Genomic DNA, 57,486 nt, shown 5'->3' with positions numbered 1-57,486 from the left:
GCAAGATGCACTTCCTGGTATCCCTACCGAACTACGATTTGTCGCCACCAAACCAGGTACATATCCCGTAGTTTGTGCTGAATTGTGCGGTGGTTATCACGGTTCAATGCGGACACAGGTAATTGTCCACACACCGGAAGAATATAATAGCTGGCGGACAGAAAACCAGATTGCTCAACAGCAAAATTTCAATCAAGTTGTTGCAGTTAATCCAGCCGACTTATCAACATCAGAGTTTCTCGCGCCCCACACCCATGATATGGGCATTAGTGCAGCAACTCTAGAGTCAGTAGTCATGAGACGCGATTAATCGCGTCTGTACAAGAGTCGCGCATAGTGGTACAAAAATATGACGCAGGTAGAATTTCCACGGAATACTCCACCAGAAGGAAAGAAACCGGAAATGGTGGCTGGCCACGCTTCCCATCCGAAGGCGTGGAAATGGCAAGATTATTTTACATTTAATGTTGACCACAAGGTTATTGGTATTCAATACCTGGTGACGGCGTTTGTCTTCTATCTCATCGGCGGACTGATGGCGATCGCTCTGCGGGTCGAATTAGCAACACCAGAATCAGACGTACTCGACCCCAATTTGTATAACGCTTTCATGACCAATCACGGGACGATTATGATCTTCCTGTGGATTGTCCCTAGCGCTATTGGCGGATTTGGTAACTATTTAGTGCCGTTGATGGTCGGTGCTAGGGATATGGCTTTCCCGAAACTGAATGCAGTTGCCTTTTGGTTAAACCCACCAGCCGGTGCGCTTATATTAGGTAGTTTCATCTTTGGTGGTTCGCAATCTGGTTGGACAGCTTATCCACCTTTGAGTTTGGTGACAGCGCCAATTGCTCAAACGATGTGGATACTTGCGATCGTTTTGGTGGGAACTTCTTCAATTTTGGGTTCGCTGAACTTCGTAATCACCATTTTGATGATGAAAGTTCCGAGCATGAAATGGGATCAAGTACCCTTGTTTTGCTGGGCAATCTTGGCAACCTCCTTGCTAGCGTTGTTTTCCACACCTGTATTAGCAGCCGGTTTAGTTCTGCTGTTGTTCGACCTCAACTTTGGTACATCCTTCTTTAAACCAGATGCAGGCGGTAACGTTGTAATTTATCAACACTTATTCTGGTTTTATTCTCACCCGGCAGTATATTTAATGATTCTGCCTATCTTCGGCATTATGTCGGAGGTAATTCCAGTTCACTCCCGCAAGCCAATCTTTGGTTATAAAGCGATCGCTTATTCTAGTGTAGCCATCTGCGTTGTGGGTTTGTTCGTTTGGGTACACCACATGTTTACCAGTGGTACACCCGGTTGGATGCGGATGTTCTTCACCATCTCCACTCTTATCGTTGCAGTTCCCACGGGCGTGAAGATTTTTGCCTGGGTTGCTACCCTTTGGGGTGGTAAAATCCGCTTCACAGGTGCGATGCTTTTCGCCATTGGCTTGTTGTCCATGTTTGTCATGGGCGGCTTAAGTGGTGTGACGATGGGAACAGCGCCCTTTGATGTTCACGTCCACGACACATATTATGTTGTCGGACACTTCCATTACGTTCTGTTTGGCGGTTCCGTGTTTGGCATTTATGCCGGCATTTATCACTGGTTCCCCAAAATGACCGGACGAATGTTGAATGAAAGCTTGGCACGCATTCACTTTGCCCTTACTTTCATCGGCACGAATCTAACCTTTTTACCCATGCACGAGTTGGGTTTGAAAGGAATGCCCCGAAGAGTGGCAATGTATGACCCCCAATTTATCGACCTCAATCAAATTTGTACCTTCGGTTCAATTGTTTTGGGGATATCGGTAATTCCTTTCGCCATCAACATGATTTACAGTTGGTTGAAAGGGCCTTTGGCTGGTGATAATCCTTGGCAAGCTTTGACTTTAGAATGGACAACTAGCTCACCACCTGCAATTGAAAACTGGGAAGTATTGCCGGTTGTGACTCATGGGCCTTATGACTACGGTCACGGTCATAGTAATGAAGTACAGCCATCTGCAACGCCGGAAGTTAGTGCTTAGTAAAGCTTTGCGCGAAAGCGTAGCGTTTTTAATGCAAGCCAATGCATTCGCAAGCCAATGCATTCACAATGCAAGCCAATGCATTCACAATGCAAGCCAATGCATTCACAATGCAAGCTAATGCATTCACAATGCAAGCCAATGCATTCACAATGCAAGCTAATACATTCACGATGCAAGTCAACGCATTCACGATGCAAGCTAACGCATTAACATTGTCGGGTATTACCAAATAAAAAATAACTCTTGTGGGCTTGGGCATCCTGCTTTAATTTAAAACAAGTGAGACACCCATCCCACAAACAAATCAGGACTGTGAAGAATTGAATTGCCCGACGCTTCACCTTTGAGGGTAAACAATATGACCATAGCTACGACAAGCGAAGAACACAGTGCAGGACACGAAGAACATCCAGATTTAAGAGTTTGGGGATTGTTGACATTTCTTGCCTCTGAATCTCTGATGTTTGGAGGATTTTTTGCCACTTATCTATTTTTCCGAGGTATTACACCAGTTTGGCCTCCAGAAGGGAGTGAAGTAGAACTACTTGTACCGACGATTAACACCATTATTCTGGTATCTAGTAGTTTCGTGATTCACTTCGGTGATACAGCGATTAAAAAGAATAACGTCAAGGGAATGCAACTGTGGTATGCCATTACTGCAATCATGGGGGCAATTTTCTTGGCTGGTCAGGTTTATGAGTACTCAACATTGGGATACGGACTGACTACCAACGTCTTCGCCAACTGCTTTTATATCATGACAGGGTTCCACGGTTTGCACGTTTTTATTGGACTGTTATTGATATTACGTGCATTGTGGCGATCGCGTCTCCCTGGTGAATATTCTGCAACCAATCATACTTTCATCGAAATGACAGAGATTTACTGGCACTTCGTTGACATTATTTGGATTGTCTTATTCACTTTGGTGTACGTTCTCACTTTGTTTTAAATTGGGCATGGCGAAGAGGACAAGGGAAAAACTGGTTGTAAGTTCTCACCTTGTCCCTAATACAGTTCAGTTAAGGCTAAAACTCTTTCCCAAAGTCCTTTTTTTTGACAACCGCATTCGCGTAGCGTCTCGTAGAGAAAGACGCATTCGCGTAGCGTCTCGTAGAGAAGGACACAAAGAGAAGAAAGAAATGCTTAACCTAAGCGTATTACCCTTGTTCCCAGACCCCCATACGGTTCGGTTAGGGTTATTTGGAGGACTCCAAGAAAGAAAATGCCCAATTGTCGTTGCGAGCGAAGCGAAGCAATCGCAGCCCTTGGGATTGCTTCGCTTCGCTCGCAACGACGGGTTTTGGATCATTTATTTTTTGGAACACTCTTGATGAAAATAATAGATCCTAAAGACGCGATTTATCGCCGTTAGAACGGAAGACCGATTATTGTAAAGACGGCGATTTATCGCGTCTCTTGCCTTAACCAAACAGTATCGTCCAGCCCCCAATCCCCATTCCCCATTCCCAATATGCAAGCTAATACGAATAAATTCTCATGGTTTCAGGTTCCAAATGATATCAAAAATCTATTAATTTTAGCTGCACAAAACTGGGAAAACACATCGGAATCCGAAAAATATATTCAACAAGCTTTAGATCGGACTAGTGATAATACAGATGTCTTGGTAGCAGCATATAGATTTTTCTATTATAAAAATAATTATTCTCTTGCACTACAAACAACAATCAAATTATTAGATAAAATTAAAGAACTAGAACAATTCCCCGATGACTGGGAGCAACTTCAGCCGATATTAGTCAATCGCAAAGAAGACCCACAAATTCGATTGTACTTAAATGCTTATGCTGCTTCTGGATTAGTGCTAGCAAAGTTAGGAGAAATTGAGCAGGCCAAAGAAATCAGCACCAGAGTCAAACAGATAGACGAAAAGAATGATTTTGGTTCTGGGATTCTGCTGGATATTTTGACACGTCCAGCAGAAGAAGACGATTAATTAGTCAGCAATGAAAAGTCAAGGTGAAATCATGAACAACTGGTTATCTACTAAATCCTATTCTTTATTAGGAGCAAGTACTGATAGTAACTCTATCATCCCTCCTATTAACATACCTACTAAACTTCCTGTAGGTAACATTCCTAATGTTTCACCGATCATTGTGATCCAATCTTCTCCACTATCAATTTAAAAGTTATGAAAGGTAGGGATTGGCTGCTAACAGAGGACGGTCAGCATCAAGCCTGTAAATCTGTAAGAGCATGGGATTTATTGAGAGAAAATTACCGCCTTTATCGGTTTTTAACTGAGGTGGAAGATGTTCTCAATAGCAGCGACAATGAAACCAATTGTCTGCCAGAAATTCGGATGCTTGTAAGGCGCTTGATGGTAAATTCCTACTGGGTGCAAAGTCAAAATTTAGAACCTTCACCCAAAACGGGAAGCTCTGTTTTACTCCTATATGATGAATTGGGTTTTCCGTTGACAGTGCAAACAGTAACATTTGCACCGGGAACCCGTTCAAACATTCATAATCATGGAACGTGGGGAATCGTGGCGGTGCTAAAAGGCCAGGAAAAAAATACTTTTTGGCGACGCACCAATAGCCCAGAATTTCAGGACAAAATTGAAGCAACGGGAGAGATAACTCTCTTCCCAGGAGACATTATTAGCTTTACTCCCGATGCAATTCACAGTGTAGAAGCAGTGGGTGATGAACCAGCTGTGACTTTTAATATTTATGGCGAAACCGATCCAAATGAAAGGTTTGAGTTTGACTTAGTTAGCCATAAAGCGAGGAATTTTTAATTTCATCGGTTCGTAGTTGGCGCTTTAGCGCAAAAGAGTAATTAGGAGATAGTTGAATGGCAAGGGTAATTTTCTATAGCAAACCAGGCTGTAAAGGTGGTGTTAAGCAAAAAGTTTTGCTAACAGCTGCCGGTCATGAGGTGATACCACAGAACCTGCTAAAAGAACCTTGGACATCTGAACGGTTGCGCTCATTTTTTGGCGATCGCCCCGTAGTCGAATGGTTTAATCTTTCCGCCCCCAAGGTAAAATCTGGTGAGGTGGTTCCTGAAAAAGTGGATGAACAAACCGCTTTAGCGCTGATGCTGAAAGAACCACTGTTAATTCGCCGTCCTTTGTTAGAAATAGGCGATCGCCGCGAGGTAGGATTTGATGTCCAAAAGATTGATGCTTGGATTGGCTTACAAGCTGTAGATGAATCCTTGCAAGAAATCAGCGACAAGCTTCTGAAGCAAGATTTGCAAAACTGTTCCCACGGTAGCGATCGCAATCACGATCGCGATTCTCAACAACACCAAAAGCAAGGGAACTGTAAACATTAGTAGAGGATTGTTGCACTGATATAATTGGTTAAAACATGAGTTATTGAATTTGAGATGCAACGATGCTCTCAAATCTCAATATACAAATTTGGAGGGAATTAGTATTTGTAACATCTTGTGAAATTTATGCTTATTTTAATCACAAGTGTTACAAAGCTAAACTTGCATGGGCATATTAAGAATGCCTATATCGCAAGAAAAAACAATGACAGCTACCTTATCCGGCTATCAACTCCTCGAAACCCTTCACTCCGGTAATAAAACCGTCATTTATCGTGGACGGCGAGAAACCGATAACGTTTCTGTCATTGTCAAAACTCTCCTGTGCGAACATCCACCTCTAGAAGACATTGCCCGACTGCGCCACGAATATCAAATCATTGAACCTCTGCAAATTCCTGGCATTGTTAAAGCCTACGAGTTAAAGAATTATCAGCATGGACTGGCTTTGGTTTTAGAAGACATTCCAGGTTGCTTGCTCCAAGAACTGATTGCAAATCAAACAACCACCTCGATCGCTTTCCTTAAGGTGGGGATTAATCTAGCACAAATTTTAGGAGAACTGCACGCCCAACAAATTATTCATAAAGATATTAAGCCGCACAATATTTTAATTAACCCTGATACGGGCGAAGCCAAACTGATTGACTTCAGTATCTCTTCACGCCTTGATAAAGAAAATCCCACCTTGAGCAATCCAAATTTGCTCGAAGGTACGCTTGCTTATATGTCGCCTGAACAGACGGGTAGAATGAATCGGGCGGTTGACTATCGCACCGATTTTTATTCACTGGGTGTCACTTTATATGAAATGCTGACGGGTACTTTGCCCTTTCAAGCTGTTGACCCGATGGAGTTGATCCACTGTCACATTGCCAAAGCACCAGCCGCACCCTGTAGTGAAACCGTGTGCCGCATCTTGGGAAATGTGCCAGAGGCTATTAGTGCAGTTATTTTAAAATTATTAGCGAAAACAGCAGAAGAGCGGTATCAAAGCGCCTGGGGACTGAAAGCGGATTTAGAGGAATGTTTGTTTCAACTGCAAACGACTGGAAAAATTGAAAACTTTGTACCGGGGAGACAGGACAAATCCGGGCATTTTTCGATTCCGCAAACGCTATACGGACGCAAAGCAGAAGTAGCAACATTGATGGCTGCGTTTGAGCGTGTAGCAGGGGGTAGCAGTGAACTCATGCTCATCTCTGGTTATTCAGGGATTGGAAAGACGAGTGTCGTCAATGAAGTTCATAAACCGATTGTGGGAGCAAGGGGTTATTTCATTGCAGGCAAGTTTGACCAGTTCAAGCGCAATATTCCCTATGCATCGTTGATTCAGGCGTTCCAATCTTTAATTCAGCAATTACTCACCGAAAACGAAGCCCAAATTCAAGTTTGGAAAGAGAAACTCCTAACTGCGTTGGGAGAGAATGGACAGGTCATTATCGATGTTATTCCAGAAGTCGAACTAATTATTGGAACTGTGCCATCTGTGACACAACTGGGTGCGGCTGAATCTCAAAATCGTTTTAATCGCGTTTTTGGGCAATTTATTGGCGTATTTACAACCCAAGACCATCCTCTGGTTGTTTTCTTGGATGATTTGCAGTGGGCAGATTCGGCATCACTGAACTTAATTGAGCTATTGATGACGGATAGCGATGCCTACGGCGGCAAGCTACGCAAATATCTATTATTAATTGGAGCATACCGCGATAACGAAGTGTCACCCACCCACTCGCTCATGCTCAGTTTGGACAAGATTCAATCCTCTGGTGCGGTGGTAAATAACATCGTCTTAGCACCGTTGCAGTTAACGGATGTGGAAGCATTAATTAGCGACACGTTGAAGAATCATAGAGAATATAGCAACCCGTTAACAGAATTACTATTACACAAAACTGCTGGTAATCCGTTCTTCTTAACGCAACTGCTCAAAACCCTGTACCAAGAAGACTTGTTAACTTATGATTTCCATTCCGGGAAGTGGGAATGGAATATCCAACATATTCAAGCGATCGGCATCACTGACCTGAATGTGGTTGAACTGACGGCGAGAAATATTTGTAAACTGTCACCAGAAACGCAAAAAGTCCTCAAACTCGCTGCTTGTATTGGCAGCACGTTTAACTTAGAAGTATTGGCGATCGTTAATGAAGCATCTTCTTTAACAACTGCGGCGCAGTTGTGGTCAGCCCTACAAGCTGGGTTAATTCTGCCGTTAAATCAGGATTACAAAATTCCTTTAGTGTTTAGTCAGGAAGATTCAGGCGACGTTACCTTAACTGATGTCAAGGTTGACTACAAGTTTTTACACGATCGAGTACAGCAAGCGGCGTATTCTCTGATTCCCGATGAGCAGAAGAAAGCAACGCATCTGAAAATTGGTCAATTACTGCTGCAAAATACTACACCAGAAGAACGCAAAGAAAATATATTTACTTTAATTAATCAACTCAATTACGGTACTGATTTACTGGTATCGGAAACAGAAAAATATCAACTTGCAGAACTCAATCTGATCGCAGGTCAGAGAGCCAAAGCCGCCACAGCGAATGATTCCGCGAGTAAATATTTGCAAGTTGGTTTGGGACTATTAGTAGAAGAAAGCTGGAAATGTGAATATGAACTGACATTAGCATTGCACTCAGAAGCAGCAGAGGCAGCTTTTTTGAGCGGTGATTTTGCCGGAATGCAGAGATTTGTTGAGATAGTACAAAACTGCGCTAAAACGCTGCTCGACAAAATTAAAGTTTATGAAGTCCAGATTCAAGCTTACGTATCGCAGACCAAGCTATTAGAAGCAGTTAATACAGCGTTAGAAGTTTTAAAGCTGTTAGGGGTAGAGTTTCCCCAAGAGCCTAACCCGTCAGATATTAGGCAAGCATTAGGGGAAACTGCGGCAATTTTCAACGAGAAGCGAATTGAGGATTTAATTGAACTGCCTCAAATGAGCGATCCTTATAAATTAGCAGCTATTAGACTTTTATCAAGTATCTTTGCTGCTGTATATCTTGCGGTTCCACAACTATTGCCTTTGACGGTGTGCAAACAAGTACAATTATCCGTCCAATATGGTAATGCCTCGGTATCTCCCTTTGGTTATGCCAATTATGGTCTTCTGCTTTGTGGAGTTGTGGGAGATATTGATTCAGGTCATCAGCTTGGTCAATTAGCTTTAAATCTAGTATCAAAGTTGAATGCTCAAGAAATCAAAGCCAAGACAGTTGTCATCGTAAATATATTTACCCGACATTGGAAAGAGCATCTCAAAGAAACATTAGAGCCTTTCATGTCAGCTTACGCTAGCGGAATGGAGACGGGAGATTTAGAATGGGCTGCTTTTGGTCTAATAGTATACTCCTATTGCGCTTACTTTAGCGGCAAAGAATTGACTGGACTGGAAACAGAGATGGCAACTTACAGAGATGCTATTTATAAAATTAAGCAAGAAACAGCACTGAATTTTCAAGAAATTTATTTGCAGGCTGTCTTAAATTTACTCGGAAGAAGTGAAGATCCCTGTCGTCTTCAGGGTGAAGCCTACGACGAGGAAATCAGGTTGCCCCTGCACCTGCAAGCAAATGATAATTCGGGAATTTTCTACTCATATTTGAACAAACTTTTACTTTGTTATTTGTTTGAAAACTACTCTCAAGCAATTGAGCATACTGCTATAGCAGAGAAGTATTTAGGTGCAATGGTAGGATTGCCTGTTATTCCTATCTTCCATTTCTACGATTCTTTGGTGTGGTTAGCAGTGTATTCTGATACTCCACAATCAGAGCAACAGGGCATTCTTGACCGAATACAAGCTAATCAAGAAAAAATGCAAAAATGGGCGCATCATGCCCCAATGAATTATTTACACAAATTCTATTTGGTAGAGGCAGAACGGCATCGAGTTTTAGGCGAAAAAATTGAAGCGATCGAGATGTACGATCGCGCGATCGCATTTGCCAAAGAAAATGAGTATATCAACGAAGAAGCGATCGCTCACGAACTCGCGGCTAAATTCTATTTGTCGTGGGGTAAAGAAACGATTGCCCGCCCCTACATGACAGATGCTTACTATGCTTATAGCCATTGGGGTGCTAAAGCTAAAGTCAAAGATTTAGAAGCACGCTATCCGCAATTAATTGTGCGGTCAAACACAGAAAAACTAGAAACAAATTATAAAGAACTGACACTAGACACCTCTACGACTAGCGGAGGCGGTCAAATTCTTGACTTGATGACGGTAATGAAAGCTTCACAAGTCTTGTCAGAAGAAATGATGCTGAGTCGCTTGCTCGAAAAACTGATGAAAAATGTCATCGAAAATGCTGGCGCTCAACAAGGTTACTTTATTGTCAAGCACGAGAATCAATGGATGCTGGAAGCCGGAGGAATGCTTGAAGGTAAGAACGTTAATGTTGTCGTTAATGGGCAGAATGAGACTGATTCACCTTTACTTCCCGTTGCCTTATTCAACTATGTCGAAAGAACTAGAGACAACCTGGTTTTAAACGATGCTGTGAAAGACCCCCGCTTTGCGGCTGATGTTTATATCGCCACTCACCAATCCAAATCGATTTTATGTCTACCACTGATTCACTCTGGCAAGTTTACTGGTCTTCTTTACCTGGAAAATAATCTTATTCCTGGTGCTTTTAGTTCAGAACGGGTGAATGTGCTGAGTTTGTTGACAGCACAAATTTCGATAGCGATTGAGAACGCCCGTCTCTACACCAATCTACAAGCTTACTCGCAACGACTGGAAGCTAATAATGAAGCTTTGCAAGCATCTGAAACACGAGAGCGAGAAAAAGCCGAACAACTCGAAAAATATCTTGGCAAACTGCAACAAACCCAGGCTCAACTTGTGCAGACCGAGAAAATGTCAAGCTTAGGGCAACTGGTAGCTGGCGTTGCTCACGAAATCAACAATCCAGTCAATTTTATCTTTGCCAACCTGACTCATGCCAACGCTTACACCCAAGAGGTGCTAAAATTGCTGGAACTTTACCAAAAACATTACCCATCTCCCCATCCAGAAATTCAGTCAGAAGCTCTAGCAATTGATCTGGAATTCCTGCTGGAAGACCTGCCTAAACTACTGTCTTCTATGCGGGTTGGAGCAGACCGAATTCGGCAAATTGTCGCTTCGCTACGAAGCTTCTCACGCATGGACGAAGCCGAAATTAAAGCCGTTGATATTCATGAGGGCATTGATAGTACCATAATGATTCTGCAACATCGCTTCACAGAAAAGTCAGATCGTGTCGGTATTGAGCTTGTTAAACACTACGGCAAGCTACCCCAAGTGGAATGCTATGCAGGGCAACTCAATCAAGTGTTTATGAATGTGTTGAGTAATGCGATCGATGCTTTGGAAGAGTCATTAATGGACAATCAAGGACAAATAACAACTCCAACTATTACTATTTACACTGAACAAATTGATGCCGATCGAGTCGAAATTCGCATTGCAGACAATGGTATAAGTATACCGGAGTCTGTTCGGCGACGCTTGTTCGATCCTTTCTTTACCACAAAACCTGTGGGCAAAGGGACAGGTATGGGTTTATCGATTAGCTACCAAATTGTCACTGAAAAACATGGTGGTTCACTCTCTTGCACCTCAGAACCCGGTGAGGGAGCAGAGTTTCAAATCCGCATTCCAATTTGCCAAGAAGTCAGCAAGAAGGTTGCTGTTAGTGTGTAGAGGCTGAAATATCACTCTTTGGATGAACCAAAAATCCCACGGCTTAAACCGTGGGAATGTCAACTTAGGGAACTCCAAAAAATAAATTATTCAATTTGTCTACTCAACTAGACTTCTTTCTTCCTTGTCCCCCTTGTCCCCCTTGTCCCTCTGCGACGGAATATTTTTTTACTTGGAAATCCCTTATCTCCTTTCCTACTCTCTTTAACGGACACCAGCAGTTTCTAAAGACAAATCTTGAAACATTGGGGTGCTGAGGTAACGTTCGCCGAAGGAAGGCTGAATCATCACAATTAAACGTCCGGCATTTTCTGGGCGTTTACCGACTTGAATGGCGGCACACAAAGCTGCACCAGAGGATATTCCAGATAATAAGCCTTCTTCTTTTGCCAAACGTCGCCCATAAGCGATCGCTTGTTCGTCGCTGACTCTAATTACTTCATCAACTAATTCCAGGCGGAGAACGTCTGGGATAAATCCCGCACCAATGCCTTGAATCTTATGTGGCCCGGCTTCACCACCGGAGAGAACAGGGCTATTGCTGGGTTCAACTGCGATCGCCTTAAAAGTCTTCTTGCGCTGTTTGAGTACCTCTGCAATGCCAGTAATCGTCCCACCAGTCCCTACCCCAGCAATGACGATATCCACTTCTCCATCTGTATCCGTCCAAATTTCTTCGGCGGTAGTTTCTTGGTGAACTTTCGGATTAGCAGGGTTGCGGAACTGTTGCAGCATAAAAGCATTAGGAGTATTAGCTACAATTTCCTCAGCTTTGCGAATAGCTCCCCGCATTCCTTCCGCGCCTGGTGTCAACTCTAAAGACGCGCCATAAGCTCTCAGCATAGCGCGTCGTTCTTGGCTCATCGTCTCTGGCATTGTCAAAATCAAACGGTAGCCACGCGCTGCTGCTACCATCGCTAGAGCAATTCCTGTGTTACCCGAAGTAGGTTCAACTAAAATGGTTTTTCCAGGGGTAATTGAGCCAGCCGCTTCTGCTGAAAGTACCATACTTAACCCAATGCGGTCTTTCACCGAAGCTGCTGGGTTCATCCCTTCTAATTTGACAACTATCCTTGCTACTACTCCCTCAGTTTGAGGAATCTTGTTTAGTTGAACTAAAGGAGTTCGTCCAATTAATTCTGTTATGTCTTGAGCAATCCGCATTATTTAACTCCTAGAATTCTAAATCTTAGTACAAAGTATTTACTTGTAACAATAAGCTCGGATGTATTTAATTTACAGTTTAATGTCAATGAGTGCATATACTCTGTATTCTAACTAAACTACAAAATATGAAAGTTTAGGAAGAACTTTTATCAGACGCTCTCATTCTTATATTTTACCATTTGGAATTGCTGACTGTTGTCTCTCAGGCTAAGATAAATTTTTATAATTCTGTATATATGAATAATTTTTATTGTTATTTTCCATTTGTCATGAAAACATAATTCACTTTCAAAATATTTAATTGTTTTTATTAATTTATTAGTTTATCTTTATCAAGAGACATTGATATTTTCTTCTGAGTGCAGGTTTTGTCTAGCAAAACTAACATCTAAAACAGTTCTAAAGTATTGCCTACATTGCTTTTAGGTTGAGTACAAAAATACCAGAACCCCACTTCAAAAACACTAGAACCCCGTCTCAAAAACACTAGCACCCATACCCCAAGAAATTTTTATAAGGCTTATCAGATGAAGATTACAGGCTTTGAGTACTATTCTAATGAATTTAATAATCTTAACGGGGCTGGGGTAGACTGTTTTGTGGAGAGCGGCTGATATAAATCGTATAGGATTTACGCAGAGATTCCCCTCTACCCCCCAACATTCCTGAGCGAAAGCTGAGTGAACTAGGGGGGACTTCTTAATCTCCCTTTTGAGAGTAAGATGAAACGAGATTCCCGATCTAAGTGCGTTCTTTCTGATTGAATAATCCTACGTTTTGCGAAAAGTTTGGTAACTTTTTATTGGTAAGTAGTCAGTGGTAATTAGAAAAAAAGCTGACAACTTATGATTGTGAAAATTACCGTTTACACATATTTTAATATCAAAACTGTTTGAGATAAACAGCAAAGGATATTTTCTTACTGGGTGCAGACTACCTAGCAAGGGAGAGCCAAGATGAAAGCAAAAGTTTTAAATGTCCTTACAGTTTGTGTAGTTACCTTAGCAATGCTTTCTCCAGGGCTAGTAGTATTTGGCATAATTTGGGAGCGACATCTGGACTTAGTAAAATCCCACAATTTAGCTTACGAAGTTAACAAGACTACTAAAAATTCTCCCGCTTTGGCTCCCCAGATAGAGGTTACACATTCCCCTCAGACTAGCATCCAATCCTCTGATCGTAATGTGATTCATCAAATGCTGACTGTTGCTGAAAAATATAAATTTGCCGCTATTTTGCAATGGTTCTTCTTGTTAACCCCTATTTGTGTTGGGTTAGGCATTCTCTTTTATGACAGATATCTTGTACATCGTGCGGCTGTTTTAAAAGAACAAGTTGAAATGTTAGAAAGACTGTGGCGGCAAAGTATCGAACAGTAACCAATTCACTATTTACTTACTAAAATCAACAGAAAAACCATGTCAGAACAACGCCAACAATTGTATTTTAACCTGATTGATGAATTGCTCAAATGTCCTAATGGTCAAGAACCACAAGTTTTAGAATCTAAGCCAGAGTTGATTGATTCTGGTTTCGTAGAGACAATGTTACAAGTGGCAACTATGTTTGCCCATGAAGGCAATCAAGACGGTGCCAAGTTTTTATTTTTTGTTGCGCGTGAGTTAGCTAAAGAACTGGGTTTATACCCAGAAGTTCCAAATACCAAAGTAGAAAATCCTGAAGTCGCAAATAAGGAGTAAAAATGTTGTTGACTTCAACGGATGCGGGGCAAATAGCTTTAGAACTGCTCATGGCAGATTGGAATATTTCAGAAGAGAATCGGGAGTGGTTCACAATCTTTAACTCTCGTCTGATTGGCGAGACTTGGTACACTGTAGAATTAGGTGTAGAAGGATTTCCTGATAGATGGTTTATCCAAGTATATGATACTGGAGCTTGCGATCCAAACTATACATTTATATCACCAATTCGTGGTTCTGAAGGATTTACAGATTTTGGAAATGTGCCGGATATCATAGCAGAGGTTTTAGTTTGTGAACGCAATGCTCGATAATAATTAAAAATTTAATATTTGTAATTCAAATAAAATGTCCTAACCAAATACATTTTATTTGAATTCATGATTTTTGATATCAAAGTTTTGGCAGCAAGGCTACTTTGATATCAAAAATCAATATAAAGATGCTTTACGCAAATCGGAGGTGATACCAAATAGGTACACCTCTTTTTTCTGTAATATTTAATATTTTATTTAAACCTAACAAGGTATTTTGTCATATTTAATTGATAAAATTATGTTATATTAAATAGCGTGATGGACGCTACAGAAATATCAGTTCCAATGATTGCTGAAGATATCTTAGCCAAAGAATTCACAAGAGTCCTCAACCACTACTACCCAAAAGTTGGGGAATTACTAGATGGGTGTCATGTGAAAGTCATCACCTGTTTTTGGGGACGACCTGCTAGACGCTTGCAATATATAGGAATTTATTGCTCTGCCGAAATGATTTCCTGTGTGCAAGCCCACAAAGAAATACTCAGAGAAGTAGCAGGCAACATGGGTCTAGTGCAGGTAGTTTGCATGAATGCCAAGCGATTATTGCGCGATCCGATGTCGAAGCTCAAAGAAAACAATCCACGCCTATGGTTGGAGTTGCAGTGGGTTGCAACTTAGTCATTTATCGCATTAGTTGAGAGAAGTAAAATGTCTTTGTAGTAAGGACTTTAGTCCTCAAATATCTTCAAATATTTAAGCACTAAAGTGCTTACTACAAACGTATCAACCATTAGAATAGCCAGCACAAAGTATCAACGCAAGTAATGAAAACTGGAATTTTCTGCAATTACGATAATTATCACCAAGATGCTCGTCGTGCCATGTTTGAGCAAGTCGCGCTGGTAAAACAGGCAGAAAGCTTAGGTTTTCAGTCAGCCTGGGTGAGCGAACATCATTTTAGTGAATCCAATCTTAGCCCGTCTATGTTGCTGTTAATGGCACACTTGGCGGGAATGACTTCAAGTATCCAGTTGGGCACGGCGGCGGTGTTACTGCCATTCCATAACCCGATTCGGGTGGCAGAGGATATCGCCACTCTAGATAACCTGTGCAATGGACGATTATTATTTGGGGTTGCTAAAGGCGGCCCCTTTCCTCAACAAAACAAGCATTTTGCGACACTCCCAAGTGAATCCCGTCCCAAGATGCTAGAAGCGATCGCACTAATTCAAAAGCTGTTATATGAAACTGATGTATCATTTAATGGCAAGTATTATCAATGCGATCGCTTAACCATTTACCCCAAACCATTGCAGAGGCAAATTCCGGTGTATGTTGCCACTGGAGGCGATGACGGTATCGAACTTGCTGCTAAACATTCCTTCAGCTTAATGGGTGGGCCGCCATTCTCCCTACCAAGATTGAAGGATACTGTTGCTAAATATCGAGCCTTAAATTCTAGTGGTGCAGAAAACTTCGTGCTGGCACGCTTTTTTTATGTTGGCAAAACATTTGATGAAGCAGTGAGTGAGGCATTGCCTTTCATCCGCCAATTTAGTCAGAAAATGAAAGCTAATTCGGCTCAAATATTGCAGAATAGTGCGAATCCCAACCAAAAACCATTCGATCGCACAAACATTTGTTTCGACGAAGATTATTTGATTGAAAACTCAATCATTGGTGATGTGGAGACTTGTCGAGACAAAATCAAGAAATTTCAGGACGAATTAAATTTAAGTACCCTAGCCCTCAAACCCTCGTCTGCGGATTTGCAAAAAAACCTGGAGAGTTTGACGCGCTACAACCAAGAGGTGCGAAGTTATGTCTTCTAAACTATACCAGCTTCCTCCTGATGATTTACCTCCTGCTGAGGTAACGAAACAGGATGGAATGTTGCAAATGGAGCTAGAACAGTCTACTGGTAGATGCTTTTTTCTAGCTTGCGATCGCATTACGCGAGTTTTGTTGTCTAATTGTCAGTGGTATCTCACAACAAATACCACCATCCTAACATTAATTGTTGACTGTCCTGACATAGTATCTTACTGGCATATCGTCAGCAATATTGCCCAGTTGGGTAATAGGTTAGAACGGTTTGCTAGCAATGGCAAAATTCGCGTTTATCCGCCATTTGGAAAAGGGATGCCGTTTGAAATCAGCGTAAATGAAATATCTGCTTATCGAGATTGGCTGTGAGGTAAATAGGCACACTCAGGGAATCACACAAAATATAGCTGATTCATCCTTATTACACCCTGTACTTCTAAAGTGCGGGGTGTAGCAATTTTAGAAGAGTTACAATATTGTCTGTGTTTTCTTGTTATTTCAGATAACTCAAAGTGTATGCGCTGGCAACCCATAGATAATTTACCGCAACATTGGCAACAATTAGCTAGTTCAGAACTACCACCATTAGTTACTGTTTGGAATGAACAAGCTGACCGCCTTCGTAACTCTGGTGCATTCAAAATTTTTATGGAAAAGATGCGCCGAGAAATAGCGATTGAAACCGGAATTATAGAGCGGCTATACACAATTGACCGAGGTATTACCCAATTACTTATTGAGCAGGGTATTAATGAGGCGCTAATCCCACATGGAGTTACAGACCGACCTATTAAGCAAGTTGTAGCTTTGATTCAAGATCAAGAAATGGCTATTGAGGGATTATTTGATTTTGTAGGTGGTCAACGTTATCTTTCAACGTTTTATGTTAAAGAACTGCATCAGCTGCTTACCAAAAATCAGACTCATACAGAAGGGTTAGATCAATCCACAGGAAAAATTACTAGTGTTCCTCTAATCCGAGGTGATTGGAAGAAGTGGCCTAATAATCCATTGAGAACAGATGGTTCCATTGATGAGTACTGTCCACCAGAACAGGTAGCATCTGAGATGGATAATCTCATTCAATGGCATCACCAGCATCAAGAAAACCAAGTTGCGCCAGAAGTTGAAGCTGCATGGCTACACCATCGATTTACTCAAATTCATCCATTTCAAGATGGAAATGGGCGAGTTGCTCGCTGTCTTGCTAGCCTAGTTTTTATTCAGGCTAGATGGTTTCCTCTTGTACTTACTCGTGATGATCGTTCAGCTTATATTGCATCTTTAGAACAAGCAGATCAAGGCGAACTTTCTGGTTTGATTCACTTGTTTGCTAAAAGTCAGAAACAGTCATTTATCCGCAGTCTTGGGTTGTCAGAACAAATCCTGTCAGAAACAAGGCAGACTCGTACTATCCTTGCATCTATTACTGATAAACTTAAACAGCGTCAGTTATCGTCCATTCCAGAACGATGTCAAAAAGCTGAGAGATTTGCCGAAAATTTGTTTAACATAGCATCTAATCACTTGCAAAATCTTTCTGAAGAAATCAAGCTATCTGTACAAAATTTAGTAGAAGATACTCAACTTTTTACAGTATCAGCTTCAGCCGGGGACGAGCGTTCATATTATCATCGCTATCAAATTGTGGAGACAGCAAAACAGCAAGGTTACTTCGCCAATGTCCAAAGCTATCACAGTTGGGTGCAATTGGTTATTATAGTAGAAAAAATACCGACAGTAATATTGTTGTCATTTCATGTTCTGGGACGGGAATATTTAGGCTTACTGGTATGTTCTGTATGTGCTTATCACAGGGATGAGACAGAAGAAGGCGATCGCAATATTAGTGATATTCAACCATTAACAGAATCACCATTTCAATTTTCTTATGCAGATGAAGAAGATAACTTGGTAAACCGTTTCAATGAGTGGCTAGAAGAAGCTACTATTACAGGACTTGAATACTGGAATAGTAGCCTATAACTTAATGCAGCAAAGCTTATGGTAAAAGTTTATAAATTTAAACCCGGTTTTACCCAAAGCTTTGCCAAAATTATGATGTTTACTTACGCCAAAATCGCCATTCCAGAAGGAGGTAAATCAATTCGCACCGTTGCGCGACGGTCGTGATGATGTTGCACAACTACAGTTTGATTCTGCTGTAGATTGCGTAAATCGGCATCGCTCCAATCACTTTTGTATAAAAAAGTCATTTCTGAATCTTGAGGATGCATGTAAGTATCTACAGTCACTTCTGCACCCCGATTTTCTAAGCCGTTGGTATTCAGTACCATCAACACTTCTGTGTCAAATAAAACTTGTGACCAAGCAACTAATTCGCCTTGTCCGGGAATCGAGAAGGGAGAGTTATAAAAGGATGTTTCGCGCAGATAGTGATGTCCACGGCGCAATGCTTTACCAATTTTATCGTGACTGTTGCGAATTCGGGCGATCGCAGCTATTCGCAAATAGGTAGGATGGTCGATATCGAAGAAATGACAGTCTGCTGTTTGAAATGCGCCAAAAGCACCGCCAAACATCGCTTCTTTGATATATCTATCTTCGGCAAACCTTCCACCTTCTATGCTGTAATCGTGATAACCTTCATTCCCATCAAAAGCCTGTTCTGTTCCATAATAAATAGCAGGGATTCCTGGGATGGTTAATTGCACACCAACAGCATGAGCAACTTGCTCATAAAGATGAGGCACATTACTGTATGCGGCAAATCGCTGCTTATTAGTATCGTCATCTAAGATGGAGACATGATATGTCCCAATTTGGCGATATTCTCCAGCGAGATGGTTTTCGCTATACAAATCGAAAAATTGCTTGGGATGTACTAACCCTTTGGCGAATGCAGCTAATTCATTCGGGGTTTGTACGTTATCTAATACAGCACTAAGGTTGCGAGCAATAATGTCTATATAAGCACCAGCCATACTACCGGAGGTTATTTCCCCAGTGAGTAAAAAGTTTTCTTTACCAATAGATTCGGCGTATTCACGAATAGCTGTGCAGAATTTGCGGGAATCTTCAGGAGAAACGTGTTTGAGGCTATCTATCCGCAAGCCATCGCAGTCAGAAAGAGCAATCCAATATTGATAAACTCTGGCTAAGGCTGCAATTACATCGTTTCTGTTGAACCAGTTATCAGAATTCTGGTCGTATGTTACATCTAGGATTACATACATCCTGCGATCGTGGGCAGCATCAATTAAATCTCTTAAATCTTGACGAGTCCCAAAGTGGGGGTCAATATTTAAGAAGTCTTGGATGCGATCGCTATGGTAAGCTTCTAAGTCAGAACGTTGTTGCCAAGGTGGGTTAATCCACAGCGTTGTTACTCCCAATCGTTGCAAGTAGTCTAATTTACTCTTAATTCCTCTAAGAGTACCACCTACAAACTTTGTCCCTGCTGCCATCCAGTTGGCTTTATCTTTAACCTGGAATCTTACAGGATTGGTGTGGTCAAAAAGCTCCCTTTGATTTTCATTATCGTCACTGAATCTATCTAATATCAATTGGTACAAAAACTGGTCGCGCCAACTGATAGGACTCGGATAAACTCTCCCTCGTGGTTTCAGGTCTGTTTCGGAGAGTTGTTGGGGTGTCAATTCTTCAACTTTAGCCATGAGGATTTACGCACTGAGAGGAAAATGGCAGTATCCATTTTCTATGTTAGAAAAAATACTGATAATTTTCATGAACCCACAGAGGGATTTAGTAAATCAATGACTTAATTTTGTGATGATAGGCTTTAAAATTACCTATCTCTTCCTTTGCGTCCTTGGCGTCCTTGGCGGTTCGTAAAAAAATTAAATATTCCTCAAGCGTAAAAAAATTAGCGTTGACAAATTTTTAAGTTTTCAATTAGCCACGCATACCACTTCTCTAACCCAGTACCAGTAGTTGCAGAAACCTGAAAAATCTGAATTTGGGGATTGATTTCTATAGCATAATCTATGCACTTTTGAACATCAAAATCTACATAAGGCAGCAAATCAATCTTAGTGAGAATCATGATGTTACTCGCACGGAACATGTGTGGATATTTTATCGGCTTATCTTCTCCCTCCGTGACAGAAAGAATCACAACTTTTGCCAGTTCTCCCAAATCAAATAAGGCTGGACAAACCAAATTTCCCACATTTTCAATCATCACAACAGAATTCAGAGGCGGATTCAGTTCTTGTAAACCTCTCTCTATCATTGAGGCATCTAAATGACAGCCTGTTCCGGTGTTAATTTGGATAACTTTAGAACCTGTTTCTTTAATTTTTTTGGCATCATTAGCAGTTTCTTGGTCGCCTTCAATGACACTAATAGATAATTGATGTTTTAAATCATTGATAGTTCGTGTCAAAAGAGTTGTTTTCCCTGAACCGGGAGAACTCATTAAATTTAAGGCGAGAATATTTCGCCCTTTGAACCATCCCCGATTTTGGGCAGCTAGCAGGTTATTTTTTGCTAATATATCTTGTTCTAAAGATATCGTTGTATTGTGTATTTTGGCATGAATTTCAGGAGCTTCTATATGAGTATCATGACTGTGGGAATGAGTGATGATAGTTCCATCTGGTAAGGTATGAGTATGATGATGTTCAGCTTCATCTATTTCTAGATTGATAATTTTAGTTTCGCCATCATCAGAACAACCGCAGGTTACACACATAATTCCTCTATTTCTATTTCTTTAATTTTCAGTTCTTCACCATTAATCAAATCTAATTGCACGCTACCACAGCTACAAATACCAAATGGTTTATCTAAAGAAATTTCTGCACCGCATTGGCGACATTTTGCTAAACCTGTGATTTCTAAAATTTCTAATGTCGCCCCTTCTAAAAGTGTGCCTTGAGTGCAAATATCAAAACAAAATCGGATAGCATCGGGCATAATAGCTGAAAGTTTACCGATTTCTAATAAAACTCGCTGTACTTTTGCACCTTTGGCGTGTTCAGTTACAATTGCCACAATATTTTGAGTAATTCCAAGTTCGTGCATACTATAAAATCTATTAAATGTACTTCCAAAGCAAACAGTGATGCAACAACTTCTCTATTTTTATCTCTCTGTGTCGCGCCAGTTGCTTCTCCCAGGGGGAGACGCTGCGCGAACAAGTCGGGGAACCCGCCCAACGCACTGGCAACTCTATTGCCTCTGTGGTTCGTTTATTAGATAAACTATTTCTCGTAAATCCCAAAAATTAACAAATTCGTGGCAATTGGTCGCCTACCAACATATCAACAATTCTTTCAGCACCAAAAACTGTTTTTAACAATACAATACCTGGGGGTGAAGAAATAACTTCGCCAATAATACAAGCATCTTTTCCTGCTGAGTGAGATTTCATAGCTGATAAAACATTATCAGCATTCTGTTTTGGAACCACCACAACTAACTTACCTTCATTAGCTAAATACAATGGGTCTAAACCAAGAATTTCGCAAACTCCGTTGACTTCTTCCCGTACTGGAATAGAGTCTTCATAAATACGAATTCCCACATTAGAACTGAGGGCAAATTCATTTAAGACTGTGGCTAAACCACCACGTGTTGCATCTCGCATAGCATGAACTTGGGGACAGACATGGAGAATAGTTTCTACTAAACTATGCAACGGCTGACAGTCGCTTTCAATATCAGTTTCTAAAGCTAATTCTCCACGGGCAATTAAAATTGCTGTCCCATGATTACCTATTTCACCATTAATTATTATTGCATCTCCAGGCTTAATATTGTGGGCAGAAATGTTAACTCCTCGTGGGATGATACCAATACCAGCAGTATTAATAAAGAGTTTATCGGCAGCACCTCGATGTACAACTTTTGTGTCACCAGTAACAATTTGAACACCAGCTTTTTCTGCGGCTGCTTTCATGCTGGTTGCGACACGGCGTAAGGTTTCTACAGGTAATCCTTCTTCTAAAATTACGCTACAAGTTAGATATAAAGGTTTAGCACCACTGACAGCTAAATCATTAACTGTACCGTTTATGGCTAATTCTCCTATATCACTACCTGGGAAAAATAAAGGGTCTACAACATAAGAATCTGTTGTAAATGCAAGCCTGTCTCCTTGTTGGAGGAGAGGGGCTAAATTTAAGCTGGCTTGGTCTTCTAGTTGTGAGAGAATTGGATTATCAAAACTACTAACAAAGATATCATCTATTAAATCGCGCATGGCTTTACCACCACTGCCATGTGCGAGAGTTATATGAGTATCTCGCACTTTACCTTGGCGATAGCGGGCTTGTTCAATTTTCTGGAATAGAGGATTTTTTATTGAGTTTTGGGGGGGAATATTCATACTTAAAGGATTTTTTTAAACGCAAAGGTACGCAGAGTATTTGTGAGATGTATTAGTCTGAAAAGAAGCCGCAGGCGGGGAGAGGTTCTTGAGTTATAGTTACTTTTGGTATTGTTCTTTTGGCAATGGTGGAAAGTCGCCCGTATTTGTAATAGGCTGCACAAGCACCTTCGGAAGATACCATGCAAGTACCGATTGGTGTTTCTGGTGTGCAAGCTGTACCGAATACTTTGCACTCCCAAGGCTTTAAGACTCCTTTGAGAATTTCTCCACATTTACAAGCTTTATGGTCGGCTACTTTGAGATTAGGAATGGTAAATTTAAGTTCGGCATCAAATTGAGCATATTCTGGTTTAATTTTTAATCCTGAATAGGGGATGTCACCTAAGCCGCGCCAATCAAAACTATCTCGGACGGTGAAAACTTTATTTATGGCTTGCAGTGCTACTGTGTTCCCGCTTTTTTGGACAATTCGGTTATATTGATTTTCGACTTCGCAACGATTTTCTACTAACTGTTGCAATAGCATCCAAATTGATTGCAGAATATCTAAGGGTTCAAATCCTGAAACGACAATTGGCTTATTATATTGTTGAGAAATAAATTGGTATGGGTCAGTGCCAATTACCATGCTGACATGTCCAGGGCCAACAAATCCGTCGAGTTGCAAATCGGGATTATCTAATAGTGCTTTGAGGGCAGGAATCACAAGGACGTGATTGGAAAACATACTAAAGTTATGAATTCCTTCGGCTGCTGCTTGCAGAATGGTGAAGGCGGTGCTGGGGGCTGTGGTTTCAAAGCCTAATGCGAAGAAGACTACTTGTTTGTCGCGGTTATCTTTGGCAATTTGTAAACTATCTAGGGGAGAGTACACCATACGGATGTCTGCACCTTGTGCCCTAGCTTGCAGTAAAGTGGTTTTGGAACCGGGAACTCGCATTGCGTCGCCAAAGGTGGCAAAAATGACGTTATGATTTTGAGAGATTGCGATCGCATCATCTAATCTCCCTTTTGGCATAACGCATACTGGACAACCAGGCCCATGAATTAGTTCGATGGTTTGGGGTAAGATTTCTTCGATACCATATTTAAAGATGGAATGGGTATGTCCACCACATACTTCCATGATTTTGATGGGTTTTTCTAGCTGGTGGCATAATTTGGCGATTTCGCGGCGGATGGCTTCTGCTTTTTCTGGTTCGCGGAATTCGTCAACATATTTCATAAGGATTTGGGAATAGTTAATTTTGCTTTTGTGGTAGGGAGTTTTTTTAACGAACCGCAAAGGACGCAAAGGGCGCGTTCGCGTAGCGTCTCGTAGAGAAGAAAGAAAGAAAGGCGTGAGTTTTAAACTCTTTCTCTGTGTCCTCTGCGCCTCTGCGGTTCGTTAAGTACTAATCCCTGCTTGTGCTGCTGCTAATTCTTGAAATAGTTGCAATGTTTCCGTCGCTTCTTGTTCGTTAATTCGATTCATGGCAAAGCCAACATGCACTAGCACCCAATCACCAATACAAGCTTCGGGGGGATGTTGTTCATCTACGATACAAGCAATATTTACTTCGCGCTTAACACCAGCAATGTTAACTATGGCTAATTTATGGCTAACGTTGGTAATTTCTACAATTTGTCCGGGGATTCCTAAACACATTTTTTTATTTTTTAAGATAAACGAACCGCAGAGGAGCCAGTGCGTTGGGCGGGTTCCCCGACTTGAAGCACCTGGCGTCGCGCAGAGAACGCAGAGAGAATTATTTGTGAGGCAAAGTTCCTAAATATCAACACTCTTGTATTAATTGTGCGGCTGCAATCACTGCTTGTCCTAAAGATAAGCCGCCGTCATTAGCTGGAACTAAGTTGTGAGTGAGTACTTTTATTCCTAATGGTTGTAATCCTTTGACAACTTGCTCTAACAATATACAATTTTGAAAGACTCCTCCTGTTAGGGCTACCTGATTAATCAGATTTTCTTGACAAAGATATTTAACCATTTCCACAATCGCATTAGCTAAACCTTTGTGAAATTTGGCAGCTATAACTGGTTGGGGAATCTCCTGCTGTAAGTCATTAAGCAAGGCTTGCCACATTGGCCGCGGGTCTATACAATAAATACTATCTGAAAAGCTAAAACTAAAAGGATAGATTAGCGTTTCTTTATCATTATTTAAGCTGCTAACATCTACTATAGCTTCAAGTGCGATCGCAGCTTGTCCTTCATAGCTACATTCATCTCTATAAATACCCATAGCCGCAGCCATTGCATCGAACAACCGCCCCACTGAAGAAGCTGGAGGAGAGTTAATCCCTTTATCCATAAGTTGATTAAGTAGTTTTAGCGGTTTTTTATTCAGAAATTTTACAATTTCTAAATCAGCATATTGTTGTTGGCAATCATCCCAAAGGTTAGAAGCTATTAATTGGGCGTAGGTATTACGCCAAGGCTGATAAATTGCTTGTTCACCACCAATAATTGCTACTGGTTTAAATGTTGCTAGTCGCTGAAATTTCCGATAATCTGCTAAAAGAAATTCTCCGCCCCAGAGTGTACCATCATCACCGTAACCTAAACCATCTAAAGCAATACCTAATACTGGAGGTGAATTTAAAGGAATCCCATTTTCTGCCATACAAGCAGCAATATGGGCGTGATGATGTTGGATTTGATGAATTGGAATTTGATTTGTATCCGCTAGTTTTTTACCAAGTTTGCTTGAGAGATATTCAGGATGTTTATCAATAGCGATTACTTCTGGTTGATGTTCAAATAAATTTAAGTATAAATTTAAAGTCTCTTGATAAGCATTGAAGGCGGGAGCATTTTCTAAATCTCCCAGATATTGAGAGAGAATTGCTTTTCCTTCACGCAATAAGCAGAAAGTATTTTTTAACTCACTACCCATTGCTAAAATTTGTGGTACATTGTCAAATCCCGGTGGTAAACTAATTGGTGCTGGTGCATATCCTCTAGCACGGCGAATTGTTTGAACTTTATCGCCGATAACTCTCATCACTGAATCATCTACCCGATTAATAATCTCTCGATTGTGAAAAAGAAAATAATCAGCGATTGTCCCTAATTTTTCTCTTGCTTCGTCATTATCAATACATTGTGGTTCATCGGCAATATTGCCACTTGTTAAAACGATTGGGCGATTCATCCGCCGCAAAATTAAATGATGTAAGGGCGTATAAGGTAACATGAAGCCAAGGGTATTTTGCCCCGATGCTACCGATGGTGCAATATGAAGAGAGTTAGGAGTTAGGAGGGAGGAGTTAGGAGTAAATGAATTTTCAGCATCTCCATCTCTCCCTTTTATCTGTAGTAAAACAATTGGTGCAGCAGAACTTGTCAATAATTCTTTTTCTTTGGCGTTGACAGGACAATATTGTTCAATTATTTCAATATCTCGTGCCATTAAAGCAAATGGTTTGTGATATCGCTTTTTGCGCTGACGCAGTTTTTGTACAGCAGTTTCTTGAGTTGCATCACAAGCCAGATGAATACCACCTAACCCTTTAATTGCGACAATCTCACCCTTTTGCAACAGGGTACAAACGGCATCAACATCATCCATCATAGAAAACATGGAAGCAGTAACCGATTTACCATCAGCGCGTTCTAACCAAGCTATGGGGCCGCAAACATGACAAGCTACAGGTTGGGCGTGAAATCGGCGGTTTTCAACATCGTGGTATTCCTTTGCACATTCAGGACATATAACAAACGCAGACATACTGGTATTGCATCTGTCGTAAGGAATGGCACGAATAATACTCAGGCGAGGGCCGCAATGAGTACAGTTAGTAAAGGGGTAGCGATAAAAACGGCTGAAAGGGTCGAATATTTCTTTTTGACACTGTGGACAAGTCGCTGCATCAGGAACAATTTCTGTTTTGATTGCACTATTGACACTACTAGAAATCACAAAATTATCAAATTTAAATTCACCTTTATAAGGAGTTCTAATTAGTTGATTAATTTTTGCTAACGGTGGACATTCTGTTTGCAATCTGGCAACAAATTCTGTTATTGCTTCCTCACTACCAGATACCCGAATTAATACACCTTCACCATCGTTACAAACATCTCCATCCAAACCACAGGCTTTAGCCAGACGATATACAGTAGGGCGAAATCCTACCCCCTGAACAGTACCGCGAACTCTAATTTCTTCAGCCGCCATATAAATCTAACACCATTTCTCTGTGAGGCTGCGCCAAATTTTCTTTCTTTCTTTCTTTCTTTGCGGTTCGTTTTTATTTCTTATACTTCAGCCATAATATGGTTTAGTGCATCTTCATACAAAATTGGTATAGCAATCCTATTTGAGTTGTGAAAAATATAGATTAGGAAACGAACCGCTAAGGACGCAAAGGACGCAAAGGAAAGAAAGAAGAAAGAGAGATATAATTTTCACGAATGATTTAGGAGTGCTATATAAGTTTCAACAATTACGAATTACGAATTATTAAACTGCCAGAGCAATATTCGGTTATTTCCAGAATCAGCTATTACTGCTATTTTCCCACAAATTTTTATGCCGTAACACCAATTTAAACTATCTCGTTTAGGTAGTCCGAAATTACGATTTTCACCTTTACTTTGAAAATTTATTTGTCCTGCTAACCCATCTGCCACCGCCCCTTGCAATGATAAAATTGATTCTGGCTTTCTCCATCCTAATAAACGAGAATTAGCAGTATCTGCAACTACTAACCAATCCCCAGCCACCGCCACACCATAGGGCATACTCAAACTACTAGCACTAGGATAATAAACTCCTTGATTCATTTCCACAAAATCAAAGCTTTTTTGTCCTAAAACCACCGCACAAGGGGTATTATTTTCTCTTGGTATTCCCTGCCAAATCATTATCCGATGATTACCTGCATCGCTGACAACCAAATCTTCTCCCCAAAAAGCAATGTCGTGACACCAACGCATACTCGCTGCGGTTGGAGAATCACCGCCGTTTTCGTTACGAGATATCATATCCGGTTGTCCCAAAACTAAATCAGCCGGTTGACCATTTTCAGTTGGTAATTGATGCCAAATTAATAGTCTTCGATTACCAGTGTCAGCAATAAATAGCCGTCCTTGATGATAGTAAACACCATAAGGCCAGTGCATTGTATTAGCAGATGCTTGCTGATTTCCTCGATTTGGTTCATTGTCAGTAAAATTAACTTGTCCTAACACCAAATCTGCTGGAACATTGTTATCTTCAGGTAAGTTTTTCCAAATCAAAACCCGATGATTCCAAGCATCTGCTACAGCTAACCCTTCGCCGCAAGCACAAATTCCAGTTGGTACACTTAAGGTTGCGCTTCCCGGTGTATTTTTAGCATTTTGTCCTTCATGATAAAAATCAGGTTGTCCAATTACCCAATCAGCCGGTTGACTATCTCTTGTGGGTAAATTCTGCCACCCTAATAATCGATGATGTCCGGTATCTGATACCCATAATGGGCCAGTTTCTGATAACAAACAAGCACCACGCGGCCCAAACATATTTGTAGCATTAGCCGCTACAGGTATAACTAATTGTTCTGGTTCAATAATGTTGCCTAAAATTACCTCTGCACCTTGAGGTGATAAAGGCAAATATTGAGAAATTTCTGTTGCTTCTAGCGGTAATTGTGATATGGGATTATTTATGATTGGCATATCCATGAACCGCAGATAGACGCTGATAATTATTTAAAAACATTAATGTTGATTAGCGTGTAACAACAGTAACAGTTTTACATTATATTTTTTTCAAATTAAGTTAAAATCTTTAATCAACCTCGATATTAATTAAGCTTAAAACAATTAAGTTAGCCTTTAGTAACTTTTGCTACATAGCGAATCTTTTGCATGAGTGCGCGATTTACTGAAATGAGAAAGCAAACTGGGATTTGAGAAAGTAAAAGCTTCTTTTGCTTGCGGAAAACACTAAAATGAGTAAATCAAATGACTTTTTGCTTGCGGAAAACACCAAAATGAGTAAACAAACTGGAGTTTGAATAAGTAAAACCTACTTTTGCTTGCGGAAAACACTAAAATGAATAAGCAAACTGGGGTTTGAATAAGTTAAATGACCTTTTGAGAAAGTAATATGCCTTTTTACTTTCTCAAAACACTAAAATCAATACCTGAATTACACAAATGAGAAAGCATTCAGACATTTTGCTTGCACAAAATACTAAAATGAATGTGCGAACTACTGAAATGAAAAAGCAAAGTAGCTGTAATTGACTAATCGCCAAGTATATTTGCTGAAATGTTACCTTTGCATCATCATTTTTGCAGTTTCACAAAAACCTTATCGCCTTTAATCTTGACTTGATACGACTGAAGCGAAATATCAGGCGCAGTTAGGCATTCACCTGTCTCTAATTTGTACTGAAATCCGTGGGAAGGACAGGTAATAATATCATTTTCAACTTTACCCTTTTCTAAGGGAGATCCTAGATGAGTGCAAGAATTACGGTAACATTTTACTGTAGCACCTTGACGATGTAAAATTAGTGAATTACCAGCAAGTTGTACTGCCACTACACTAAATTCAGGAACTTCATCAAGAGTCGCTACTTTCATCCAAGTACAAGTTATTTTTGCAGAGAATGGACTGATTAAACTAGAATTAGCGTTGTTAACAGTAGAACTGTTATTGACTGCCACGACTTTGGTAATTTCGGGGCAATGGTTTTTTATTGCTTGTTCTACTCCCTGAGATAAAGTTAAAGTAGAAGTTGGACAACTACTGCAAGTTCCAATTAATCTAACTTCTACTGTATCTGGTGACTTAATTGCCACTAATTCTACATCCCCATTATGGCTTTTTAAACCTGGGCGAATTTCTTCAAGGGCTGTCTGAATGCGTTGTGAAAGCGGAGGTTTTGGTGGTTTGACTAACTCGTGATACAGTAGCACTGCATACACTAATTCATCTGCAACAGCATGACGCAAAGCTGGCATTGATTCTTGTTTTAGGCTTTTAATCAAATTAGTCAATGCAGCTTTATGCAAAGCTTCAATTGCTCTTTTTAGACCTACTGCTACACACCGTTGGCTTTCATCCCACTCGGATATAATTGCCTCAAAACGATTAATTTCCTGAACTAATTCTTCAAGATTGGGCATGGGGAATTGGGCATTGGGCATTGGTTATTCACAAAGGAAAAATCACTTCGTTTTAAAATCCTTGAACAGGAACGGCATAATCATGCCTGTCACGAAGCTAGATAATATTATTGGTAGATAGAAGGGAATTGGTGCTTGTGCAAGTAACACTAGCAGTAAGAAACCTACAGCAATACCAATAGTAGTTTGCTTGATAAAATACACTGGGTCGCGTAGTAGCTTTCCTTTAAAAAATAACTTGACAGAAAACCATCCTATCTCTAACATTTTTTATCCTAATAATTTTTCAAGAAATTTAAGGCAGCTAGCCCTAAGAGGATGGCAGGAATTACACCCGCAGGGGCAAATAATGCACCAAGCATTGCTGAAAGATGATAGCCTATGTCTTTGCTAGCTAATAGCATTCCACCAATTGCACCGCCGACCATAGACAAGGCTGTGGCGATGATTAGCCAGACGAATTCTGTTGCTATGTTCAGATCGCCATCTGCTAAACTGGTGAGAAAATTTATCACATTTGGGTAAGTAGAAATATCTCTCATGCTGTTTTGTCCGCTACGAATTATGAACTATGAATTGTTTAACTCTGTTTCTACATCTTGTAATGCTTGGACTACTACCTCTGCTTGTGCAATTTGTTGCTGTTCCGTAAATATTTCTAAAGCGTTTTGATAGTAGACACGCGCTTGCAAAAGATTTTGAGGATTACCAGCTTCTGGTTTTTCGTGGTCGTCTGGTAAGTTGAATAGGGCGTTGGCTTTGTTGGAAATTGTGTTAGCGTACTCTAAAGGTGTATCTTTGGGATTACGCACTTTTAGCGCTTCGTCGTAAGCTGCGATCGCACGTAAGTTATTTTCCACAGGATGGGAACTCACTAGGTATTGCAAAGCGTTACCTAAATTGTTCTGCAACATCGCATATTCTCTAGGATGGTCAATCAGAGTAATATGCTTTAGTGCTACTTCAAATGATTGCACAGCCAATCCTTGACGCAAGTATTCCCGTTCCGATGCTAGGGGCATGGAAAGATATGCGATCGCAATATTGTTATACAAAATCGCGTATTCTTGGGGATAATCTTCCCAAGTAAACACCCGTAACGCCTCATGATAAGCCTGGATGCTGTCGGTTATCCGCGCCAAATTGAACGGCACTAGCGACTGCAACACCAGCCCAAAATTCATCTGCGTCTCCGCTACTTCCTCTGGCGCAGCTAATTGTTGTAAAATCGGTAACGCCTCTTCGTAACCGACTTTTGCTTGCATCAACAGTTGGTAATCAGCATCCGGTATTGCCTGTAACGTCCCGGACATGCCCACTTTAGCCCTGGCTTTCAGTAGGGGATACTCCTCACCACACATTTCATAGGCCCGGTAATATAAGCCAACTGCATTTCGCAAGTCTTGGGCAGCTTTGGGCTTTTTTTGAAAACCCTGTGCTATCTCAATCAGCATTTGGATTTTTTCCTCTGCTGTAGCTGACTCTGAAGCAACAGCTGCTACGGCAGCCTTCACTGCTGAATCTGTAATGCTGGGGGTCATAACTCTGCCGTACTCTAGCCAATTGGGAATTGAGTCCAACACCCATGACGCATTTCATCACGGGCCATACTGATTTACGCAGGCTTCGAGTCCTTTAGGCGGAATTCCCCTTTTTCGTTTGAGACTAGGGCCAAAGATTAAGAACTAGGGAATAGGAAAGAAACTTCATCCCCAATGCTCAATGCCCTATACTCAATAAAATACTATAAAACACCCTACTTCTAAAACTCTAGGGGGAAATTGCTAATATTAATGTCAGCTTTAAACACCTAATATTTTTTAAATCCTTTTTGTATCATCGTCGTATACAATTTAAATATTTTTTATTGAATTGCTGACATACATAATATTTAGTGTACTCAAAATAGTTGCCACGGGTTAGTCGTTGTGTAAAATATATTCATCAACTGTAAAACAAGCTCCTTTGAAAACAGACAGTATCTTCTATCGAATTTTTCAGAGTATTCCCAGTACATTCTTTGAACTGATCAACCAACCACCCCAACTAGCTAGTGCTTACCAATTTTCTTCAGTAGAAGTCAAACAACTGGCATTTAGAATCGATGGTGTCTTTCTCCCAAATACGCCAGACTTACCGATTTATTTTGCCGAAGTGCAATTTCAACCAGACAAAAAATTCTACTCACGTTTATTTACCGAAATCTTTAACTATCTTGACAAAACTGAATTAACCAACAATTGGCGGGGTGTTGTCATCTTCCCCAACCGTAGCGTTGATACTGGAGATACCGAAAGATATACAGAATTACTCAACTTCCAACGAGTAACTCGCGTCTATCTCGACGAATTAAGCTCAATTGAGGCATCATCAATCGGTATAGAGACAGTTAAACTCATCATCGAACCCGAATCAACGGCGACAACAAAAGCTGTAGAGATAGTAAACATTGCCCGACAGCAAATTTTAGATGTCGCTACTATTAGAGAAATTATACAATTGATAGAGACGATATTAATCTACAAGTTACCGCGATTGAGCCAGGAGGAGATAGGAAAAATGTTTGGATCAAATGAGTTAAAGCAGACTAGATTTTACCAAGATGTTTTTGCAGAAGGTGAGCAAAAGGGGAAACTAGAAGGTAGGCAAGAAGGTAAGTTAGAAACGATACCCCGGTTATTAGCGTTGGGTTTAAGTATTGAGCAGATAGCTCAAGTATTAGGTTTGGACGAACAAGTTGTTAGGCAAGCTGCACAACCGAAATCCTAAAACAATAAGGTGCGTGAATGATTAACAGTGCGTTTAATAGAGACGATATTAATCAAGTTGCCGCGATTGAGTCAGGAGGAAATTGGAAAAATGTTTGAATTAAATGACTTGAGGCAAACTAGATTTTTCCAAGATGTTTTTGAAGAAGGTAAAAAAGAAGGTAGGCAAGAAGTTTTTGAAGAAGCTAAACAAGAAGGTAAGCAAGAAGCTAAGTTAGAAGTGATACCGCACTTATTAGCGTTTGGTTTCAGTATTGAGCAGATAGCTCAAGCGTTAGGCTTTGACGAACAAGTTGTTAGGCAAGCTGCACAACCAAAATCCTAAAAAAACTGATAGCTGACGGGGTGCAAGACTTTGCACTCCAATATTTTCCTGAATTTGACTTGGTTATTGCATTAAAATCTGACTGCTTAAAATACAATACGGTTCAGTTAAGGGTTATTGGTGTAGATAATTGGTATTTGAAGACGCGATAAATCGCGTCTCTACATGAGGGTTTTTGGCTTATCTGAACTGTATTGGCTTAAAATATTCATCCTTTCGTACAGATTGATACTTGGCAATAATTGTTATTAATAATTTCAGAGCTTTAACCGCAAGAAACTAAGTATGTTTATGTTATTGAATGCGAGGAATTAAAATCAAAAGACAATTTTATTTTTTAAAGATGTTACATATATAACAGACATAGCCCTTTAAAATAATCTTAATCAAACCTAAGCTATTATTAATGATTAATTCTTTTTTAATGAAAGAGAATTAAATAAAAAAATATCTTACTATTGAAAAACAAATATTGATAAACAGGTGAAACTTGGCAAGCATTATCACCTACATCATGCATGGGAAACAATACAAAAATACCTAGCCGATGACTAACGTACTATGGCTACAAGGTGGTGCTTGTTCAGGCAACACCATGTCATTTCTCAACGCCGAAGAACCGACAGTCTGCGATTTAATTGCCGACTTTGGCATCAATTTACTTTGGCATCCCTCCTTGGGGGTGGAACTAGGCAACAACTTACAAACACTGCTGCGGGATTGCATTTCTGGCAAAATTCCCTTAGATATCTTGGTATTTGAAGGCAGTGTTGTTAACGCCCCTAACGGTACTGGCGAATGGAATCGGTTCGCCGATCGCGCCATGAAGGATTGGTTATTAGACCTCGCCAAAGTTGCTCAATTTATCGTCGCGGTGGGAGACTGTGCAACCTGGGGAGGAATCCCCGCCATGTCACCCAACCCCAGCGAATCAGAAGGTTTGCAATTTCTCAAACGTCAAGAAGGCGGTTTTTTAGGGAAAGATTTCGTATCCCAAGCCGGATTACCTGTAATTAATATACCCGGATGTCCCGCCCATCCCGACTGGATTACGCAGATATTAGTTGCGATCGCTACTGGACGCATAGCAGACATTGCTTTCGATGAACTAAATCGTCCCCAAACTTTCTTCAACACCTATACCCAAACAGGTTGTACCCGCAACGTCCACTTTGCCTACAAAGCCTCAACTGCCGAATTTGGTCAGCGTAAAGGCTGCTTATTCTACGACTTGGGTTGTCGCGGCCCCATGACTCATTCTTCCTGCAACCGCATCTTATGGAACCGCGTCTCATCTAAAACTCGCGCCGGAATGCCTTGTTTAGGTTGCACAGAACCAGAATTTCCCTTCTTTGACCTCAAACCGGGAACTGTATTTAAAACCCAAACAGTCATGGGAGTTCCCAAAGAATTACCACCAGGGGTTAACAAAAAAGACTACGCCTTACTCACAATGGTTGCCAAAGATGCAGCACCACCTTGGGCAGAAGAAGACTTTTTTACAGTTTAGTCATTAGTCATTAGTCATTGGTCATTAGTCATTAGTCTTTTATGATTTGACCAATGACTGTAACCCAATACAGTTCAGAATGAGCAACAAAACACTTGTAGAGACGGCGATTTATCGCGTCTTGAAAACTATAACTGTTTCACACTCACCTCAACAATAAATCAAGGATTTCGACCATTTTACAGGGAGGCGAGTGAATAATTACCAATGACGAATGACAAATGACAAATGACAAATGACAAATGACAAAGGACAAATGACAAATGACAATTCAATCATTAGATATATCGCCTGTTGGTAGAGTTGAAGGCGATTTAGATGTCCGAGTCGATATTGAGAATGGGCGGGTAGTCAACGCTTGGACACATGCTGAACTATTTCGCGGATTTGAAGTTATCCTACGCGGTAAAGACCCCCAAGCCGGATTAATTGTCACACCTCGCATTTGCGGAATTTGCGGCGGTTCTCACCTAACTTGTGCATCTTGGGCATTAGATACAGCTTGGGAAACAGAAGTTCCTCGTAATGCTATTTTAGCGAGAAATCTCGGTCAAATTGTCGAGACAATTCAAAGTATCCCCCGTTACTTCTATGGACTCTTTGCCATTGATTTAACCAATAAAAAATATCGCCATAGTCGCTTTTATGACGAAGCTGTGAGACGCTTTGCTGCTTTCACAGGCAAATCTTATGAACTAGGCATAACAATTTCCGCTAAACCTGTAGAAATTTATGCACTATTGGGCGGACAATGGCCCCATTCTAGTTACATGGTTCCAGGTGGCGTAATGTGCGCCCCAACACTAACAGACATTACCCGCGCTTGGGCGCTTCTCGAATATTTCCGTACCAATTGGTTAGAACCAGTGTGGTTGGGTTGTTCTTTGGAACGCTACGAACAAATCCAAACTTATGATGACTTTAGAAATTGGTTGGATGAAGACCGAAATCATCGAGATTCCGATTTAGGTTTTTATTGGCGGATGGGTTTAGATATCGGTTTAGATAGATATGGCGCTGGTGTTGGTAAATATGTCACTTGGGGATATTTAGCCCATGAAGATAAATACCAAAAGCCGACTATCGAAGGACGAAATGCGGCGATGATTATGAAAAGTGGAGTGTACGACAGTTTCGCAGACACTCACGTTTTAATGGATCAGTCATTTACCCGCGAGAATACAACTCACTCTTGGTACGATGAAGGGACAGAAAATATTCATCCTAGCGATCGCACCACTAAACCGACTGCAATCAATACCAAAGACTTCGATAACGCCTACTCTTGGTCGAGTGCAGTCCTGCACAAAGACTTCGGACGTTTGGAAACTGGCCCTTTAGCGCGGCAATTAGTAGCCGGTGGAAAACATGGCGAATCTTGGCAACATTACGACCCCTTCATCCTCGATGTCTTCAAACAAATGGGTGGTGCTAGTATTCATGTGCGTCAACTAGCACGAGTTCACGAAATTGTCAAGTTATATCGTCAAGCTGAACACTGTTTACGCGAATTCAAATTAAACGACCCTTGGTATATCAAACCTAAAGAAAAAGATGGTCGTGGCTGGGGTGCAACGGAAGCAGCGCGGGGTTCCTTATCTCACTGGGTGGAAGTAGAGGGCGGTAAGATTAAAAATTACCAAGTTATTGCCCCAGGTACGTGGAATATTGGCCCTCGTGACGGTGATGGAATCCGTGGCCCAATTGAAGAAGCGTTAATTGGGACACCCATTTACGATTCTAGCGATCCGGTGGAAGTTGGGCATGTGGCGCGATCGTTTGATTCATGTTTAGTGTGTACAGTCCACGCCCATGATGCTAAGACGGGTGAAGAACTAGCGCGTTTTCGGACAGCTTAAAAGATGCTAATAGCTAATTATTATCTGATTAGCTATTAGCTCATCACTATTGCATCCTACACAATAGCTAGCAACTAGCAATTTAATTGTATATCTCAAGTTTGTTTTAATAACGAAGACGCTTTTCTTGTTTATAAAAATCAATCTTTGCTTTTATTTGGTTATCAGTTTGCGACTGTTTCTCAAATTCAATGCGCTGGCGTACATCTTCATAACGACTTTTGTTACCAGCTAGAATAAAGGTATTGATGTAGACTGTACTGCCTTCTGTTTGAAACCTATAACCGTTTTTAGCCAATAGTTCTATGATTGCCCAAGCTTTTTTTGCTTGGCGACGCGGTGGCTGAAAATATATACCAAAATTGTATAGTTCCTCTCTGCATTCAGGACATTTACGTTTTGTTATCAAACCTTCAGTTTTAGATTTGGATGTTGAAAGACCACGAAAACTCTTTCGACAATTAAAACAAGTCCAATGGGTGTACAAACTCATAAGGTATCTCTCACTCTGCTTCCAGTTACTCACTAGCGCTAAAAACATATTAACTGATCGCCCAAAAGACAAATCTATATTTCTTACTCAGATTTTGGTTCGATCTCAAATTCCAGTTTAGAACGGTAGAAACACACATCAAACTCTAGGAAAAAGTTTGTCTGTCCAAAAATTAAGGGTACATTCGCTCTTCTCACCCAAGCGAATACCAGTTGAACCGGCGCAAAGTTACCGATCTCAACGTTTGCAAAGAATGGCATTGCTGGCATATTGCTCAGGTTGCCTGCTAATTGAATAATTGCCCTGCTATCATCCCAAACCCCACCTAACTCAATACCAATTTCATAGGGCAAGACATTTACAGTTGCACCACTGTCCACTAATCCAAGAGCTTCAACTGTTTTATCACTTAGACAAAGACGCAGTGGAATCCGTGGCAAACTGTCAAACTCATTTTGAGAAGTATCAATAGTCGAGTATTTAAATCGCATCTGATCGCATTTGATCTGTCTGTTTCAATGCCTGCATAAGAACTTCACCGGCACCAAATGAATTGTAAGGTGTAGGCAAATCATAGGTTTTAAACGGTTCTAAAGGCGAAATATCTTCGTTAGTATCCAATTCTTCTGCCAAAATGCGGATTAGCTTAAGTTTTTCTGATACAGACAGTTTGCGAACAGCAGGAAGTAGCTCACTGAGTGTCATGTTTCGCGCTCCATTTATCCAACCAGGCTTACTTATAGCTTACTAGATCCGTTATCCAACTGAGCGACACCGAATAGCCTGTCGTAGACATCGCCCTTGTTTCACTATGACAACCACACTAAACTTAGTTTACAGACTTAGTTTAATCTTATGGAAACTGTAAATATTCATCAAGCTAAAACGAATCTCTCAAAGCTGTTGTCGCGCGTAGAACTTGGAGAAGAAATCATTATTTGCAACCGAGATATTCCGATCGCCAAGTTGGTTCTGTTTCGCACCTCATCAAATCGACTCAATAGTTTAAGGGCAAGATAAAGGGCGTTTTGTAGTGCCAGATGACTTCAACGCGCCTTTACCAGAAGAAATTTTGGCAGCATTTGAAGGCGGTTGACTCAATTACCCTCTAGAAGCAATACTGAAAAACAGATTTATCAACGCCCTACCAAAAAATAGCCAATCTAACCAAAATACAATGTGAAGAATTGTTATTACCCAAAATACAACTTGATAAGAAACTTTGCTGCTTTTGTGATGTAGCTTCTGTTGAGCAACAAATGCACCTAACCAACCACCCATAAATTCGCATAGATGTAAAGTATTTTCTTGCGTTCTCCATCGTCCTTGTTGTGCGCGAGACTTATCATCGGCATATAGTCCAAAGGTAATTAAACTCATGACAGGATAAAGAATTAGAGGAATTGGGTTGCCAGTTGTTAGTGCAAGATGGATTGAACCCAACCCAGGTAGTAAAGATAGAAGTAATGTCTGTAATACTAATGATGTAGATTTGTCTACATTTCTGGATATAGACTTATTTGGTGCACTAGAAGATGAAGATTTTGATGTAACTCTTTCAATAGAAGCATTATAAGCGCGTACTTTGCCATCTTTACTAGCTGTTAATTGATAACAAATGAAATCACCAATTTGGGGACGACAGTTAACGTCTTTCAATGCCGTAATGTGTAAAAAGACTTCTTGACTACCATCATCTGGTTGTATGAAACCAAACCCGCGATCGTCATTCCATCTGATTAGTTGCCCTTTGTGTAAAGTAGGTTCCATGAACAAATCATATATTTATACCTTTCTTATAGTGTGCCCTTGTCTACACAAATAGACAACATCACAAATGCGTAGGCGTAGCCCGTCGGAGACATCGCCCCACCAACTCTTTTAATTTGGCAAAAATGTCATGATAACCAATGGACTATACCCAATGAATTATATTCAAAACTCGTAGCGTAACACACTAAAACTTATAGAAACAGTGCGTTAGGCTTGCGTTAATGCATTTGCATAAAACAGCAATTTACACGGTAAGCTTGTGTCTGATTTAGCGCTACATAATTATCTCCCTCGCGTTCCCGATGCAGCATTGCAAGAATACATAGAATGGTGTGTTTTAGAACAGGCAAAAGCCGCAGAATGTAACTTTACTCCCGATAGAAGTAAGTTAGATAATTTGCCACCAGCAGACTACGTTCCCAAACTTGTTGAGCAGTTCATGAAAGTTAAACCAGACCCAATTAAAGCCGGTTTGGTAGCTGCGATCGCTGGTAAGGAAGCAGACAAACATGCTTTATCTGGTTTAGCGATCGCAGCTGATTTTGTGTCTCTTTATATCAAGTACTTAATTCCTAAAGAAGGAAGTACTAGAGAACAGGCTGAAGAGATATTAACTAAAGTATCACAAGATCAGTATGATAAACTGAATGAAATCGCCAAGAAACATGGTGTAGAGTTCTAACTCCTACTGATAAACTATTTTCAGAGGCTTTGTCTATCTCATAAGTCAGAGCCTCCTATTTTGCAGATTATGGCAATAACTCGAAATAATCACAATCAGCAGAAGCTTGATAATGAGTTACTCTTAATTTTATACCTTTACTATGACCTTAACCTTTAAAGTATCTTTCACTGCATTTATAGATACAGTGTGACTTTTTATTTTATAATTTAGGAAACATATTATTAGTTTATAGTTAAATGGACAGAATCGTAGTTAACTCTCAGATTCATTTCGGTAAACCTTGCATTGCAGGAACACGCATCACTGTACAAAGCATTCTTGAACTGCTCAATGACGGACTTTCATTTGAAGAAATTATCCGAGACTACTATCCAGATCTACAAATTGAAGATATTCGTGCCTGCTTAGGATATGCGATCGCTTTAGTGGCGGCTGAAGACATTCGCCTAGTGTCTATTTCAGCATGAGATTATTACTAGATCAAGATGTGTATGCGGTAACAGCAAGATTTCTAGTTGATGCCGGATATGATGTCGTTCTTGTTGCTCAGATTGGTCTTTCGCAAGCAAGTGATGAAGAAATACTTAGAACAGCACAGGAACAAAACCGTATTCTCATTACGCGAGATAGAGACTATGGAAATCTTGTTTTTGTTAGAGCAATGGGATCTGGAGTCATCTATCTCCGAATCTTACCTACAACTGTGAATAACGTTCATAACGAATTGGTACGAGTTATAGAAACTTACTCAGAAGTCGAATTGGTAGGCGCATTTGTAGTTGTAGAACCAGATGGACATAGGTTTAGAAAAGTATCTTTGTAAAAGTTTAAAGTGTATTATTTTAATGATTCTAGATGTCGAAAGTGAGGTTATAAATCTCATCCCATGCTAACTATTATTGGTTGCGGAAATCTCAATCGCAGTGACGACGCAGTAGGTGTAATCATTGCTCAACGCTTACAAAAATATCTAGCTGAAAATCCTCATCCTCATGTGCGTGTATATGACTGTGGCACCGCAGGGATGGAAGTAATGTTTCAAGCTAGAGGTAGTAAACAATTAGTAATTATTGATGCAAGTTCAACAGGTTCTGAGCCTGGTGCTGTGTTTAAAGTTCCAGGAAAAGAACTAGAAGCTTTACCAGAACCAAGTTATAACTTACATGATTTTCGCTGGGATAATGCTTTAGCCGCAGGACGGAAAATCTTTCAGAATGACTTTCCCGAAGATATCACAGTTTATTTAATTGAAGCTGCAAATCTTGCCTTGGGACTAGAATTAAGTCCTGCTATCAAACATTCTGCCGATTTAGTTTTTGAAGAGGTAGCTGCACTTATCAAACAGAATAATGAGTAGAAATTCCTAACTCCTAACTCCTAACTATTCTCTCACGCCCAATCCCGATAAACAGAAAGTTCATCTACCCTCATTTCAAAAGGTACGCCTTGACTTTCTGGCGGACAAACACGGATTTTAGCACTGCTAACAATTCCATGTAGCAATGTCCCCATTGGCACAATTTTTTGCAGAACACGCCAATTAGTAACTTGATCGGGACATTCAATTACCAATGTTAGAGCATTGGCGTGGGTTGTGACATACCACCGACAATCAGACAGAAGATTTTGAATAGTGCGATCGCAAGCTTCATAAAAGTATCTACTAATAGAATCCTCTAGTTGCTGTCGCAGTATAATATCTGCCGAGGTCGGTTGTATAGGATGTGAGTCATCACTATTAAAGTAATACATATTTCTAGCCATCTCTCTTTAGCTTCCTGCTTATATTCCAATCACCATTCCATAAAGTACATCTTTATTTGTTTCTAATAATTTCTTGGTTTCATCATCATAATAAGCACCTATTCCACTACACTGAATCCCCAAATAATTACTAGTTAAATAAAGTCTCTGTCCGAGAAAACCAGCTACTTGCATAGCAGTTTGATAGTTTAAATAATCTGACACAAAAAATAAAGTTACAGCGCTATCTTTAGCAATAGCCTGATTAATACATAAGTAACCCGTCTTTTCACTAAAATTACCAGTTTTAACCAGATACGTACCTTTATATAACCCAGGTGTCATTCCCTCTACTCGATGCACGACTGAGTAAATTTCTATTTCCTCATAGTTTTCTGTCGGTATTGACTTCTCAAGTTGCTGCACTATATATAAATAGTCTTCTTGAGAAATAGACTCTTTCCGGAAACGTCTAATAGAACGTCTATCCCAAACAACTTGATAAAATTTATCCTTGTTAAAGTCAAATTGAGAATACTCTAATTTCTGCTGGCGACTCTTTTGTAGAGTAGTTGCTTGATAGGCATCTTCAATAAATTGATTGGATTCAAAATAATCAGTACCGGAAACAAAAGGAACTTTCAGCCTCAACCGCCTGATTTTTTTGTCTTGTATTTCTCCTGACACCGCACAAGCAGTAATAAACTCTTTATTCTCAAATCCCAAATCTGAATTGAGAGTGAGTTTATCAAAGTCAAAAATTAGTTGTATATCTCGGTTGTGGAGAAAAGCTGAAGCTGCAACTGCACCTAAATGGTGTCCGCTATCTAAAAAGCAATATCTGATGCTTCTATTTTGATATTTCCAGCTAGACCTATAATAAACACAACTAATAAAAAAGATGAATCCGTTGATACATTTACCCGGTATAATATAACTCTCTAAACCATCATCAATTAATTCATAGATGAGAGTTAGACAATTATTCTCAACTTCTAGATGATATATACCATCTACCATTCCCTCAACACTGCGAACCTGTACGTAAACTTCCGTCGGGTACAAAGCGCCTGCTGATGGATTCACCCGCAGTTTATAAGGGCCATCTTTATATACTTTTTCCAGAGTTATTGCACTGGTTAACGAGATAAAAGCATGAACAGGATTATTGAGATTTAATTTCACTCTCCGATAAAACTTGGGATAAACTTTAAATGAAGATGGCTGTGTTGAAGCATCTACATAATTTGGATCGAGTTGTACAGATAAGTAAGAATGCTTGGTAGCATCATGATAGGCTTTGCCCGATATCTGACTTGATAGCATTTTTAAGTATCCTTAAAACTTCTACATTGCTGGCAAAATCTATCGCTTTATAGTCGTCTAAATTTTTCAAATATAAGTTAGGATGATGCTGTAAAAGTAACTTGAGGACTTCTGTCTTTCCGGCTGAAGCTGCGTACATTAAAACAGTTGCACCATTATCATTTTGGTTATCAATGTTAATATTGACAGCCAGCAGCAAATTAATTAAATCATAGTGATTACCAAAACAAGCAAACCACAAAGCATTGTTGCGATCGCTATTTCTAGCATTGATATCCACACCTGCATCAATCAGTTCTTTAACGACTGCATAAACTCCTTCTCTTGTAGCCTTCATCAAAGCTGTATCACCATTTTCCTCTGGTTGATTCAAATCCCCACGATTATAGCCTTTTGCTATTAGCCATTGGATTGTTTCTTTACTCAGTTCCTGTCTGTTTAACTCACTCATAATTATTCTTTAAACGTCACACTATTAAGTATTCCCTAAGCAATTTTATGCTTGGAAAACTTAATGGTGGGAATTACCCACCATTTTTTAAATGCTATACAAGTAGCTAAAGTCTAGTAATTTACCAAAATAAGTTCTCTAGGTATTCAAAAGTTTGGTAAAACGAAAAAATCTTTTACCGACTCCCTACTCCTCGCCTTCACCTAGTAATTTAATTTTGGGTTACTTGAGTACTAAGTTAACTAGCAACAATTTAGCTTAGTTATATATTATCACCCTGATAAGTTTGAATTATGAATCATTTATAAAGATCCCCAAATATATCTAAGATAAATATTTAAATACAATTAAAATGCAGTATTTCTTACAATGTTATTTCAAAATCTAGACTAATAGCAAATAGACTTTTTGCGTAAATAGTCAGTCACTACTACACTATTACGTAAGTTTGCTTAGTTTTGATAATTTGTTCAAGCCTATAGTTTTATCTTGCTCAAATTTGATGTCACGTTTCTATTGAATCTTGTGTTTAATAAAATAGAGATATGACGCTGAGTTTTACTTTGATACCCCTGAAAGTTATTAAGAAATCTCAAATAATTTCCTTTTTCAAGCCAAATTTGCTAGTTTGTTTAGGTATAAATAAGTAAAGCACAAACGAAACATGGAAATTAGCGCTCGTAATTCTCTCAAAGGTACTGTAAAGAAAGTTGTGCCTGGTACAGTTAATACTGAGGTAACTTTAGAAATTGCACCAGGAGTAGAGTTAGTGTCAATAATCACAAAATCATCAGCAGAAAAGCTGGGACTTGCAGAAGGCAAGCAGGCTTATGCCGTGATTAAATCATCAGATGTAATAGTTGCTATTGAGTAGAAAATAGGTAAGTTGCCTTTTCTTGCAAGCGGCTCTATCTTTAATACCAAATTGCATTCATGTCTATAAAAGGACTTACGCGAAAAGGCAATGTAGGGGCAATTCATGAATTGCCCCTACATTGTGTACTTGATGTGTAAGTCGTAGTTGTAATGAATTCTTGCTTTGTAAACTCTTAATTACGAAGTAAAAATTATTTGGACAAGAGAATATTCTTATAAATATTAATTAATTTAATTATCAATAATACGGACATAAATAGCGCGGACACTTTCTATATCTAGCATTAAAAATGTGTTTCCTGTTTTAATAAGTAATAATGGAAATTGTTGTTCTAAAGTAATAGTGGCTCCTGGTATTACCCCTATTGATATCAGTTTTTTTAAGATTGTTTCATCCTGAGTTTTACAGAAACTGACGATTCCTCGCTCTCCTGTTCTCAATAATTCTAATGAACAGCCAGACACATTAAAGGGAGTAAACATTTTAATTCTAAATTAGGAATTATGAAGGGAAGAATGAAGCATATTTTCATCCTTCATCCTTCATATTTTATTTGGTTGTCAAAGGTAGCAACCAAGGTAATATTTTAGACAAGATATGCTTCTTGATGTGTCTTAATTGTGCAATTAGAACGAGGATAAGTTACACAAAGTAGAGCGTATCCTTTAGAAACCTGATCGTCATCCAGGAAGTTTTGATCTTCTTGATTAACTTCACCTTCAACAACCTTGCCTACACAGCTAGAGCAAGAACCTGCGTGACAAGAAAAAGGCAATTCAATACCGTTTTCTTCTGCTGCTTCTAAAATGGTAGTCTCTTCATCAACTTCAATTGTTGTATCGATGTCTTCTTTTTTGTTGATTAATCTAACTTGGTAGGAAGCCATTTTTCGATTCTCCTCAAACGTTATACAGTTGGTTTAATTTCCGAAGTTTTTGAGCAACCTATCCTACTTTTTGCTCCCCTCTTTCTTACGGAGATGCTAAAGTCAGCTTCTCTATAGGGTTAAGGGATGCAAAGCGAATTAGAAGATAATTCAAGATGGGGCGATAAGCCTGCGGCATGGCAACTCTTAGAGACGCTCCGCGAACGCTTACCGGATCTACAGAAAGCCTCTACAATCAAACTTGGCGCTAACGGAATGATGTTAGCTGCAAGGTACACCAGTAGGCGTACCGTCGTCTGTTTTGAAGGACTTTCCACAACCGCAGGTATCAGTTGCATTGGGGTTGATGAATTTAAAACCGCTTTCCATCACTCCCTCAACGAAGTCAACGATAACTCCGTCTAATAACGGCGCACTTTTGGCATCAACGTAAACTACTACTTTGCCTTGGTGACTTACCAAATCATCTGGTTGGGGCTTGCTGGTGATATCAATTGCATATTCATAGCCACTGCAACCACCATCTTTTACCGAGATGCGGACACCTTTAGTTGCGCCATTAGCATCGGGTGCTGAACCTTTGAGGAATGCCCGCAGATGAAATTCTGCTTTTTCTGATAAAATAACGGCCATTAAGTCTCCTGATTTGTAGCGATTGGTTGTTCTGATTTCAGGTGTGGGTTGTCATTTGTCAGTTGTCCTTCGTCATTTGTTATTCACTAATGACTAATGACCAATGACTAATGACTATTTTGTGCAATCCCTGTAGGTTCCATCGAATTGGATTGTGCGTGTCTCCAAGGCGCACTATTGCCGCATACTGGACAAGAGCGATCGCGGTGAGAACGGCGTTTAGCAAATTCCATCCGATTCAGATCGATTGTCAGCAATTGCGATAACAGAGGCTGACTAAACCCGGTGATCAACTTGATAGCTTCCAGTGCTGTTAGACAAGCTAGTGTCCCAGAAACAGCGCCTAGAACTGAAAAGCCGCGCTGATCCCAATCAGGCTTCTCTGGAAACAGACAAGATAAACAAGGAGTCACACCAGGAATAATCGTCGTCAGGTAAGCCTCCATCCCATTCATTGCGGCTTCCACCATTGGCTTACGCGATCGCACACAGGCTTCATTTAACAAATTGCGCTCTGTAAAGTTGTGGGCGCAATCAAGAGCCATATCAGCAGATTGCACTAACGAATCTACATTTTCCGGGGTGATGTAATCATGAACAGCTTCCACTTGGACATCAGGATTAATCGCATCCAGAGTTTCTTTAGCTTTGAATACCCTTGGCTTACCTACCCAATCATCAGTCATAAGAACCTGACGATTCATATCATCTAGCCGCAAGTCACCACCCCGGACTAAGATTAGCCGCCCAACGCCCGCTACTGCTAAGTAAAGCGCCGCCGTTCCGCCTAATCCTCCCACACCTGTAACCAAAACCGTCGCTGACTTTAGGCGTTTCTGTGCTGTTTCGCCAAAGTTCGGAAGCATCATTTGGCGACGATAGCGTTCTAATTCGGTAGGCGTTAGGTTAACCAATTTATACCTCCTAATCAGAAGTGATTTCTGTCAGTGTGACTACATTTTTCGGCTTGTCGTTAAACACTTTGAACAGCTTTTGTTCGTAAGCTGTCGATTCGATAAATACCTGATAAGCTTTTTGCAAAGCCAAAGAATATTGATTGAGTTTCTCTTCTTGACTTAAGTCAGGAGAATTCTCATCAATTTCGTGCATATATTGAGAAAACTTTTTCAGAATATGTAAACGATTTACATTTACAACTTCTAAGTCGTAGGACATATTAAAGAATTGAAAAAATTCTTCTGCATCTACGAGCTTCTTGAATTCATCAATTGTTCCAGTCATTTAGCATTCTCCAATTGTTTGAGATGTTGCTTAAGTTCATCTAACTGGCGATAGATTTCATAAGTTGCGGCGGCAACATCCATAAGTTGTGTGTAATCTGTTGGCAGACCTTCAGCTAAATCATGCAGATCCATTTTCATTTGACCTGCTTTGCTGTTCAGCCGTCTGATTTGTCCTTGTATTTCCTCAATTGTCATTTGTCATTTGTCCTTTGTCATTAGTCATTAGTCATTAGCCATTTGTCTTTTACTAATGACCAATGACCAATGACCAATGACCAATGACTAATTAAATTTTGCCAACTTCCGGGAAGCGTTTCGCCAAATCAAGACCTTTGTTGACGTAGTTTTCTCCCTCTTCTGCTAATTTCTCTAGGGAGTCAAAGCCAAAGCGTTGAGCATCTCGTAAGGTTTTCACAGCTAGCAAGAGACGACCAGAAAAAACTAGCGCCCAGCCAAATCCTTCATGGCTCAAATCAACCACAACCTGGGATATCAAACCTGTTTCTTGTTCAATCCCAGCCGCTACAGCCCGAAAAAATGCCATAATCCGTGCTTGAGTGATCGGATCAACTTCGCCCTCAACGGAAATTTCCCGTTTCTTTTGTTTGGTGACAAGAAAGGGTTTGAGAATTAACTCATCCGACCAACTACGATAAACTCCATAACTGTCTTGACCGCGAATTTGTTTGATTAGTACCTTCAGGAAAGGTGAGTTCAAGACTTCAGTCGTAGCAGTTCCGTTAACACTATTATTTGTGGTCATACTGTTGCTTCGTCTTCAATTTCATCAGCAAAATTTACGGTTTTTGGCTGTAAAGCTTTACGCAACCAAGGTGGAGGATTACCTTTGAGGGTTTTCACTAGCTTGGCTAGCATTTCACTAATTTCTTCTTCTTCCGATCGCGCCTTCACTGGAGTGACACCTTTCTTGATTAAACGAGCAGCCGCACTCCCGCCAATTGCCACAACATAAATAATTGTGCAGTCAGCTAATGCTTCAATTTTTGGTGCAAGTTTACTCTCATTATTATCTTCTTGAGGGTTGGTTTCAAATTTGAGGGTTTCTATAAATTGATATCCCTCATTTGAAACTTCATAAACATCAATTTCATTTGCTGCTCCAAAGTGAGCATTAATATGAACTCGGTCACTAGTCGTGAAGGCAATTTTCATCGTAATTCTCCTCTCTAAAGTTTTGAATTTTGAATTGACAAGAAATAATTCAAAACTCAGCGCTCACAATTCCTAACTCTTGAAACCGCTTAATTCTCGCTTCTTCTTGCTCTAAAAACAGGTTGCCGATGCCAAAGACAATTTCCATCGTGCCTCGATAGCCAACTTTAGTAAATTGACCATTACCTAAGCGGTCATAAATGGGCAATCCGAGACGATAAAGAGGAATCGAAAGGCGTTTAGCGATCGCACCCACATTGGAGTTACCAATCAACAAATCAGAGCCGTCTGCTAGACTCTCAAAGTCTTCTAAGTCGCCGATGGTGATGCTTTTAACGGGGAGTTTTTCTAAGAGGTGCGATCGCGTGGTTGTCACCACAGCATGAATTTGCGCTCCCATCGATTGCAGGAAATGCACGGTTGACCACAACAAATCTGGTTCCAGCGCTAAGGAAACTCGTTTTGCACCGAAGTAAAAGTGGGTGTCCAGCATCGCATCTTGCAACTGACGACGTTGGCGGCGGTATTTTTCGGGTACGCTATTACCGCTCAGAATCGCCAATGCTTGGATAAATTCATCTACTGGTTCTAATCCTGTTAGTTCGCCAAACACCTCATAAGGTGTGCCAAAGCGTTCTTCCAGAATCTTGGCAGCCCCTCGCATACTTTCACCTAATGCCAGGGTAAAGGCAGAACTACCTACTTCTCGTAGCTGTTTTAAGGTAGTTCCACTGACTGTAACCGCACTATAATTATCCTCTAAATGTCCATCTAAGGAAGCGCCAAGGTCAGGTACAAAGATTGGCACTAATCCAAAGGATGTGACTATCTCTTTGATTTCCTGTACATCCCCAGGTGTGAAAGCAGAACCCGCCAAAATTGTGACTTGTTCAGTTCTGAGTCCACCCGCGCGAGGAATTTCCTGAACTATGCTTTCCACAGCAACAGCAAAGCCATCTTGCAACGCACCTTTAAAATCTGGGGTAGGTGCAAAAACGATCGCTAAATCATTCAATTCAGGATGGCGATCGCGGATTTCCTTCAGAAAACCTTCAATGTCATCGCCTCTAGTTTCAGTCAACCCAGTACTACATAAACCAATAATTTCCGGGTTAGCCTTTTCTACCAGAGTCAGAATTGCTTGCTCCACATTCTCTTCACCACCTAAGATAGTAGTGACTTCCGTCATCGCTGTGGTAGCTAGGGGAATCGCTTCCCGGAAATGCCGCACTAAGACAACTTTGGCGAAAGCAGTACAACCTTGAGAACCGTGGAATAAAGGCATCGTCCCTTTCAATCCCAAAAAGGCTAAGGTTGCACCCAAAGCTTGACTTTGCTTGAGGGGATTAACTGTCAGTGATTTATTGGAAACAGTAACGATCGCCATTAAATTTCCTCCTCTTCTTCCCAAGGAGCGGGTTTGCGTATTTGTTCCCAAATCGGGCTATACAGAGCTTCGTACAATTCCCGCGCCATCTCAATCATGCCCACATAACCTGCATAAGGATGGTGACGTTCTTGGTTAATATCAAGGAAAGGAATTCGAGCTTTCAAAGCGGTGTATTGGTTACGTCCACCAGCAATCAGCATATCTGCGCGAGTGTCTTTAACCAGTTGTAGCAATTCTTGAGCGTTGCCTTTCTCCAGCATGATGCCGTCGTTGCCAATCAACTTCTTGATTTTGGCTTTATCTTCCTCAGTACTTTTCCGAGTACTGGTAGCAACAACTTCAATGCCCAAGTCTCTAGCCGCCGAGATAATCGACCAACTCTTGACACCACCTGTATACAAGACAACTCGCTTACCTTTGAGTCGAGCGCGATAAGGAGCCAGTGCCAAATCTAAAGCAGCCGTTTCTTCGGCAATTAGCTTTTCTGTGCGTTCCTGTAAATCAGCGTCGCCTAATTTAGCAGCGATATTCCGCAGACAGCGATTCATATCATCAATGCCGTAGAAAGACTCTTCAATGTAAGGGATGTTGTAACGCTCCTCCATCTTTCTCGCCATATTGAGCAGCGCTCGTGAGCAGATCATGACGTTGAGCTTGGCACGGTGGGCGTAGCGAATTTCATCGTAGCGAGCATCGCCCGTAATTTTAGACAAAATGCGGATGCCTAATTTTTCTAACAGTGGTGTGACTCCCCACATTTCACCGGCGATGTTGTATTCACCGATTAAGTTAATATCATAGGGCGTTGTATGTTCCGGTTCTGCTGTTCCGACAACATATTCTAACAAAGCTTCACCACCGAAACGGTTGCCCAGATTTTTACTACCAATGAATCCTGGAGCAATGACGGGAATAACAGGAATACCAATTTTCTCAGCCGCCGCTTTGCAGACAGCATCCATATCATCGCCAATTAAGGCTGTAACGCAAGTGGCGTAGACAAATACTGCTGCTGGTTGGTAACGCTCGTGAAGTTCCAAAATTGCTTTGTAGAGCTTCTTTTCGCCGCCAAAGATGACATCATTTTCACCCAAGTCAGTCGTAAAGCCCATTTTGTAGAGTTGCGGGCCAGACGACAGACTACCACGACTGCCCCAGGAATTACCAGCACAAGCGATCGGCCCGTGGACTAAATGAGCAGCATCTGCGATCGGTACTAAAGCAATCATTGCACCATCAAAGGCACAGCCCCCTTGAGCCGCGCCAGGTTGTGCCTGTTGAGCGCATGACTTATTTTTCTTTTCCGTTTGTTTGTGCTGATTATGCTCGCATCCTGTCTCAGTCAGCAGTTCGTTGATTTTGCCTTGGGTGCTTTTCATCTCTCTTCTCTTAATTGTTAATTGTCCTTTGTCATTTGTCATTTGTCCTTTGAATAACTAACAACTAATGACCAATAACTAATGACCAATGACTAATGACTAATGACCAATGACTAATGACTAACAAATGTATCTCGTGACATCCTCTCCACATACATCAGCGAGGTAAGATAGAGCGCGGAAACGCAATCCTACAAATTCGTCATATAAAGGATTGAGTTTACATAGTGGTGGGATATCAATAGACTTCCCGAATAATTTAATTTGTCGCTCAAAGGGACAACAACAAGGAATTGTTTGGCAAATTAGATGAGCGATGCGATTATTTTTAACCTGAATTTCATCCACCACACGCCGCAACGGATTAAGAAGTTTGTTGAACCATCCTGGTTTTTTCTGATTAGGTGGATGGTAATTAGGATGAGGATGAGTGTGAGTATGTTCGTGAGTGTGATTGATGGTTTCCATGTATAAATCCCTTGGGTAAATGCTATCAAGAAAAAGGGGAGTTGGGGATTGGGCATTGGGGATTGGGCATGGGGCATTGGGTGTTTTCCCAGTCCCTAGTCCCCAGTCCCTAGTCCCTATTCCCCTTCTTTACCCTTTAATTAACACGTTGTGTTTCTACGCAATTTCTAACGAATCAAGTCGTAGGAAATATCTGTCTTAGAAGGAATGTTGGTGTTGCGATCGATTTCTTCAAACAGGGTGTTTACAGTCCAGTTGAGGAGGTTAATCACACCTTGATAACCAATGGTGGCGTAGCGGTGTAGGTGGTGGCGATCCATGATGGGGTAGCCGATTCTCACGAGGGGAATCTTGGTGTCGCGCCACAGGTACTTACCGTAGGTGTTACCAACTAAGAAGTCTACTGGTTCTGTGAACAACAGCGATCGCATGTGCCACAAGTCCTTACCAGGCCAAACAGTTGCATGTTGACCGAAGGGGCTAGAAGCAAGCAATTCTTTGATTTCTGCTTCAAATACTTCGTTGCTGTTGTGAACCAAGATATGCACAGGTTCAGCACCCATTTCTAGCATAAAGCCAACTACGCTGTATACTAAATCTGGTTCGCCGTAGATAGCGAAGCGCTTGCCGTGAATCCATGAGTGGGAGTCAGTCATGGCATCAACTGCACGACCGCGTTCGATTTCCAATTCTTCAGGAATGGGGATACCGCTCAATTCGCTGAGTTTCATCAACAACTCATCTGTACCCTTAATACCCCAAGGACGGAAAACTGAGGTTGGTTGCTTCCACTCTTTTTCGATGTACTCGCGGGTTTTGAGGGTAGAATGTGCTTGCAGAGCGATCGTAGCTTTCGCATTGATTGAATCTGCTGCATCTTCTAGCTTTGTACCACCTGGATACATATCGAATTCACCTGTGTTTGGTGAATCCAAGTAGTCGCTGTTGTCGGCTAGAATTGTGTAGTCAAAGCCGAACAAAGAAGCAATCCGCTTGATTTCGCGGTTGTTGCCTACGTAGGTGTCAAAACCTGGGATGAAGTTGATTTTACCATTGCTGGTTTCTTTCTTATGACCTGCGGTCAAGTTAGAAAGAATTCCCTTCATCATGTTGTCGTAACCAGTGATGTGGGAACCAACAAAGCTAGGAGTGTGAGCGTAAGGTACTGGGAAATCTTGAGGAACTGAACCAGCTTCCTTGGCGTTGTTGATGAAAGACTGCAAGTCATCACCAATTACTTCTGCCATACAGGTGGTGCAGACAGCAATCATCTTAGGCTTGTAGAGTTGGTAAGAGTTCGCCAACCCGTCAATCATGTTTTGCAGACCACCAAACACGGCTGCATCTTCAGTCATTGAAGAAGATACACCAGAGAATGGTTCTTTGTAGTGACGGGTTAAGTGGGTGCGGAAGTAAGCAACGCAACCTTGAGAACCTTGAACGAAAGGTAGAGTACCTTCAAAACCAACAGCAGCAAAGATTGCTCCCAATGGTTGACAACCTTTAGCAGGGTTAACGGTTAAAGCTTCACGAGCGAAGTTCTTTTCACGATAATCCCAACCCTTTGTCCACTCTGCAACCCGTTGTACTTCTTCGGTTTCGTGAGCATTTTCAAACTGCTTTTTGTTTTCAAATAGCTGTTGGTACTCTGGTTGGTGGAATAACTCGACGTGATCTTGAATTTTTTCGGGATTCTGAGGCATTTTCGGATCTCCAAGCTTACTGAATTCTTTACTAATCGAGGAATGAAGATTTAAGGCGGGAGTGGGAATATGATTCAAAATTCAAAATGCAAAAATCAAAACGAATTTTTAATCTTTTAATTTTGAATTTTGGATTCCCAACTCCCTCCTGGGGTTTTAGCCCCAGGTTATCCTTACTTATCTCTCTCTCCCATTTCCCTAAACGGCAGCCGTAGCCTTAGCTTCAGCCTTCTTAGCCTGAGCCTTTTCATTCCAAGGAGCGCCAATTAATCCCCAGGTTGGGCTGTTAAGTGCCAAGTCCATGTCACGTGCGAAGATGGCGAAGCCGTCATAACCGTGATAAGGGCCGGAGTAATCCTTTTGGTGGTTTAATTATTTTCAGCAGCTTAATGTTTGCAGTAAACAGTGTCAGCGATAAGCATTGTTCGCTGATAACACATTTATTTTTAGGCTAAATATAGGCTAAAAACACAGCATAATTCGGCTCAAGACTCACGCATCATCTAAATGTTGTCCTGAGCCAAGGCGATTAAATAATTGCCCGTTTTTTTGCTCATCTCTGCAAGCACAGCAGCAAAAAGAACACATGAGAACGAAAGTACTACTAGAATTAGAGAAAGTTAATCTGCGTTTGAAGTCTGCAAAGGCAAAGGTGACAATTAGAGAATCGAATGGAAGTCTGCAATTACGGGCGACGTTACCAATTAAACCGGGAGACAAAGATAGCAATGGTACTGGGAGAAAACAATACAATATCAGTTTGAATATTCCCTCTAACTTGGATGGACTCAAAACGGCTGAGGAAGAAGCCTATGAATTAGGGAAGTTAATCGCTCGGAAAACTTTTGAGTGGAATGATAAATATTTAGGTAACGAGGCAATAAAAAAAGAATTTAAGACTATAGGAGAATTGCTCGAACAATTTGAAAGTGAGTATTTTAAAACTCATAAACGAACTACTAAAAGCGAACATACTTTTTTTTATTACTCTTCACGAACTAAACGATTTACGAATCCTAAAGATTTAGCGATCGCCGAAAATTTTATAAGTTCAATTGAACAAATCGATAAGGAATGGGCTAAGTATAATGCAGCTAGAGCGATCGCAGCATTTTGTGTGACATTCAACATCGAAATTGACTTATCGAAATATTCCAAAAGGCCAGAGAATAATTCCCGAAATATACCGACAGATGCAGAAATATCTGAGGGAATTATTAAGTTTGAAGATTACCAAAATAATAGAGGTAATCAAGTTAATCAAAATGTTCAAGATAGCTGGCAACTTTGGCGCTGGACGTATGGAATGTTAGCAGTTTTTGGTCTACGTCCACGGGAACTTTTTATTAATCCCGATCTTGATTGGTGGTTGAGTGAAGAAAATGCAGATTTAACATGGAAAGTCCATAAAGATTGTAAGACTGGTGAGAGAGAAGCATTACCATTACATAGACAATGGATTGAGGACTTTGATTTGAGAAATCCTAAATATTTAGAGATGTTGAGAAGTGCGATCGCAAAAAAAGATAACACTAATCATGCAGACATAACGGCATTAACACAGCGAGTAAGTTGGTGGTTTCGCAAGATAGGATTGGATTTTAAACCCTATGATTTACGCCACGCTTGGGCAATTCGGGCGCATATTTTGGGGATACCAATTAAAGCGGCGGCGGATAATTTGGGGCATAGTGTGCAAGTTCATACGCAAACTTATCAGCGTTGGTTTTCGCTAGATATGCGGAAGTTGGCGATTAATCAGGCGTTGAGTAAGAGGAATGAAGTTGAGTTGATTAGGGAGGAGAATGCAAAGTTGAGGATGGAGAATGACAAGTTGAGGTTGGAGATTGAGAAGTTGAAAATGGAGTTGGTTTATAAGCTAAGTTGAATTTGTTAATAAAATTGATGTATTGATGTGGTGCGTTACGCTGCGCGATAACGCACGCTACTAACTTGCTCTTTAAATTTCCCTATAATAAATACTTATACTTCTTGATGTTATCTGTGAAGACAGTAGTCTAATGTTACCTGTGAAGTCATCAAAGCTATGTAGCTGTTAGACTATGCAAAGTATTCGCTCTGCAAGCAAAATATTGTTAATGTATATTTACAAACTGACCCGGCTCGTATTCAACAATGGAGAAGAGGTTCAACCAGGAAACCTTACCGTTATTATTGGCCCGAACAATGCTGGAAAAAGCCGTACTTTAAAGGACATTGCTCATAAAACCACAAGAAATACACCTCCACCTGGTATTGTTGTTAGCGAGGTTGAGTGGACAACCCCACAGAATTTACAAGAGCTACGCGAAGCCTATAGTTTGGAACGCTACCAAGACGAACATGCCAACTGGATGTTTCGTACACTAGCTCCTGAACTGTCCGAGGAACGCCAAGTCATTGCAAACTTTTGGTTTGAAGATCAGCTAATTTCACAATTTTTATCTAATAAATCTTTGTTTGCCCACCATTTTGGTATTGCTATGGTTGCATTCATCACCACAGAACACCGTCTTCAATTGGTGAAAGAGGCTGCTAGTGCAGCCCATGAAAAACAAGAAGCAAATCTGCTGCAAACTTTCTATAATGCAGAAAGTTCTCTAGAGAATGATATACAAAAATTAGTCAAGCGTGCCTTTGGCAAAGAAATTAAGTTGGATTTCACTGTACCCCAGCGATTACTTCTTCGAGTTGGAGATGATTTTAGTTTAATTCCTTCAGATCCAAGAGATGCTAGACAGCCAATGCAGGGGTATGACAAGTTGGATGATCAAGGGGATGGAATCAGAAGTTTTGTAGGAATTACTACTGCATTGTTGGCGATTAAACGAAACGTATTTCTAATCGATGAACCAGAGGCTTTTCTTGCTCCGCCTCAAGCTTTCCGAATAGGTGAGTTCATTGCAGAACAAGCAAACAGCAAACGCCAAATAATTTTAGCCACGCACAGCGCCGACTTACTACGCGGTCTTTTAAGCAAAAGAACCGATCTCACTATTATTCGGATTGACCGTAGAGATAAAACCAACTATTTCAATATACTTGACCGAATGGCACTAAGAAAAGCCAAAACACTTGTGGTTTAAGCAGTTTGCAATTGCTTGCGTAATTCATGCCGGGGTTTGGTCATCAAGGGATAAGCTTTTGGGCGACGTTTCCGAACTCGTGGTTCACTTCTACCGGGGCGATCGCTCACAGCCTTGTGAGTAATAACTTTAGAGGATGTTTGAAAAGTTCTCTTGTTAGTATCAAAATGTTCTACATCCTCCTCCCGTTTGAAAAGGGGGACTTGAATTCTGCTTCCCCACTTTTTAAGCGGGGTTAAGGGGGATCAACAAGTGCCTAAAATCACAGCTAAGTACTTTTTAAACAACCTCTTATTCAATTCCCTTTTTCACCTCGCTTTCTGTCAGTCCAGCTATCCCTAATCCAACTGCTGTCAAAGCAAGAATATATTACTTTCTTTATGAGTATAAATTTACTAGATTTTTTCCAAAGAACAGACCCCAGCCGGACTTTATACCTCAATCAAAGCTTAGATAGGAAATACTACATTGACTTCTCCTCAGTGCGGGGCGGTGATATTATTGGCAAGCTGAAGCAGAAAATTACGTTTTTTAAAGCCAATGAACCAACCTGTACCTTGTTCACAGGTCATATCGGCTGTGGGAAATCGACAGAACTAGTAAGGTTGCAGGTAGAACTTGAAGCGCTAGACTTCCATGTGGTGTATTTTGAATCCAGTGAAGATTTGGAAATGACGGACATAGACATTGCAGATGTGTTGTTAGCGATCGCGCATCGTGTGAGCCAAAGCTTAGAGAAAATAGTGCTGGATGAGCCGAACAGATTTCATGAACTGCTGCAAGGTGCATTGAGAGCGCTAGACTCTGAGGTGACGGGGTTTAAGGTAAAAACCCCAGTTGGTGACGTTGGTTTGTCTACTGAAAAAGAAAAGTTTTCCCTCGCTCTGGGAATTGGGGAAATTACAGCAAAGACGAAAAGTAACCCTCAATTGCGGGAGAAACTGAATCAATACCTGGGGCCACAGAAAACTAGACTGCTAGAAGCAATTAATCGAGAACTGCTAGAGCCGGCGATTGCCAAACTGAAGCAGCAGGGCAAAAAGGGATTGGTGGTGATAGTCGATAACCTAGACCGCATAGATAACCGGATTAAACCTTGGGGTCGTCCGCAACAGGAATACTTGTTTGTGGATCAGGGGGAGTTTTTGACAAAGCTCAACTGCCATTTAGTTTTCACAATGCCCCTGGCGCTGAAGTTCTCCAACGATTACGGAACGTTAACTCAAAGATTCCCTGAAGACCCAAAGGTATTGCCGATGGTTCCAGTGCAATGGCCAGACGGTAGGATACATGAGCAGGGAATGGCGTTGATGCAGCAGATGGTACTGGCTAGAGCATTTCCCGATTTGCAACCAGATGAGCGGTTAAACCAAAGTGCTGAAATCTTTGACAGTGCAGAAACCATGAAGCGCCTGTGCAGTTCGAGCGGTGGTCATGTGCGAGATTTGCTGAGGTTGCTGAATACCTGGATTCAGGAGGAAATGACACTTCCGCTCTCCCGTAATACCTTAGAGCAAGTAATTCGCGCTCGTCGCAATGAAATGACCATGCCGATTTCAGATGAGGAGTGGGAATTACTGCGTTATGTTAAGCAAAAGAAGAAAGTCAGCGATGACCAAGGATACCAAAAGCTGATACGTAGTAGATTTGTGTTTGAATACCGAGATGGCGGTGAATCGTGGTTTGATGTCAATCCAATTTTGGCAGAGGCAGCAGACTTAAGTAGTGAGGGAGCAGTTCATGGTTATTAAAATTGTATGAGTATACAGCGTCAATCAGATGAACCCACAGACAACGAGCGTTCGCTACAGCAGCTAGCTTGGACACTTCAAGCTTCTGTGGAAAAGTTCAAGTTGATTTGGGCGCGATGCAATTACAGCGCTTTACAGAGTCGCTTGATAAAAAGGTTAGGTGAAATCTGCCAATTTAAGATTCAGGTACTGCAACTCAAAGAATCAGAAAGAACGCTTTATACTGCGATCCGTGAAGAATTACAGAATGATACCCAAGCTCTGATGATTGTGGGCTGGCAATCATTGCAGGATTTGCCGCAGATGTTGACAAGTGCTAATCAGGTACGTGAAGAATTTCGCAATCACTTGTCATTACCGATAGTCGTGTGGATTAGCGCTCTTTTATGTCTCTGGTGAGAGAAAAATGCTCTGATTTGCTGAGATTTTTGAAACTCCTTGAAGGCTGTGAAGAATGCAGACGCTGCTATGTCGGAAATATTGGGATTTATCAAATATATCTGT

The 57,486-nt window shown here is 40.7% G+C and carries 58 protein-coding genes and 3 pseudogenes (1 of these 61 only partly in view); 28 read left to right on the top strand and 33 right to left on the bottom strand.

The genetic code is table 11. The features are described 5' to 3' along the window. The 7 genes from CDG79_RS01910 to CDG79_RS01865 form a co-directional block, all read left to right on the top strand. On the top strand, nt 1-310 hold the 3' end of the coding sequence (locus tag CDG79_RS01910; protein WP_094340071.1) for a cytochrome c oxidase subunit II. 683 nt of this gene lie to the left of the window's left edge; 310 of the gene's 993 nt are visible here — the last part of the coding sequence; the start codon falls outside the window, past its left edge; the stop codon is at nt 308-310. A gap of 39 nt (nt 311-349) precedes the next feature. Beyond that, nucleotides 350-2,038, top strand: coding sequence for a cytochrome c oxidase subunit I (gene ctaD, locus CDG79_RS01905; protein WP_094340069.1), 1,689 nt, complete (start codon nt 350-352; stop codon nt 2,036-2,038). 361 nt (nt 2,039-2,399) lie between these two features. After that, on the top strand, nt 2,400-2,996 hold the full coding sequence (locus CDG79_RS01895; RefSeq protein WP_094340064.1) for a cytochrome c oxidase subunit 3: 597 nt from the start codon (nt 2,400-2,402) through the stop codon (nt 2,994-2,996). A 522-nt stretch (nt 2,997-3,518) separates the two neighbouring features. Continuing rightward, the gene (locus CDG79_RS01885) at nt 3,519-4,004 is read left to right on the top strand and encodes a hypothetical protein (protein ID WP_094340058.1); all 486 of its coding nucleotides are present in this window, start codon (nt 3,519-3,521) and stop codon (nt 4,002-4,004) included. A gap of 198 nt (nt 4,005-4,202) precedes the next feature. Next, nucleotides 4,203-4,814 (top strand): cupin, encoded by a 612-nt coding sequence (locus CDG79_RS01875; RefSeq protein WP_094340053.1) that lies wholly within the window; start codon nt 4,203-4,205, stop codon nt 4,812-4,814. Nucleotides 4,815-4,870: 56 nt separating this feature from the next. Beyond that, the gene (locus CDG79_RS01870) at nt 4,871-5,356 is read left to right on the top strand and encodes an ArsC/Spx/MgsR family protein (RefSeq protein ID WP_094340051.1); all 486 of its coding nucleotides are present in this window, start codon (nt 4,871-4,873) and stop codon (nt 5,354-5,356) included. 205 nt (nt 5,357-5,561) lie between these two features. Continuing rightward, nucleotides 5,562-11,060 (top strand): trifunctional serine/threonine-protein kinase/ATP-binding protein/sensor histidine kinase, encoded by a 5,499-nt coding sequence (locus CDG79_RS01865; protein WP_094340048.1) that lies wholly within the window; start codon nt 5,562-5,564, stop codon nt 11,058-11,060. Nucleotides 11,061-11,264: 204 nt separating this feature from the next. Here CDG79_RS01865 and cysK read toward each other — a convergent pair whose 3' ends face one another. Further along, nucleotides 11,265-12,224 (bottom strand): cysteine synthase A, encoded by a 960-nt coding sequence (gene cysK / locus CDG79_RS01860; RefSeq protein WP_094340046.1) that lies wholly within the window; start codon nt 12,222-12,224, stop codon nt 11,265-11,267. Nucleotides 12,225-13,183: 959 nt separating this feature from the next. Between cysK and CDG79_RS01855 the strand changes: the two genes are divergently transcribed. From CDG79_RS01855 to CDG79_RS01825, 7 genes are all read left to right on the top strand, one after another. Beyond that, on the top strand, nt 13,184-13,606 hold the full coding sequence (locus tag CDG79_RS01855) for a hypothetical protein (RefSeq protein ID WP_094340044.1): 423 nt from the start codon (nt 13,184-13,186) through the stop codon (nt 13,604-13,606). A gap of 39 nt (nt 13,607-13,645) precedes the next feature. Continuing rightward, nucleotides 13,646-13,927 carry a hypothetical protein gene (locus CDG79_RS01850; RefSeq protein WP_094340042.1) on the top strand — a complete coding sequence of 94 codons (282 nt, stop codon included), beginning with the start codon at nt 13,646-13,648 and terminating at the stop codon, nt 13,925-13,927. A 2-nt stretch (nt 13,928-13,929) separates the two neighbouring features. Beyond that, nucleotides 13,930-14,241, top strand: coding sequence for a hypothetical protein (locus CDG79_RS01845; protein ID WP_094340039.1), 312 nt, complete (start codon nt 13,930-13,932; stop codon nt 14,239-14,241). A 261-nt stretch (nt 14,242-14,502) separates the two neighbouring features. Next, nucleotides 14,503-14,865: a hypothetical protein gene (locus CDG79_RS01840; RefSeq protein WP_189524847.1), complete on the top strand. Its 363-nt coding sequence runs from the start codon at nt 14,503-14,505 to the stop codon at nt 14,863-14,865. Between the two features lie 146 nt (nt 14,866-15,011). Continuing rightward, nucleotides 15,012-16,019 carry an LLM class flavin-dependent oxidoreductase gene (locus CDG79_RS01835; RefSeq protein ID WP_094340037.1) on the top strand — a complete coding sequence of 336 codons (1,008 nt, stop codon included), beginning with the start codon at nt 15,012-15,014 and terminating at the stop codon, nt 16,017-16,019. Next, nucleotides 16,009-16,383, top strand: a complete 375-nt coding sequence (locus CDG79_RS01830) for a hypothetical protein (protein WP_094340035.1) — start codon at nt 16,009-16,011, stop codon at nt 16,381-16,383. The genes CDG79_RS01835 and CDG79_RS01830 overlap by 11 nt, the downstream gene beginning before the upstream one ends. Nucleotides 16,384-16,530: 147 nt before the next feature. Further along, nucleotides 16,531-18,000 (top strand): Fic family protein, encoded by a 1,470-nt coding sequence (locus CDG79_RS01825; protein ID WP_094340033.1) that lies wholly within the window; start codon nt 16,531-16,533, stop codon nt 17,998-18,000. Between the two features lie 83 nt (nt 18,001-18,083). Here CDG79_RS01825 and CDG79_RS01820 read toward each other — a convergent pair whose 3' ends face one another. The 12 genes from CDG79_RS01820 to CDG79_RS01765 form a co-directional block, all read right to left on the bottom strand. Next, nucleotides 18,084-19,652: an alpha-amylase family glycosyl hydrolase gene (locus CDG79_RS01820; protein ID WP_094340030.1), complete on the bottom strand. Its 1,569-nt coding sequence runs from the start codon at nt 19,650-19,652 to the stop codon at nt 18,084-18,086. 209 nt (nt 19,653-19,861) lie between these two features. Further along, a complete protein-coding gene (gene hypB / locus CDG79_RS01815; RefSeq protein ID WP_094340028.1) occupies nt 19,862-20,692 on the bottom strand; it encodes a hydrogenase nickel incorporation protein HypB in 831 nt (276 codons plus the stop codon). Further along, a complete protein-coding gene (gene hypA, locus CDG79_RS01810) occupies nt 20,683-21,024 on the bottom strand; it encodes a hydrogenase maturation nickel metallochaperone HypA (protein WP_094340025.1) in 342 nt (113 codons plus the stop codon). The genes hypB and hypA overlap by 10 nt, the downstream gene beginning before the upstream one ends. Before the next feature lie 202 nt (nt 21,025-21,226). Then, the gene (gene hypE, locus CDG79_RS01805) at nt 21,227-22,330 is read right to left on the bottom strand and encodes a hydrogenase expression/formation protein HypE (RefSeq protein ID WP_094340023.1); all 1,104 of its coding nucleotides are present in this window, start codon (nt 22,328-22,330) and stop codon (nt 21,227-21,229) included. Nucleotides 22,331-22,382: 52 nt separating this feature from the next. After that, entirely contained in the window at nt 22,383-23,558 is a 1,176-nt protein-coding gene (gene hypD / locus CDG79_RS01800) for a hydrogenase formation protein HypD (RefSeq protein WP_094340021.1), read from the bottom strand. Between the two features lie 162 nt (nt 23,559-23,720). Further along, nucleotides 23,721-23,981, bottom strand: a complete 261-nt coding sequence (locus tag CDG79_RS01795; RefSeq protein WP_094340019.1) for a HypC/HybG/HupF family hydrogenase formation chaperone — start codon at nt 23,979-23,981, stop codon at nt 23,721-23,723. A 127-nt stretch (nt 23,982-24,108) separates the two neighbouring features. Continuing rightward, nucleotides 24,109-26,514 carry a carbamoyltransferase HypF gene (gene hypF / locus CDG79_RS01790; protein WP_094340017.1) on the bottom strand — a complete coding sequence of 802 codons (2,406 nt, stop codon included), beginning with the start codon at nt 26,512-26,514 and terminating at the stop codon, nt 24,109-24,111. A 275-nt stretch (nt 26,515-26,789) separates the two neighbouring features. Next, nucleotides 26,790-28,004 carry a hypothetical protein gene (locus CDG79_RS01785; protein WP_223277976.1) on the bottom strand — a complete coding sequence of 405 codons (1,215 nt, stop codon included), beginning with the start codon at nt 28,002-28,004 and terminating at the stop codon, nt 26,790-26,792. 609 nt (nt 28,005-28,613) lie between these two features. Continuing rightward, a complete protein-coding gene (locus tag CDG79_RS01780) occupies nt 28,614-29,459 on the bottom strand; it encodes a NifU family protein (protein WP_094340171.1) in 846 nt (281 codons plus the stop codon). Nucleotides 29,460-29,501: 42 nt separating this feature from the next. Further along, nucleotides 29,502-29,726 (bottom strand): hypothetical protein, encoded by a 225-nt coding sequence (locus tag CDG79_RS43325; RefSeq protein WP_094340015.1) that lies wholly within the window; start codon nt 29,724-29,726, stop codon nt 29,502-29,504. Nucleotides 29,727-29,734: 8 nt separating this feature from the next. Continuing rightward, a complete protein-coding gene (locus CDG79_RS01770) occupies nt 29,735-30,001 on the bottom strand; it encodes a hypothetical protein (RefSeq protein ID WP_094340011.1) in 267 nt (88 codons plus the stop codon). 27 nt (nt 30,002-30,028) lie between these two features. Beyond that, nucleotides 30,029-31,000: a hypothetical protein gene (locus CDG79_RS01765; RefSeq protein WP_094340008.1), complete on the bottom strand. Its 972-nt coding sequence runs from the start codon at nt 30,998-31,000 to the stop codon at nt 30,029-30,031. Nucleotides 31,001-31,424: 424 nt separating this feature from the next. Here CDG79_RS01765 and CDG79_RS01760 point away from each other — a divergent pair, with 424 nt between their 5' ends. From CDG79_RS01760 to CDG79_RS01745, 4 genes are all read left to right on the top strand, one after another. After that, complete coding sequence (locus CDG79_RS01760) at nt 31,425-32,228, top strand: Rpn family recombination-promoting nuclease/putative transposase (RefSeq protein WP_094340169.1); 804 nt, start codon at nt 31,425-31,427, stop codon at nt 32,226-32,228. A 90-nt stretch (nt 32,229-32,318) separates the two neighbouring features. After that, complete coding sequence (locus tag CDG79_RS01755) at nt 32,319-32,552, top strand: Rpn family recombination-promoting nuclease/putative transposase (RefSeq protein WP_189524846.1); 234 nt, start codon at nt 32,319-32,321, stop codon at nt 32,550-32,552. A 547-nt stretch (nt 32,553-33,099) separates the two neighbouring features. Further along, nucleotides 33,100-34,062, top strand: a complete 963-nt coding sequence (locus CDG79_RS01750) for a hydrogenase small subunit (protein ID WP_094340006.1) — start codon at nt 33,100-33,102, stop codon at nt 34,060-34,062. Between the two features lie 263 nt (nt 34,063-34,325). After that, the gene (locus CDG79_RS01745) at nt 34,326-35,921 is read left to right on the top strand and encodes a nickel-dependent hydrogenase large subunit (RefSeq protein ID WP_094340004.1); all 1,596 of its coding nucleotides are present in this window, start codon (nt 34,326-34,328) and stop codon (nt 35,919-35,921) included. Nucleotides 35,922-36,027: 106 nt separating this feature from the next. Here the strand turns inward: CDG79_RS01745 and CDG79_RS01740 are convergent, their stop codons facing one another. From CDG79_RS01740 to CDG79_RS01730, 3 genes are all read right to left on the bottom strand, one after another. Then, nucleotides 36,028-36,414, bottom strand: a complete 387-nt coding sequence (locus CDG79_RS01740; RefSeq protein WP_094340001.1) for a hypothetical protein — start codon at nt 36,412-36,414, stop codon at nt 36,028-36,030. 83 nt (nt 36,415-36,497) lie between these two features. Beyond that, complete coding sequence (locus tag CDG79_RS01735) at nt 36,498-36,905, bottom strand: hypothetical protein (protein WP_094339999.1); 408 nt, start codon at nt 36,903-36,905, stop codon at nt 36,498-36,500. Next, complete coding sequence (locus CDG79_RS01730; RefSeq protein WP_094339997.1) at nt 36,895-37,119, bottom strand: hypothetical protein; 225 nt, start codon at nt 37,117-37,119, stop codon at nt 36,895-36,897. The genes CDG79_RS01735 and CDG79_RS01730 overlap by 11 nt, the downstream gene beginning before the upstream one ends. A gap of 150 nt (nt 37,120-37,269) precedes the next feature. Here CDG79_RS01730 and CDG79_RS01725 point away from each other — a divergent pair. Further along, nucleotides 37,270-37,510 (top strand): annotated as a pseudogene (locus CDG79_RS01725) (type II toxin-antitoxin system Phd/YefM family antitoxin). A 5-nt stretch (nt 37,511-37,515) separates the two neighbouring features. Here CDG79_RS01725 and CDG79_RS01720 read toward each other — a convergent pair. Next, a complete protein-coding gene (locus CDG79_RS01720) occupies nt 37,516-38,184 on the bottom strand; it encodes a DUF1294 domain-containing protein (RefSeq protein WP_094339994.1) in 669 nt (222 codons plus the stop codon). A 262-nt stretch (nt 38,185-38,446) separates the two neighbouring features. On the opposite strand from CDG79_RS01720, the gene CDG79_RS01715 reads away from it, so the two are divergent. The 4 genes from CDG79_RS01715 to CDG79_RS01700 all read left to right on the top strand — a co-directional run bounded on the left by CDG79_RS01715 (nt 38,447) and on the right by CDG79_RS01700 (nt 40,229). Then, on the top strand, nt 38,447-38,869 hold the full coding sequence (locus CDG79_RS01715; protein WP_094339992.1) for a hypothetical protein: 423 nt from the start codon (nt 38,447-38,449) through the stop codon (nt 38,867-38,869). 239 nt (nt 38,870-39,108) lie between these two features. After that, on the top strand, nt 39,109-39,339 hold the full coding sequence (locus CDG79_RS01710) for a DUF433 domain-containing protein (RefSeq protein ID WP_094339989.1): 231 nt from the start codon (nt 39,109-39,111) through the stop codon (nt 39,337-39,339). Continuing rightward, nucleotides 39,336-39,695: a DUF5615 family PIN-like protein gene (locus tag CDG79_RS01705; RefSeq protein ID WP_094339987.1), complete on the top strand. Its 360-nt coding sequence runs from the start codon at nt 39,336-39,338 to the stop codon at nt 39,693-39,695. Before CDG79_RS01710 ends, CDG79_RS01705 begins: the two co-directional genes overlap by 4 nt. Nucleotides 39,696-39,758: 63 nt before the next feature. Next, nucleotides 39,759-40,229, top strand: coding sequence for a hydrogenase maturation protease (locus tag CDG79_RS01700; RefSeq protein WP_094339985.1), 471 nt, complete (start codon nt 39,759-39,761; stop codon nt 40,227-40,229). Nucleotides 40,230-40,261: 32 nt separating this feature from the next. Here CDG79_RS01700 and CDG79_RS01695 read toward each other — a convergent pair whose 3' ends face one another. From CDG79_RS01695 to CDG79_RS01685, 3 genes are read right to left on the bottom strand one after another with little or no spacing between them, the layout of a single operon-like run. Continuing rightward, nucleotides 40,262-40,636 carry a hypothetical protein gene (locus CDG79_RS01695; RefSeq protein ID WP_094339983.1) on the bottom strand — a complete coding sequence of 125 codons (375 nt, stop codon included), beginning with the start codon at nt 40,634-40,636 and terminating at the stop codon, nt 40,262-40,264. Nucleotides 40,637-40,654: 18 nt separating this feature from the next. Beyond that, nucleotides 40,655-41,941, bottom strand: coding sequence for a SagB/ThcOx family dehydrogenase (locus tag CDG79_RS01690; protein ID WP_094339981.1), 1,287 nt, complete (start codon nt 41,939-41,941; stop codon nt 40,655-40,657). After that, on the bottom strand, nt 41,904-42,392 hold the full coding sequence (locus CDG79_RS01685) for an ankyrin repeat domain-containing protein (RefSeq protein WP_094339979.1): 489 nt from the start codon (nt 42,390-42,392) through the stop codon (nt 41,904-41,906). The genes CDG79_RS01690 and CDG79_RS01685 overlap by 38 nt, the downstream gene beginning before the upstream one ends. A gap of 664 nt (nt 42,393-43,056) precedes the next feature. On the opposite strand from CDG79_RS01685, the gene CDG79_RS01680 reads away from it, so the two are divergent. Then, the gene (locus CDG79_RS01680) at nt 43,057-43,266 is read left to right on the top strand and encodes a TOBE domain-containing protein (protein ID WP_094339977.1); all 210 of its coding nucleotides are present in this window, start codon (nt 43,057-43,059) and stop codon (nt 43,264-43,266) included. A 233-nt stretch (nt 43,267-43,499) separates the two neighbouring features. Here CDG79_RS01680 and CDG79_RS01675 read toward each other — a convergent pair whose 3' ends face one another. The 13 genes and pseudogenes from CDG79_RS01675 to CDG79_RS45345 form a co-directional block, all read right to left on the bottom strand. Then, nucleotides 43,500-43,751 (bottom strand): FeoA family protein, encoded by a 252-nt coding sequence (locus CDG79_RS01675; protein ID WP_094339975.1) that lies wholly within the window; start codon nt 43,749-43,751, stop codon nt 43,500-43,502. Nucleotides 43,752-43,855: 104 nt separating this feature from the next. After that, the gene (locus CDG79_RS01670) at nt 43,856-44,155 is read right to left on the bottom strand and encodes a 2Fe-2S iron-sulfur cluster-binding protein (RefSeq protein ID WP_094339973.1); all 300 of its coding nucleotides are present in this window, start codon (nt 44,153-44,155) and stop codon (nt 43,856-43,858) included. 261 nt (nt 44,156-44,416) lie between these two features. Continuing rightward, complete coding sequence (locus CDG79_RS01665) at nt 44,417-44,788, bottom strand: HesB/IscA family protein (protein ID WP_094339971.1); 372 nt, start codon at nt 44,786-44,788, stop codon at nt 44,417-44,419. A gap of 107 nt (nt 44,789-44,895) precedes the next feature. Further along, on the bottom strand, nt 44,896-45,702 hold the full coding sequence (locus tag CDG79_RS01660; RefSeq protein WP_094339968.1) for a HesA/MoeB/ThiF family protein: 807 nt from the start codon (nt 45,700-45,702) through the stop codon (nt 44,896-44,898). 10 nt (nt 45,703-45,712) lie between these two features. Then, nucleotides 45,713-46,030, bottom strand: a complete 318-nt coding sequence (nifW, locus tag CDG79_RS01655) for a nitrogenase-stabilizing/protective protein NifW (protein ID WP_094339965.1) — start codon at nt 46,028-46,030, stop codon at nt 45,713-45,715. After that, a complete protein-coding gene (locus CDG79_RS01650) occupies nt 46,027-46,227 on the bottom strand; it encodes a CCE_0567 family metalloprotein (protein ID WP_094339963.1) in 201 nt (66 codons plus the stop codon). Before CDG79_RS01650 ends, nifW begins: the two co-directional genes overlap by 4 nt. A gap of 91 nt (nt 46,228-46,318) precedes the next feature. Then, nucleotides 46,319-46,795: a NifX-associated nitrogen fixation protein gene (locus CDG79_RS01645; RefSeq protein ID WP_094339961.1), complete on the bottom strand. Its 477-nt coding sequence runs from the start codon at nt 46,793-46,795 to the stop codon at nt 46,319-46,321. Beyond that, nucleotides 46,792-47,205 carry a nitrogen fixation protein NifX gene (gene nifX, locus CDG79_RS01640; protein ID WP_094339958.1) on the bottom strand — a complete coding sequence of 138 codons (414 nt, stop codon included), beginning with the start codon at nt 47,203-47,205 and terminating at the stop codon, nt 46,792-46,794. Before nifX ends, CDG79_RS01645 begins: the two co-directional genes overlap by 4 nt. A 49-nt stretch (nt 47,206-47,254) precedes the next feature. Further along, a complete protein-coding gene (gene nifN, locus CDG79_RS01635; protein ID WP_094339956.1) occupies nt 47,255-48,592 on the bottom strand; it encodes a nitrogenase iron-molybdenum cofactor biosynthesis protein NifN in 1,338 nt (445 codons plus the stop codon). Continuing rightward, a complete protein-coding gene (gene nifE, locus CDG79_RS01630; RefSeq protein ID WP_094340168.1) occupies nt 48,592-49,974 on the bottom strand; it encodes a nitrogenase iron-molybdenum cofactor biosynthesis protein NifE in 1,383 nt (460 codons plus the stop codon). The genes nifN and nifE overlap by 1 nt, the downstream gene beginning before the upstream one ends. A gap of 120 nt (nt 49,975-50,094) precedes the next feature. Further along, the gene (locus tag CDG79_RS01625) at nt 50,095-50,442 is read right to left on the bottom strand and encodes a Mo-dependent nitrogenase C-terminal domain-containing protein (protein WP_094339954.1); all 348 of its coding nucleotides are present in this window, start codon (nt 50,440-50,442) and stop codon (nt 50,095-50,097) included. A 167-nt stretch (nt 50,443-50,609) separates the two neighbouring features. Then, nucleotides 50,610-52,145: a nitrogenase molybdenum-iron protein subunit beta gene (gene nifK / locus CDG79_RS01620; RefSeq protein ID WP_094339952.1), complete on the bottom strand. Its 1,536-nt coding sequence runs from the start codon at nt 52,143-52,145 to the stop codon at nt 50,610-50,612. Between the two features lie 198 nt (nt 52,146-52,343). After that, a pseudogene (locus tag CDG79_RS45345) lies at nt 52,344-52,511 on the bottom strand (nitrogenase molybdenum-iron protein alpha chain); the annotation flags it as partial. A 178-nt stretch (nt 52,512-52,689) separates the two neighbouring features. Between CDG79_RS45345 and CDG79_RS01610 the strand changes: the two are divergent. The 4 genes and pseudogenes from CDG79_RS01610 to CDG79_RS01590 form a co-directional block, all read left to right on the top strand. After that, nucleotides 52,690-54,033 (top strand): annotated as a pseudogene (locus CDG79_RS01610) (site-specific integrase); the annotation flags it as partial. A 211-nt stretch (nt 54,034-54,244) separates the two neighbouring features. Next, nucleotides 54,245-55,231, top strand: coding sequence for an AAA family ATPase (locus CDG79_RS01605; protein ID WP_189524845.1), 987 nt, complete (start codon nt 54,245-54,247; stop codon nt 55,229-55,231). Between the two features lie 380 nt (nt 55,232-55,611). Then, entirely contained in the window at nt 55,612-56,982 is a 1,371-nt protein-coding gene (locus tag CDG79_RS01595) for an AAA family ATPase (RefSeq protein ID WP_094339948.1), read from the top strand. A gap of 6 nt (nt 56,983-56,988) precedes the next feature. Then, nucleotides 56,989-57,381 (top strand): hypothetical protein, encoded by a 393-nt coding sequence (locus CDG79_RS01590; protein WP_094339947.1) that lies wholly within the window; start codon nt 56,989-56,991, stop codon nt 57,379-57,381. Nucleotides 57,382-57,486: the final 105 nt, after the last annotated feature.

Origin of the sequence: Nostoc sp. 'Peltigera membranacea cyanobiont' 232, assembly GCF_002245985.1 — a bacterium.
Taxonomy (GTDB): Bacteria; Cyanobacteriota; Cyanobacteriia; order Cyanobacteriales; family Nostocaceae; genus Nostoc.
This window is presented reverse-complemented; position numbering and strand designations above follow the sequence as displayed.

Bases quoted from the DNA above. Each gene is read 5' to 3' on its own strand.
- CDG79_RS01740 (WP_094340001.1), bottom strand. From the start codon at position 36,414: ATGAGTTTGTACACCCATTGGACTTGTTTTAATTGTCGAAAGAGTTTT.
- CDG79_RS01705 (WP_094339987.1), top strand. From the start codon at position 39,336: ATGAGATTATTACTAGATCAAGATGTGTATGCGGTAACAGCAAGATTT.
- nifE (WP_094340168.1), bottom strand. From the start codon at position 49,974: ATGAAAAGCACCCAAGGCAAAATCAACGAACTGCTGACTGAGACAGGA.
- hypA (WP_094340025.1), bottom strand. From the start codon at position 21,024: ATGCACGAACTTGGAATTACTCAAAATATTGTGGCAATTGTAACTGAA.
- CDG79_RS01700 (WP_094339985.1), top strand. From the start codon at position 39,759: ATGCTAACTATTATTGGTTGCGGAAATCTCAATCGCAGTGACGACGCA.
- CDG79_RS01820 (WP_094340030.1), bottom strand. From the start codon at position 19,652: ATGGCTAAAGTTGAAGAATTGACACCCCAACAACTCTCCGAAACAGAC.
- CDG79_RS01825 (WP_094340033.1), top strand. From the start codon at position 16,531: ATGCGCTGGCAACCCATAGATAATTTACCGCAACATTGGCAACAATTA.
- CDG79_RS01745 (WP_094340004.1), top strand. From the start codon at position 34,326: ATGACAATTCAATCATTAGATATATCGCCTGTTGGTAGAGTTGAAGGC.
- CDG79_RS01675 (WP_094339975.1), bottom strand. From the start codon at position 43,751: ATGTTTACTCCCTTTAATGTGTCTGGCTGTTCATTAGAATTATTGAGA.
- CDG79_RS01885 (WP_094340058.1), top strand. From the start codon at position 3,519: ATGCAAGCTAATACGAATAAATTCTCATGGTTTCAGGTTCCAAATGAT.
- nifK (WP_094339952.1), bottom strand. From the start codon at position 52,145: ATGCCTCAGAATCCCGAAAAAATTCAAGATCACGTCGAGTTATTCCAC.
- CDG79_RS01695 (WP_094339983.1), bottom strand. From the start codon at position 40,636: ATGGCTAGAAATATGTATTACTTTAATAGTGATGACTCACATCCTATA.
- CDG79_RS01735 (WP_094339999.1), bottom strand. From the start codon at position 36,905: ATGCGATTTAAATACTCGACTATTGATACTTCTCAAAATGAGTTTGAC.
- CDG79_RS01595 (WP_094339948.1), top strand. From the start codon at position 55,612: ATGAGTATAAATTTACTAGATTTTTTCCAAAGAACAGACCCCAGCCGG.
- nifW (WP_094339965.1), bottom strand. From the start codon at position 46,030: ATGACTGGAACAATTGATGAATTCAAGAAGCTCGTAGATGCAGAAGAA.
- CDG79_RS01665 (WP_094339971.1), bottom strand. From the start codon at position 44,788: ATGGCCGTTATTTTATCAGAAAAAGCAGAATTTCATCTGCGGGCATTC.
- CDG79_RS01895 (WP_094340064.1), top strand. From the start codon at position 2,400: ATGACCATAGCTACGACAAGCGAAGAACACAGTGCAGGACACGAAGAA.
- hypE (WP_094340023.1), bottom strand. From the start codon at position 22,330: ATGAATATTCCCCCCCAAAACTCAATAAAAAATCCTCTATTCCAGAAA.
- CDG79_RS01680 (WP_094339977.1), top strand. From the start codon at position 43,057: ATGGAAATTAGCGCTCGTAATTCTCTCAAAGGTACTGTAAAGAAAGTT.
- CDG79_RS01625 (WP_094339954.1), bottom strand. From the start codon at position 50,442: ATGGAAACCATCAATCACACTCACGAACATACTCACACTCATCCTCAT.
- nifX (WP_094339958.1), bottom strand. From the start codon at position 47,205: ATGAAAATTGCCTTCACGACTAGTGACCGAGTTCATATTAATGCTCAC.
- nifN (WP_094339956.1), bottom strand. From the start codon at position 48,592: ATGGCGATCGTTACTGTTTCCAATAAATCACTGACAGTTAATCCCCTC.
- CDG79_RS01690 (WP_094339981.1), bottom strand. From the start codon at position 41,941: ATGCTATCAAGTCAGATATCGGGCAAAGCCTATCATGATGCTACCAAG.
- CDG79_RS43325 (WP_094340015.1), bottom strand. From the start codon at position 29,726: ATGTTAGAGATAGGATGGTTTTCTGTCAAGTTATTTTTTAAAGGAAAG.
- cysK (WP_094340046.1), bottom strand. From the start codon at position 12,224: ATGCGGATTGCTCAAGACATAACAGAATTAATTGGACGAACTCCTTTA.
- CDG79_RS01730 (WP_094339997.1), bottom strand. From the start codon at position 37,119: ATGACACTCAGTGAGCTACTTCCTGCTGTTCGCAAACTGTCTGTATCA.
- CDG79_RS01780 (WP_094340171.1), bottom strand. From the start codon at position 29,459: ATGCCCAATCTTGAAGAATTAGTTCAGGAAATTAATCGTTTTGAGGCA.
- CDG79_RS01755 (WP_189524846.1), top strand. From the start codon at position 32,319: ATGTTTGAATTAAATGACTTGAGGCAAACTAGATTTTTCCAAGATGTT.
- CDG79_RS01875 (WP_094340053.1), top strand. From the start codon at position 4,203: ATGAAAGGTAGGGATTGGCTGCTAACAGAGGACGGTCAGCATCAAGCC.
- CDG79_RS01720 (WP_094339994.1), bottom strand. From the start codon at position 38,184: ATGGAACCTACTTTACACAAAGGGCAACTAATCAGATGGAATGACGAT.
- CDG79_RS01870 (WP_094340051.1), top strand. From the start codon at position 4,871: ATGGCAAGGGTAATTTTCTATAGCAAACCAGGCTGTAAAGGTGGTGTT.
- CDG79_RS01710 (WP_094339989.1), top strand. From the start codon at position 39,109: ATGGACAGAATCGTAGTTAACTCTCAGATTCATTTCGGTAAACCTTGC.
- CDG79_RS01770 (WP_094340011.1), bottom strand. From the start codon at position 30,001: ATGAGAGATATTTCTACTTACCCAAATGTGATAAATTTTCTCACCAGT.
- CDG79_RS01850 (WP_094340042.1), top strand. From the start codon at position 13,646: ATGTCAGAACAACGCCAACAATTGTATTTTAACCTGATTGATGAATTG.
- CDG79_RS01590 (WP_094339947.1), top strand. From the start codon at position 56,989: ATGAGTATACAGCGTCAATCAGATGAACCCACAGACAACGAGCGTTCG.
- ctaD (WP_094340069.1), top strand. From the start codon at position 350: ATGACGCAGGTAGAATTTCCACGGAATACTCCACCAGAAGGAAAGAAA.
- CDG79_RS01830 (WP_094340035.1), top strand. From the start codon at position 16,009: ATGTCTTCTAAACTATACCAGCTTCCTCCTGATGATTTACCTCCTGCT.
- hypD (WP_094340021.1), bottom strand. From the start codon at position 23,558: ATGAAATATGTTGACGAATTCCGCGAACCAGAAAAAGCAGAAGCCATC.
- CDG79_RS01645 (WP_094339961.1), bottom strand. From the start codon at position 46,795: ATGACCACAAATAATAGTGTTAACGGAACTGCTACGACTGAAGTCTTG.
- CDG79_RS01750 (WP_094340006.1), top strand. From the start codon at position 33,100: ATGACTAACGTACTATGGCTACAAGGTGGTGCTTGTTCAGGCAACACC.
- CDG79_RS01765 (WP_094340008.1), bottom strand. From the start codon at position 31,000: ATGACCCCCAGCATTACAGATTCAGCAGTGAAGGCTGCCGTAGCAGCT.
- CDG79_RS01845 (WP_094340039.1), top strand. From the start codon at position 13,930: ATGTTGTTGACTTCAACGGATGCGGGGCAAATAGCTTTAGAACTGCTC.
- CDG79_RS01685 (WP_094339979.1), bottom strand. From the start codon at position 42,392: ATGAGTGAGTTAAACAGACAGGAACTGAGTAAAGAAACAATCCAATGG.
- CDG79_RS01650 (WP_094339963.1), bottom strand. From the start codon at position 46,227: ATGACAATTGAGGAAATACAAGGACAAATCAGACGGCTGAACAGCAAA.
- CDG79_RS01785 (WP_223277976.1), bottom strand. From the start codon at position 28,004: ATGGATATGCCAATCATAAATAATCCCATATCACAATTACCGCTAGAA.
- CDG79_RS01670 (WP_094339973.1), bottom strand. From the start codon at position 44,155: ATGGCTTCCTACCAAGTTAGATTAATCAACAAAAAAGAAGACATCGAT.
- CDG79_RS01840 (WP_189524847.1), top strand. From the start codon at position 14,503: ATGGACGCTACAGAAATATCAGTTCCAATGATTGCTGAAGATATCTTA.
- CDG79_RS01855 (WP_094340044.1), top strand. From the start codon at position 13,184: ATGAAAGCAAAAGTTTTAAATGTCCTTACAGTTTGTGTAGTTACCTTA.
- CDG79_RS01605 (WP_189524845.1), top strand. From the start codon at position 54,245: ATGTATATTTACAAACTGACCCGGCTCGTATTCAACAATGGAGAAGAG.
- hypB (WP_094340028.1), bottom strand. From the start codon at position 20,692: ATGTGTGTAACCTGCGGTTGTTCTGATGATGGCGAAACTAAAATTATC.
- hypF (WP_094340017.1), bottom strand. From the start codon at position 26,514: ATGGCGGCTGAAGAAATTAGAGTTCGCGGTACTGTTCAGGGGGTAGGA.
- CDG79_RS01795 (WP_094340019.1), bottom strand. From the start codon at position 23,981: ATGTGTTTAGGAATCCCCGGACAAATTGTAGAAATTACCAACGTTAGC.
- CDG79_RS01835 (WP_094340037.1), top strand. From the start codon at position 15,012: ATGAAAACTGGAATTTTCTGCAATTACGATAATTATCACCAAGATGCT.
- CDG79_RS01865 (WP_094340048.1), top strand. From the start codon at position 5,562: ATGACAGCTACCTTATCCGGCTATCAACTCCTCGAAACCCTTCACTCC.